Annotated in this window: 51 protein-coding genes and 2 tRNA genes; 37 read left to right on the plus strand and 16 right to left on the minus strand. The window is 61.8% G+C overall.

Annotated features, from left to right (window positions below):
- A partial coding sequence (locus tag J3A98_RS00005) for an OmpA family protein (RefSeq protein ID WP_245356163.1) occupies positions 1 to 428 on the plus strand: 428 nt, incomplete at its 5' end.
- 307 nt (positions 429 to 735) lie between these two features.
- On the opposite strand, the gene rsgA is transcribed toward J3A98_RS00005, so the two are convergent.
- The gene (gene rsgA / locus J3A98_RS00010) at positions 736 to 1,767 is read right to left on the minus strand and encodes a small ribosomal subunit biogenesis GTPase RsgA (RefSeq protein ID WP_209963117.1); all 1,032 of its coding nucleotides are present in this window, start codon (positions 1,765 to 1,767) and stop codon (positions 736 to 738) included.
- Between the two features lie 151 nt (positions 1,768 to 1,918).
- On the opposite strand from rsgA, the gene orn reads away from it, so the two are divergent.
- Positions 1,919 to 2,461 carry an oligoribonuclease gene (orn, locus tag J3A98_RS00015; RefSeq protein ID WP_176683140.1) on the plus strand — a complete coding sequence of 181 codons (543 nt, stop codon included), beginning with the start codon at positions 1,919 to 1,921 and terminating at the stop codon, positions 2,459 to 2,461.
- A gap of 91 nt (positions 2,462 to 2,552) precedes the next feature.
- A complete protein-coding gene (locus tag J3A98_RS00020) occupies positions 2,553 to 3,164 on the plus strand; it encodes a trimeric intracellular cation channel family protein (RefSeq protein ID WP_003249516.1) in 612 nt (203 codons plus the stop codon).
- A gap of 131 nt (positions 3,165 to 3,295) precedes the next feature.
- Here J3A98_RS00020 and queG read toward each other — a convergent pair whose 3' ends face one another.
- Entirely contained in the window at positions 3,296 to 4,360 is a 1,065-nt protein-coding gene (gene queG, locus J3A98_RS00025) for a tRNA epoxyqueuosine(34) reductase QueG (RefSeq protein WP_209963120.1), read from the minus strand.
- 65 nt (positions 4,361 to 4,425) lie between these two features.
- Between queG and J3A98_RS00030 the strand changes: the two genes are divergently transcribed.
- The 13 genes from J3A98_RS00030 to J3A98_RS00090 all read left to right on the plus strand — a co-directional run bounded on the left by J3A98_RS00030 (position 4,426) and on the right by J3A98_RS00090 (position 19,521).
- Positions 4,426 to 5,286, plus strand: coding sequence for an NAD(P)H-hydrate dehydratase (locus J3A98_RS00030; protein ID WP_209963124.1), 861 nt, complete (start codon positions 4,426 to 4,428; stop codon positions 5,284 to 5,286).
- Positions 5,274 to 5,747 carry a tRNA (adenosine(37)-N6)-threonylcarbamoyltransferase complex ATPase subunit type 1 TsaE gene (tsaE, locus tag J3A98_RS00035; protein WP_003249523.1) on the plus strand — a complete coding sequence of 158 codons (474 nt, stop codon included), beginning with the start codon at positions 5,274 to 5,276 and terminating at the stop codon, positions 5,745 to 5,747. Before J3A98_RS00030 ends, tsaE begins: the two co-directional genes overlap by 13 nt.
- A gap of 11 nt (positions 5,748 to 5,758) precedes the next feature.
- Positions 5,759 to 7,189: an N-acetylmuramoyl-L-alanine amidase gene (locus J3A98_RS00040; protein WP_176683143.1), complete on the plus strand. Its 1,431-nt coding sequence runs from the start codon at positions 5,759 to 5,761 to the stop codon at positions 7,187 to 7,189.
- Positions 7,189 to 9,087, plus strand: coding sequence for a DNA mismatch repair endonuclease MutL (gene mutL, locus J3A98_RS00045; protein WP_084851629.1), 1,899 nt, complete (start codon positions 7,189 to 7,191; stop codon positions 9,085 to 9,087). Before J3A98_RS00040 ends, mutL begins: the two co-directional genes overlap by 1 nt.
- A 1-nt stretch (position 9,088) precedes the next feature.
- Complete coding sequence (miaA, locus tag J3A98_RS00050) at positions 9,089 to 10,060, plus strand: tRNA (adenosine(37)-N6)-dimethylallyltransferase MiaA (protein ID WP_176683144.1); 972 nt, start codon at positions 9,089 to 9,091, stop codon at positions 10,058 to 10,060.
- A 94-nt stretch (positions 10,061 to 10,154) separates the two neighbouring features.
- Entirely contained in the window at positions 10,155 to 10,415 is a 261-nt protein-coding gene (gene hfq / locus J3A98_RS00055; RefSeq protein WP_003249532.1) for an RNA chaperone Hfq, read from the plus strand.
- A 12-nt stretch (positions 10,416 to 10,427) separates the two neighbouring features.
- Positions 10,428 to 11,729 (plus strand): ribosome rescue GTPase HflX, encoded by a 1,302-nt coding sequence (gene hflX, locus J3A98_RS00060; RefSeq protein ID WP_012274456.1) that lies wholly within the window; start codon positions 10,428 to 10,430, stop codon positions 11,727 to 11,729.
- A 96-nt stretch (positions 11,730 to 11,825) separates the two neighbouring features.
- Entirely contained in the window at positions 11,826 to 13,007 is a 1,182-nt protein-coding gene (gene hflK, locus J3A98_RS00065) for an FtsH protease activity modulator HflK (RefSeq protein ID WP_176683145.1), read from the plus strand.
- Positions 13,007 to 13,876 (plus strand): protease modulator HflC, encoded by an 870-nt coding sequence (hflC, locus tag J3A98_RS00070; RefSeq protein WP_014592592.1) that lies wholly within the window; start codon positions 13,007 to 13,009, stop codon positions 13,874 to 13,876. Before hflK ends, hflC begins: the two co-directional genes overlap by 1 nt.
- A 301-nt stretch (positions 13,877 to 14,177) precedes the next feature.
- The gene (locus J3A98_RS00075) at positions 14,178 to 15,365 is read left to right on the plus strand and encodes an ATP phosphoribosyltransferase regulatory subunit (RefSeq protein WP_176683146.1); all 1,188 of its coding nucleotides are present in this window, start codon (positions 14,178 to 14,180) and stop codon (positions 15,363 to 15,365) included.
- A gap of 56 nt (positions 15,366 to 15,421) precedes the next feature.
- Positions 15,422 to 16,714 carry an adenylosuccinate synthase gene (locus J3A98_RS00080; RefSeq protein ID WP_003249542.1) on the plus strand — a complete coding sequence of 431 codons (1,293 nt, stop codon included), beginning with the start codon at positions 15,422 to 15,424 and terminating at the stop codon, positions 16,712 to 16,714.
- A gap of 330 nt (positions 16,715 to 17,044) precedes the next feature.
- Entirely contained in the window at positions 17,045 to 18,979 is a 1,935-nt protein-coding gene (locus tag J3A98_RS00085; protein ID WP_209963128.1) for a methyl-accepting chemotaxis protein, read from the plus strand.
- 74 nt (positions 18,980 to 19,053) lie between these two features.
- Entirely contained in the window at positions 19,054 to 19,521 is a 468-nt protein-coding gene (locus tag J3A98_RS00090; protein WP_209963131.1) for a DUF2867 domain-containing protein, read from the plus strand.
- A gap of 103 nt (positions 19,522 to 19,624) precedes the next feature.
- Here J3A98_RS00090 and J3A98_RS00095 read toward each other — a convergent pair whose 3' ends face one another.
- The 4 genes from J3A98_RS00095 to J3A98_RS00110 all read right to left on the minus strand — a co-directional run bounded on the left by J3A98_RS00095 (position 19,625) and on the right by J3A98_RS00110 (position 22,704).
- Positions 19,625 to 21,190 carry an iron ABC transporter permease gene (locus tag J3A98_RS00095; protein WP_003249548.1) on the minus strand — a complete coding sequence of 522 codons (1,566 nt, stop codon included), beginning with the start codon at positions 21,188 to 21,190 and terminating at the stop codon, positions 19,625 to 19,627.
- Complete coding sequence (locus tag J3A98_RS00100; RefSeq protein WP_003249550.1) at positions 21,190 to 22,203, minus strand: extracellular solute-binding protein; 1,014 nt, start codon at positions 22,201 to 22,203, stop codon at positions 21,190 to 21,192. The genes J3A98_RS00095 and J3A98_RS00100 overlap by 1 nt, the downstream gene beginning before the upstream one ends.
- A 239-nt stretch (positions 22,204 to 22,442) precedes the next feature.
- Positions 22,443 to 22,529, minus strand: a tRNA-Leu gene (locus J3A98_RS00105).
- Positions 22,530 to 22,617: 88 nt separating this feature from the next.
- Positions 22,618 to 22,704, minus strand: a tRNA-Leu gene (locus J3A98_RS00110).
- A 272-nt stretch (positions 22,705 to 22,976) separates the two neighbouring features.
- Here J3A98_RS00110 and rnr point away from each other — a divergent pair.
- The 7 genes from rnr (at position 22,977) to dnaB (ending at position 30,142) form a co-directional block, all read left to right on the plus strand.
- Complete coding sequence (gene rnr / locus J3A98_RS00115) at positions 22,977 to 25,550, plus strand: ribonuclease R (RefSeq protein ID WP_176683152.1); 2,574 nt, start codon at positions 22,977 to 22,979, stop codon at positions 25,548 to 25,550.
- Complete coding sequence (gene rlmB / locus J3A98_RS00120; RefSeq protein WP_003249554.1) at positions 25,547 to 26,293, plus strand: 23S rRNA (guanosine(2251)-2'-O)-methyltransferase RlmB; 747 nt, start codon at positions 25,547 to 25,549, stop codon at positions 26,291 to 26,293. Before rnr ends, rlmB begins: the two co-directional genes overlap by 4 nt.
- 289 nt (positions 26,294 to 26,582) lie before the next feature.
- Positions 26,583 to 27,008, plus strand: coding sequence for a 30S ribosomal protein S6 (gene rpsF, locus J3A98_RS00125; RefSeq protein ID WP_021783885.1), 426 nt, complete (start codon positions 26,583 to 26,585; stop codon positions 27,006 to 27,008).
- Between the two features lie 28 nt (positions 27,009 to 27,036).
- Positions 27,037 to 27,267: a 30S ribosomal protein S18 gene (rpsR, locus tag J3A98_RS00130; protein WP_003249563.1), complete on the plus strand. Its 231-nt coding sequence runs from the start codon at positions 27,037 to 27,039 to the stop codon at positions 27,265 to 27,267.
- A gap of 33 nt (positions 27,268 to 27,300) precedes the next feature.
- Positions 27,301 to 28,164 carry a hypothetical protein gene (locus J3A98_RS00135; protein ID WP_176683153.1) on the plus strand — a complete coding sequence of 288 codons (864 nt, stop codon included), beginning with the start codon at positions 27,301 to 27,303 and terminating at the stop codon, positions 28,162 to 28,164.
- A gap of 20 nt (positions 28,165 to 28,184) precedes the next feature.
- Positions 28,185 to 28,631, plus strand: a complete 447-nt coding sequence (gene rplI / locus J3A98_RS00140) for a 50S ribosomal protein L9 (RefSeq protein ID WP_003249568.1) — start codon at positions 28,185 to 28,187, stop codon at positions 28,629 to 28,631.
- Between the two features lie 113 nt (positions 28,632 to 28,744).
- Complete coding sequence (gene dnaB, locus J3A98_RS00145; RefSeq protein WP_021783887.1) at positions 28,745 to 30,142, plus strand: replicative DNA helicase; 1,398 nt, start codon at positions 28,745 to 28,747, stop codon at positions 30,140 to 30,142.
- 24 nt (positions 30,143 to 30,166) lie between these two features.
- On the opposite strand, the gene J3A98_RS00150 is transcribed toward dnaB, so the two are convergent.
- Positions 30,167 to 31,822 carry an ATP-binding cassette domain-containing protein gene (locus J3A98_RS00150; RefSeq protein WP_209963136.1) on the minus strand — a complete coding sequence of 552 codons (1,656 nt, stop codon included), beginning with the start codon at positions 31,820 to 31,822 and terminating at the stop codon, positions 30,167 to 30,169.
- An 859-nt stretch (positions 31,823 to 32,681) separates the two neighbouring features.
- Between J3A98_RS00150 and J3A98_RS00155 the strand changes: the two genes are divergently transcribed.
- Entirely contained in the window at positions 32,682 to 32,897 is a 216-nt protein-coding gene (locus J3A98_RS00155; protein WP_209963138.1) for a DUF3077 domain-containing protein, read from the plus strand.
- 186 nt (positions 32,898 to 33,083) lie between these two features.
- On the plus strand, positions 33,084 to 35,384 hold the full coding sequence (locus tag J3A98_RS00160; RefSeq protein ID WP_209963141.1) for a YgiQ family radical SAM protein: 2,301 nt from the start codon (positions 33,084 to 33,086) through the stop codon (positions 35,382 to 35,384).
- A gap of 121 nt (positions 35,385 to 35,505) precedes the next feature.
- Here the strand turns inward: J3A98_RS00160 and J3A98_RS00165 are convergent, their stop codons facing one another.
- Positions 35,506 to 36,093, minus strand: coding sequence for a TIGR00730 family Rossman fold protein (locus J3A98_RS00165; protein ID WP_176683156.1), 588 nt, complete (start codon positions 36,091 to 36,093; stop codon positions 35,506 to 35,508).
- Positions 36,094 to 36,442: 349 nt separating this feature from the next.
- Between J3A98_RS00165 and azu the strand changes: the two genes are divergently transcribed.
- Positions 36,443 to 36,892: an azurin gene (azu, locus tag J3A98_RS00170; protein ID WP_129933869.1), complete on the plus strand. Its 450-nt coding sequence runs from the start codon at positions 36,443 to 36,445 to the stop codon at positions 36,890 to 36,892.
- 110 nt (positions 36,893 to 37,002) lie between these two features.
- Here the strand turns inward: azu and nadE are convergent, their stop codons facing one another.
- Both nadE and pncB read right to left on the minus strand, forming a co-directional pair.
- Positions 37,003 to 37,830: an ammonia-dependent NAD(+) synthetase gene (gene nadE / locus J3A98_RS00175; protein WP_176683157.1), complete on the minus strand. Its 828-nt coding sequence runs from the start codon at positions 37,828 to 37,830 to the stop codon at positions 37,003 to 37,005.
- Between the two features lie 3 nt (positions 37,831 to 37,833).
- On the minus strand, positions 37,834 to 39,039 hold the full coding sequence (pncB, locus tag J3A98_RS00180) for a nicotinate phosphoribosyltransferase (protein ID WP_176683158.1): 1,206 nt from the start codon (positions 39,037 to 39,039) through the stop codon (positions 37,834 to 37,836).
- A 501-nt stretch (positions 39,040 to 39,540) separates the two neighbouring features.
- Between pncB and J3A98_RS00185 the strand changes: the two genes are divergently transcribed.
- The 6 genes from J3A98_RS00185 to J3A98_RS00210 all read left to right on the plus strand — a co-directional run bounded on the left by J3A98_RS00185 (position 39,541) and on the right by J3A98_RS00210 (position 45,996).
- Positions 39,541 to 40,677, plus strand: a complete 1,137-nt coding sequence (locus J3A98_RS00185; protein ID WP_176683159.1) for a branched-chain amino acid ABC transporter substrate-binding protein — start codon at positions 39,541 to 39,543, stop codon at positions 40,675 to 40,677.
- A gap of 155 nt (positions 40,678 to 40,832) precedes the next feature.
- Positions 40,833 to 41,747, plus strand: a complete 915-nt coding sequence (locus J3A98_RS00190; RefSeq protein WP_176683160.1) for a branched-chain amino acid ABC transporter permease LivH — start codon at positions 40,833 to 40,835, stop codon at positions 41,745 to 41,747.
- A gap of 2 nt (positions 41,748 to 41,749) precedes the next feature.
- Positions 41,750 to 43,051 (plus strand): high-affinity branched-chain amino acid ABC transporter permease LivM, encoded by a 1,302-nt coding sequence (gene livM / locus J3A98_RS00195; protein ID WP_176683161.1) that lies wholly within the window; start codon positions 41,750 to 41,752, stop codon positions 43,049 to 43,051.
- Positions 43,048 to 43,923: an ATP-binding cassette domain-containing protein gene (locus J3A98_RS00200; protein ID WP_176683162.1), complete on the plus strand. Its 876-nt coding sequence runs from the start codon at positions 43,048 to 43,050 to the stop codon at positions 43,921 to 43,923. Before livM ends, J3A98_RS00200 begins: the two co-directional genes overlap by 4 nt.
- Positions 43,920 to 44,636, plus strand: a complete 717-nt coding sequence (locus tag J3A98_RS00205; RefSeq protein WP_176683163.1) for an ABC transporter ATP-binding protein — start codon at positions 43,920 to 43,922, stop codon at positions 44,634 to 44,636. Before J3A98_RS00200 ends, J3A98_RS00205 begins: the two co-directional genes overlap by 4 nt.
- A 592-nt stretch (positions 44,637 to 45,228) precedes the next feature.
- A complete protein-coding gene (locus J3A98_RS00210) occupies positions 45,229 to 45,996 on the plus strand; it encodes an SDR family oxidoreductase (RefSeq protein WP_209963144.1) in 768 nt (255 codons plus the stop codon).
- A 108-nt stretch (positions 45,997 to 46,104) separates the two neighbouring features.
- Here J3A98_RS00210 and J3A98_RS00215 read toward each other — a convergent pair whose 3' ends face one another.
- From J3A98_RS00215 to J3A98_RS00225, 3 genes are all read right to left on the minus strand, one after another.
- A complete protein-coding gene (locus tag J3A98_RS00215; protein WP_176683165.1) occupies positions 46,105 to 47,202 on the minus strand; it encodes an AGE family epimerase/isomerase in 1,098 nt (365 codons plus the stop codon).
- A 52-nt stretch (positions 47,203 to 47,254) separates the two neighbouring features.
- A complete protein-coding gene (locus J3A98_RS00220) occupies positions 47,255 to 47,890 on the minus strand; it encodes a TetR family transcriptional regulator (protein WP_209963150.1) in 636 nt (211 codons plus the stop codon).
- Positions 47,891 to 48,012: 122 nt separating this feature from the next.
- Positions 48,013 to 48,510, minus strand: coding sequence for a hypothetical protein (locus tag J3A98_RS00225; RefSeq protein ID WP_039612255.1), 498 nt, complete (start codon positions 48,508 to 48,510; stop codon positions 48,013 to 48,015).
- A 340-nt stretch (positions 48,511 to 48,850) separates the two neighbouring features.
- On the opposite strand from J3A98_RS00225, the gene J3A98_RS00230 reads away from it, so the two are divergent.
- Positions 48,851 to 50,917, plus strand: a complete 2,067-nt coding sequence (locus J3A98_RS00230; RefSeq protein WP_209963154.1) for an AsmA family protein — start codon at positions 48,851 to 48,853, stop codon at positions 50,915 to 50,917.
- 37 nt (positions 50,918 to 50,954) lie between these two features.
- Here J3A98_RS00230 and J3A98_RS00235 read toward each other — a convergent pair whose 3' ends face one another.
- Both J3A98_RS00235 and osmE read right to left on the minus strand, forming a co-directional pair.
- Positions 50,955 to 51,485: a ferritin-like domain-containing protein gene (locus J3A98_RS00235; RefSeq protein ID WP_209963156.1), complete on the minus strand. Its 531-nt coding sequence runs from the start codon at positions 51,483 to 51,485 to the stop codon at positions 50,955 to 50,957.
- A gap of 42 nt (positions 51,486 to 51,527) precedes the next feature.
- Complete coding sequence (gene osmE / locus J3A98_RS00240) at positions 51,528 to 51,869, minus strand: osmotically-inducible lipoprotein OsmE (protein WP_209963159.1); 342 nt, start codon at positions 51,867 to 51,869, stop codon at positions 51,528 to 51,530.
- A gap of 124 nt (positions 51,870 to 51,993) precedes the next feature.
- On the opposite strand from osmE, the gene J3A98_RS00245 reads away from it, so the two are divergent.
- Positions 51,994 to 52,884, plus strand: coding sequence for a triacylglycerol lipase (locus J3A98_RS00245; protein ID WP_209963162.1), 891 nt, complete (start codon positions 51,994 to 51,996; stop codon positions 52,882 to 52,884).
- Position 52,885: 1 nt separating this feature from the next.
- On the opposite strand, the gene J3A98_RS00250 is transcribed toward J3A98_RS00245, so the two are convergent.
- Positions 52,886 to 53,767, minus strand: a complete 882-nt coding sequence (locus J3A98_RS00250) for a DMT family transporter (RefSeq protein ID WP_176683170.1) — start codon at positions 53,765 to 53,767, stop codon at positions 52,886 to 52,888.
- Positions 53,768 to 53,992: 225 nt separating this feature from the next.
- Between J3A98_RS00250 and J3A98_RS00255 the strand changes: the two genes are divergently transcribed.
- The 3 genes from J3A98_RS00255 to J3A98_RS00265 all read left to right on the plus strand — a co-directional run bounded on the left by J3A98_RS00255 (position 53,993) and on the right by J3A98_RS00265 (position 56,209).
- Positions 53,993 to 54,781, plus strand: coding sequence for a helix-turn-helix transcriptional regulator (locus tag J3A98_RS00255; RefSeq protein ID WP_209963164.1), 789 nt, complete (start codon positions 53,993 to 53,995; stop codon positions 54,779 to 54,781).
- Positions 54,782 to 54,844: 63 nt separating this feature from the next.
- The gene (locus tag J3A98_RS00260) at positions 54,845 to 55,132 is read left to right on the plus strand and encodes a PsiF family protein (protein WP_014592571.1); all 288 of its coding nucleotides are present in this window, start codon (positions 54,845 to 54,847) and stop codon (positions 55,130 to 55,132) included.
- A gap of 69 nt (positions 55,133 to 55,201) precedes the next feature.
- Positions 55,202 to 56,209, plus strand: a complete 1,008-nt coding sequence (locus tag J3A98_RS00265; protein WP_176683173.1) for a hypothetical protein — start codon at positions 55,202 to 55,204, stop codon at positions 56,207 to 56,209.
- The last annotated feature ends 486 nt before the right edge of the window (positions 56,210 to 56,695 follow it).

The following is a 56,695-nucleotide window of genomic DNA, read 5'->3' on the forward strand; positions in this document are numbered from 1 at the left end:
ACACCGATGCCAAGCAGTATGCTGGCACGGGCGAGTACGGTAACTGGGAGCTGTCGGCCAACCGCGCCAACGCCGCGCGTCGTGCACTGGTGGCCGGTGGTTACCCGGACAGCCAGGTGGCGCGGGTGGTGGGTTACGCCTCGTCATCGCTGTTCGACCGCAAGGACCCGTTCAACCCGGTCAATCGCCGCATCGACATCATCGTGCTGACCAAGAAAGCCCAGCGCAACATCGAGGGTGAGCAGGGTGCGCCGCAAACACCGCCAACTGCTCCTGCAGCGCCAGCCAGTGGTGCTGCGCCAGGGGCTTCGGCGCCGGCTGCCCCAGGGGCAACTGAACAGACACCGATGCAACCGCGTGAGCTGCGCCAGAAGCTGAACATCTTTGAAGAGGGCACGCTGAAGATGGATGACGCCAAGGAGCAGTAAGCGGCCTTTTTGTGTGGGCAACTGTGCTACCCAGCACTTGAACGCTGGCGCGATCACTGCAGGAGCGGGTTTACCCGCGAAGCCTCCAGCGCGGTGAATGGCACCGGCGTTGCCGGTGTTCGCGGCTAAAGCCGCTCCTACATACGCATCGGTGATTGGGCGCAGGCCGTCGTAGGAGCGGGTTCACCCGCGAAAGGGCCGGACCTGCTGGCCAATTTCCACCCGCCGTTCACCGTTGCAGTCGCCACCGTATTCGCGGGTAAACCCGCTCCTACAAGGGATCGCGGCAACTTTCAATTCGAGCGTTTCAGTAGCTGTCTTCAGTCAGGCTGGCAATGATCGAGCGATAGCTGTTCATGCGTTGCGGCTTGATACGCCCCTCTTCCAGCGCCTTGAGCAGCGCGCAGCCCGGTTCGCGGTCATGCTTGCAGTCGCGGAAGCGGCAGGTGCCGAACAGGTCGCGGAACTCGATGAAGCCGTCTTCCACGTCGTCGCGGCTGACATGGCCAAGGCCGAACTCGCGAATGCCCGGCGAGTCGATCAGGTCGCCGCCGTTGGGGAAGTGGTACAGCCGGGCCGTGGTGGTGGTGTGGGTACCCTGGCCAGACCATTCCGACAGGTCGCCGACGCGGGTGCCGGCGTCCGGCAGCAGGCTGTTGACCAGCGACGACTTACCTACCCCTGACTGGCCGACGAACACACTGATGTGGCCGTCGAGTAGCTGCTGCAGGCGCTGCATGCCGTCGCCCTGGTGTGCCGATACTTCCAGCAGCGGGTAACCCAGTTCGCGGTAGACCTCCAGCAACGCATGCAGGCCGGGGCCGTTCTCTTCGTTGATCAGGTCGGCCTTGTTCAGCAGCAGCAGCGGCCGCAGGCCGGCGTGTTCGGCCGCTACCAGATAGCGGTCGATCAGGTTCGGGTGTGGTTCCGGCGCCGGGGCGAACACGATCACGATCAGGTCGACGTTGGCAGCTACGGGCTTGAGCTGGCCATGGTTGTTCGGCCGGCACAGCTCGGTGCTGCGCGGCATCTGCGCCACGATCACGCCAATGCCCTGATTGCCCGCACGCCATACCACGCGGTCGCCGGTGACCAGTGCTGGCAGGTTGGCACGCAAGTGACAGCGGAACACCTGGCCCGCGGTTTCGCCGTCCTGGGCTTCCACTTCTACCTGTACGCCGAAGTGTGCGATCACCAGGCCAAGCTGCTCCGGCCCCAGGTCACCACCCTCCAGTTCCTGCAGTGCATGCTGCTCGCGTTTGGCCGCGCGAGCGGCGCGCTCACCCTGGATTTTTTCGATCCGCCAGTTCTGGCGGCGATTGAGCTGGCGTTTGGCCATGAAGGTACCGTAAGAGAGGCCCGGCGTGGGCATTGAAAACGGCAGGCAGTTTAGCACGCCAGCCGTTGGACTATTCCGCCCAGGTTTATGCCGTGAATGGGCGTGCCTTGGCCACTAGGCTAATATGACCGCCTATATGAGGAGCCCCTGCATGCAAAACCCACAGAACCTGATCTGGATCGACCTGGAAATGACCGGCCTGGATCCGGACAGCGACGTTATCATCGAAATGGCCACCATCGTCACCGACAGCGAGCTGAACACCTTGGCCGAAGGGCCGGTAATCGCCATCCACCACAGTGACGAAGTGCTGGCGCGCATGGACGAGTGGAATACCCGCACCCATGGTGCTTCGGGGCTGACCCAGCGCGTGCGCGAGAGCAAGGTCAGCATGGCCGAAGCCGAGGCGCAGACCATCGCCTTCCTCGAGCAGTGGGTGCCTAAAGGCAAGTCGCCGATCTGCGGCAACAGCATCTGCCAGGATCGTCGTTTCCTCTACCGCCACATGCGCAACCTGGAAAACTACTTCCACTACCGCAACCTGGATGTCTCCACCCTCAAGGAATTGGCCGCGCGCTGGGCGCCGAACGTGCGTGACAGCTTCAAGAAGGGCAATACCCACCTGGCGCTGGACGATATCCGCGAATCGATCGCCGAACTGCGTCACTATCGCGAGCACTTCATCAAGCTGTGAGTCGAAACGGCGCAGATATTGTATCTGTGCCCCCTTTTGGTGCCTTGGGCAACTGGTTAGACTGCGCGCCTTTCCTGCACGGACCCGCGCCATGTTGTTGATGCTCTACCTCATCGCCATTACCGCCGAAGCCATGACTGGCGCGCTGTCTGCCGGGCGTCGCGGCATGGACTGGTTTGGCGTGGTACTGATCGCCTGCGTCACTGCGCTTGGGGGCGGCTCGGTGCGTGATGTGCTGCTCGGGCACTACCCGCTGACCTGGGTGAAGCACCCGGAGTACCTGGTGCTGACCAGTTTTGCGGCGCTGCTGACCATTTTCATCGCGCCAATGATGCGCCGCCTTCGCTCGCTGTTCCTGGTGCTCGATGCCCTGGGGCTGGTGGCATTTACCCTGATTGGCTGCATGACGGCGCTGGAGATGGGGCAGGGCATGCTGGTGGCGTCGATCAGCGGGGTGATCACCGGGGTGTTTGGCGGGATCCTGCGGGATATCTTCTGCAACGATATCCCGCTGGTGTTCCGCCGAGAGCTGTATGCCAGCGTGTCATTTGCGGCGGCCTGGTTCTATCTGGGTTGCGTGTATTTCAAGGTGCCGGCGGAGCAGGCGATGTTGCTGACACTGTTTGGCGGTTTCCTGGTGCGCCTGTTGGCGATTCGCTTCCACTGGGAAATGCCCAAGTTCCACTACAACGACCAGCAATAGGCTGATGCAGCCCTGTAGGAGCGGGTTTACCCGCGAAAGGGCCGGGCCTGTCGGCCAATTTCTACCAGGCGTTCAATTTTGCCACTGCCATAGCATTCGCGGGTGAACCCGCTCCTACAAAGATTGTGTGGCTAGGAAATGTCGTGTCGGGCCAGCGCCCATTCCACATGCTCGCGCACCAGATCCGATTCATCGTCGCGCCGGGCCTTCAGCGCCTCGATCACCGGAATCGTCGACGGCGCATTGCCCAAACCTACCGCCAGGTTGCGCAAAAACCGCTCGTACCCGGCCCGCCGCAACGGCCCGCCTTCGGTCTTGCGCAGGAAGGTGCGTTCATCCCACAGGAACATCGCTGCCAGATCGGTATTTTCCAGCCCGTGCCGTGGCTGGAAATCCTGCTCCTGGCTGTGCTTGGCAAAGCGGTTCCACGGGCAGACGATCTGGCAGTCGTCGCAACCGAACACCCGGTTGCCCATCTTTGCGCGCAACTCGACAGGGATCGCGCCTCTCAGCTCGATGGTCAGGTACGAGATGCAGCGCCGGGCATCCAGCACATAAGGCCCGACGAACGCCTGTGTCGGGCAGATGTCCAGGCAGGCCTGGCAACGCCCGCAGTGTTCGCTGGTGGTGGCTTCGTCCACCGGCAGCGGCAGGTCGACGAACAGTTCGGCAAGGAAGAAATAGCTACCTGCCTTGCGGTTGAGCAACAGCGTGTTCTTGCCGATCCAGCCCAGCCCGGCCTGTTCGGCCAGGGCTTTTTCCAGTACCGGGGCGCTGTCTACAAAGGCGCGGTAGCCGAACGGGCCGATGGCTTCCTGGATGCGGTCGGCAAGAAACTGAACGCGCTTGCGCACCAGCTTGTGGTAGTCCCGGCCAAGCGCATAGCGCGACACGTAGGCCTTCTCCGGCTGGGCCAGGCGCTGTGCCATCTGCGTGTCGCCGGGCAGGTAGTCCATGCGTAGCGAGACCACGCGTACCGTGCCGGGGATCAGTTGGTCCGGGTGTGACCTTTTGCTGCCGTGGGCGCCCAGGTATTCCATTTCACCCTGATAGCCGGCGTCGAGCCAACGCTGCAGGTGGTGTTCGTGTTCGCCAAGGTCGACCCCGGCGATGCCGACATGGGCAAAACCGAGTTCCTGGCCCCACATCTTGATCGATTGGGCCAGTTGGGCGAGGTCAGGTGTGGAGGCAGGCATGGATGGGCAAGGCAATACGGGCTCAGGTGCGTATAATTCTGCCAGACATTGGAGCCTTTGACCCCATGCCGCAGACCAAACACCCCAGTAATGCCCCTCAATTGCTCAGCAGCGTGACGGTTGCCCGCCTGCCGGCACGGCATGCGCATGCCCACAAGGGCGACTTTGGCCATGTACTGGTGGTCGGTGGCGACCTTGGTACCGGAGGCGCTGTATTGCTCAGCGCTGAAGCCGCCCTGCGTTGCGGCGCCGGGCTGGTCAGCGTGGCAACCCGGCCCGAGCACGTGTCGGCCAGCCTGGCGCGCCTGCCCGAGGTCATGTGCCTGGGGGCCCGTTCGGCCAACCAGCTGATGGGCGTGCTGGAGCGCGCCTCGGTGGTGGTGGTCGGGCCCGGCCTGGGGCAGGCGGCGTGGGGCCGCAGCCTGTTGTCGGCGGTGGCCAACGCCGAGCGGCCGCAAGTGTGGGATGCCGATGCCTTGAATTTGCTGGCGCGCACCCCGCTGGCCCTGCCCAGTGGCAGCATCCTTACCCCGCACCCGGGGGAGGCGGCGCGGCTGCTGGGCATTTCCACCGAGGCGGTGCAGGCCGACCGCCCTGGCGCCGCACGCAAGCTGGCGCGTCGTTATAACAGCGTCTGTGTACTCAAAGGTGCTGGCACATTGGTGGCAGCTCCGAGCGGGCAACTGGCGGTGTGCGAGCGCGGGCACCCGGCGATGGCCGGCGCCGGTCTGGGCGATGTGCTGACTGGCGTGTTGGCGGCACTGGTGGCCCAAGGCCTGGATGCCTGGGGTGCGGGCTGTCTGGGGGTATGGTTGCACGCCTGTGCCGGCGAGCGCCTTGGGATAAAAGGTAGAGGCCTGGCGGCCAGTGATCTGGCGCCGGTCATTCGTGAGTTGTTGGAGGAGCATTCTGCGTGTCTGGCTTAAATTTGTTTCTGGCCGATGAAGAGGCCACGGTCAAATTCGGTGCAGCACTGGCCGAGGTGACCGGTGGTCGCGGTGTTATTTTCCTTGAAGGCGACCTGGGTGCGGGTAAAACTACCCTGTCGCGTGGCCTGATCCGCGGTCTGGGCCATACTGGTGCTGTGAAAAGCCCGACGTTCACCGTGGTCGAACCCTATGAAATCGGCGAGGTCCGAGCCTTTCACTTCGACCTGTATCGCCTGGTCGACCCGGAGGAGCTTGAGTTCATGGGTATTCGTGACTATTTCGAAGGCGACCCGCTGTGCTTGTTCGAATGGCCACAAAAGGGTGCGGGCGTTTTGCCAAAGCCTGACCTGACCATTACCATAAGCCCCCAAGCGAGTGGACGCTCGCTGAACCTTTCGCCGCAGGGGGCTCGCGGCGAGGCCTGGTGCGTGGCACTGGCCGAACACTATAAACAGTAAGTGGGGTAGGTATGCGCATACGCGCACTGGTCGCCATCGTTGGGCTGCTGCTGACAACGGTGACCGTTGAGGCTCTGGCCGTCACTCAAGTCAAGAGCATGCGCCTGTGGCGCGCACCGGACAACACGCGGCTGGTTTTCGACCTGTCTGGCCCCGTGCAGCACAGTGTCTTCACCCTGAGCGCGCCCGATCGCCTGGTCATCGACATCAATGGCGCAACACTGGCCGCGCCACTGAATGTGGCCACCTCCAACACGCCGATAAGCAATGTGCGTTCGGCCCAGCGTACGCCAACCGACCTTCGGGTTGTGGTCGATCTGAAAAAGTCGGTAACCCCGAAAAGCTTCACCCTGGCGCCCAATGCACAGTACGGCAACCGCTTGGTGGTCGACCTTTATGACCAGGAAGCTGACGCTATCGCGGCCAGCGCGCCGCCGCCTGCACGGGCTCCGGTGCAAACGCCTGCGACCACGCCGGCGGTGCCAGTGACGCCGGCCCAGCCGGCGATCAAGCTGCCACCGGTACCCAGTGGCAAGCGTGACATCGTGGTTGCCATCGATGCCGGGCATGGCGGCGAAGACCCTGGCGCTTCCGGCTCGCGTGGCCAGCACGAAAAAGACATCGTGTTGCAGATCGCCAAAGAACTGCAGCGTCAGATCAACAGCGAAAAAGGTTTCCGCGCAGAGCTGACCCGCACCGGTGATTACTTCATCCCACTGCGCAAGCGTACCGAAATTGCCCGCAAGAAAGGCGCCGACCTGTTCATTTCGATTCACGCCGACGCGGCTCCGTCGCGTGCAGCCTTTGGCGCTTCGGTGTTCGCCCTGTCCGATCGTGGCGCCACCTCCGAGACTGCGCGCTGGCTGGCCGACACGGAAAACCGTTCCGACCTGATCGGTGGTGCGGGTAATGTCAGCCTCGACGACAAGGACCGCATGCTCGCTGGCGTGCTGCTTGATCTGTCGATGACAGCTACGCTCAGCTCCAGCCTCAACGTGGGGCAGAAGGTATTGGGCAACATGGGGCGCGTCACCTCGTTGCACAAGCAGCGCGTGGAGCAGGCCGGCTTCATGGTGCTGAAGTCACCGGATATTCCGTCGATTCTCGTTGAAACCGGGTTCATCTCGAACAACAACGAAGCAGCCAAGCTGGCCTCGCCCAGCCACCAGCAGGCACTGGCCCGCTCGATCCGCACCGGGGTGCGCCAGTACTTCCAGCAGAACCCGCCACCTGGCACCTATATCGCCTGGCTGCGTGACACCGGCAAGATTGCCGCCGGCCCGCGTGAACACACCGTGCGCCCTGGCGAAACCCTGGCGATGCTCGCCGTGCGTTACCAGGTCAGTGTGGCCAGCCTGCGCAGCACCAACAGGCTGAAGACCGATGAACTGAAGGTTGGCCAGCGCCTCGATGTGCCCGCCACAACCTTGGCCGCGCAATAATGAGTGGCGGTTCACGAATTCAGCTGCTCAGCCCGCGGCTGGCCAACCAGATTGCTGCCGGCGAGGTTGTAGAGCGGCCGGCATCCGTAGCCAAGGAACTGCTGGAAAACAGCCTGGACTCCGGTGCCCGGCGCATCGATGTCGAAGTAGAGCAGGGCGGCGTCAAGCTGCTGAAGGTGCGGGACGACGGCAGCGGCATTTCTGCCGACGACCTGCCGCTGGCGCTCGCCCGACACGCCACCAGCAAGATCCGCGAGCTGGAAGACCTTGAAGGGGTATTGAGCCTGGGCTTCCGTGGCGAGGCTTTGGCCTCGATCAGTTCGGTGGCGCGCCTGACCCTGACCTCGCGTACTGCCAGTGCCAGCGAGGCATGGCAAGTTGAAACCGAAGGCCGAGACATGACGCCGCGGGTGCAGCCGGCGGCGCACCCGGTCGGTACCTCTGTGGAAGTGCGCGACCTGTTCTTCAATACCCCGGCCCGGCGCAAGTTCCTCAAGGCCGAGAAAACCGAATTCGATCACTTGCAGGAAGTGATCCGCCGGCTGGCACTGGCCCGTTTCGATGTCGGCTTCCACCTGCGCCACAACGGCAAGAGCATCCTCAGCCTGCATGAGGCCCACGACGAAGTCGCCCGTGCGCGGCGGGTGGGTGCCATCTGTGGCCCGGGGTTCATGGAGCAGGCGCTGCCGATCGACGTCGAGCGCAACGGCCTGCGCCTTTGGGGCTGGGTCGGTTTGCCCACGTTCTCGCGCAGCCAGGCAGACCTGCAGTACTTCTTCGTCAATGGCCGGGCAGTGCGCGACAAACTGGTCGCCCATGCCGTGCGTCAGGCCTACCGGGACGTGCTGTTCAACGGCCGCCACCCCACTTTCGTGCTGTTCCTGGAGCTGGAGCCCAACGGCGTCGATGTGAACGTGCACCCTACCAAGCATGAAGTGCGATTCCGTGAAGGGCGCTCGGTGCATGACTTCCTGTATGGCACCTTGCACCGTGCCTTGGCCGACGTACGCCCGGAAGATCAGCTGGCCGCACCTGCTGCCGTGCCTGAGCTGGTGCGCCCGACTGGTCAGCAGGCCGGTGAGTTCGGGCCCCAGGGTGAAATGCGCCTGGCCTCGCCGGTGCTTGAACAGCCTCGAGCCCCACAGCAGTCATTTTCCAATGGTGGCAGTGGCGCCGGTTACCAGTATCAGTACACCCCACGCCCCTCGCAGCCGCTGCCGGCCGCAGAGGCACAGGCGGTGTATCGTGAGTTCTACAAGCCGCTGGAAACCGGTGCAGCGCCTGCGACGGCCCTGCCCGAAAGCCAGGGCGACATTCCCCCGCTAGGCTACGCGCTGGCGCAGCTCAAGGGCATCTACATCCTGGCCGAGAACGCCGTTGGCCTGGTGCTGGTGGACATGCACGCCGCCCACGAGCGGATAATGTACGAGCGCCTCAAGGTGGCCATGGCCAGCGAGGGCCTGAGCGGCCAGCCGCTGCTGGTGCCGGAAACCCTGGCCTTGAGCCAGCGTGAGGCCGACTGTGCCGAAGAGCATGCACAGTGGTTCCAGCGGCTGGGCTTCGAATTGCAGCGCCTGGGCCCCGAAACTTTGGCGATTCGCCAGATCCCGGCCTTGCTCAAGCAGGCCGAAGCCAACCGCCTGGTGCAGGACGTGCTTGCCGACCTTATGGAATACGGCACCAGTGATCGCATTCAGGCGCACCTCAACGAACTGCTCGGCACCATGGCCTGTCACGGTGCCGTACGCGCCAACCGGCGCCTGGCAATTCCCGAGATGAACGCCCTGCTGCGCGACATGGAAAACACCGAGCGCAGCGGCCAGTGCAATCATGGCCGTCCTACCTGGACCCAGATGGGCCTGGACGATCTGGACAAACTTTTCCTGCGCGGTCGATGAAATGAGCGGCAAGCCCCCTGCAATATTCCTGATGGGTCCGACGGCGGCCGGCAAGACCGACCTTGCCATCGAACTGACCACAGTGCTGCCGTGTGAGCTGATTAGCGTCGATTCGGCACTTGTCTACCGTGGCATGGATATCGGTTCGGCCAAGCCGTCGAAAGAAATACTTGCCGCCCACCCGCACCGGCTGATCGACATTCGCGACCCGGCCGAGAGCTATTCGGCCGCGCAGTTCCGTACCGACGCCCTGGAGGCCATGGCCGAGATCACCGCGCGCGGCAAGATCCCGCTGCTGGTCGGCGGCACCATGCTCTATTACAAGGCGTTGATCGATGGCTTGGCCGACATGCCAGCGGCCGATGCGGCGGTGCGCGCCGAGCTGGAGGCACAGGCTGAAGCCCTGGGCCTGGCCGAGCTGCACCGCCAGTTGGCCGAAGTTGATCCGGAGTCCGCGGCGCGTATCCACCCCAATGACCCGCAGCGGCTGATCCGGGCGTTGGAGGTATACCGGGTGAGCGGCGAGAGCATGACAGTTCATCGTCGGCGTCAATTCGCGGAAAGTCGCGGCGCAGACGCAGGCGCTGGCGGACATTTGCCCTATACTGTCGCCAGTTTGGCGATTGCTCCTACAGATCGTCACATTTTGCATCAGCGAATTGCGTTACGATTTTCGCAGATGCTGGAACAGGGCTTCGTTGACGAGGTCCGATCGCTGCGAGCCAGAAGTGACTTGCACGCCGGGCTGCCGTCTATACGGGCAGTGGGTTATCGGCAAGTGTGGGATTACCTGGATGGCAAGCTGACTGAGAATGAGATGCGTGAACGCGGTATCATTGCTACCCGGCAGCTGGCCAAGCGGCAGTTCACCTGGTTGCGTGGCTGGCCTGAAGTGCACTGGCTTGACAGCCTGGCCTGCGACAATCTGTCCCGCACCTTGAAATACCTTGGGGCCATCTCCATATTGAGCTGAGTCCCTGCTGATTGCCGTCTATTCTTGCGAAGGGGCGGCCTAATTTATCGATTTTATTGATTTTCTATTATTTATCCTTACAGGAGTGCGGCATATGTCAAAAGGGCATTCGCTACAAGACCCTTACTTGAACACCTTGAGAAAAGAAAAGGTCCCGGTATCCATTTATCTGGTCAACGGTATCAAACTGCAGGGCTCGATCGAGTCGTTCGACCAGTTCGTGGTATTGCTGAAGAACACCGTCAGCCAGATGGTCTACAAGCACGCCATCTCGACCGTAGTTCCGGCCCGTCCGGTCCGCCTGCCAAGCCCGACCGACAGCGAGCACGGCGACAGCGAGCCAGGCAACGCCTGATAGGAGCCTGCATTGTTCTTTGAGCGCCACGGTGGTGGTGAGCGGGCGTTGCTCGTTCACTTGGAAGGTCAGAACCCTGAGGCGCGCGAAGACCCGCAGGAGTTTCAGGAGTTGGCATTGTCGGCCGGGGCCGACATCGTCTCGCTGGTCACGGTGACAAGGCATCAGCCTTCCGCCAAATACCTGATTGGCAGTGGCAAGGTCGAAGAGTTGCACGACCTGGTCCATGCCGAACAGGTAGATCTGGTGATTTTCAATCACACCCTTACGCCCAGTCAGGAGCGCAACCTTGAACGTGTGTTCGAGTGTCGTGTGCTCGACCGTACCGGGCTGATCCTCGATATCTTCGCCCAGCGGGCGCGTACCCATGAAGGCAAGCTGCAGGTCGAACTGGCCCAGCTGGAGCACATGAGCACGCGGCTGGTGCGCGGCTGGACTCACCTTGAGCGACAAAAAGGTGGTATTGGCCTGCGCGGCCCGGGTGAAACCCAGCTGGAAACCGACCGCCGCCTGTTGCGGGTGCGGATACGCCAGATCAAGTCACGCCTGGAGAAAGTGCGCAGCCAGCGCGAGCAGGCGCGTCGCGGGCGCAAGCGCGCGGATATTCCGTCGGTGTCGCTGGTGGGTTATACCAACGCCGGCAAGTCCACGCTGTTCAACGCCCTGACCGAGTCCGAGGTGTATGCCGCGGACCAGCTGTTCGCCACACTCGACCCGACCCTGCGCCGGCTCGAGCTCAACGACCTGGGGCCGATCGTGCTGGCCGATACCGTAGGCTTCATTCGCCACCTGCCGCACAAGCTGGTCGAGGCATTTCGGGCTACGCTCGAAGAGTCGAGCAACTCCGACCTGTTGCTGCATGTGATCGACGCCCATGAGCCTGAGCGCATGGAGCAGATCGAGCAGGTGCTGGCGGTGTTGGGCGAGATTGGTGCCGAGGGGTTGCCGATCCTTGAGGTGTACAACAAACTCGACTTGCTCGAAGATGTCGAGCCACAGATCCAGCGCAATGCCGATGGCAAGCCGGAACGGGTCTGGGTATCGGCACGCGATGGGCGTGGCCTGGAGCTGGTTGGCCAGGCGGTTGCCGAGTTGCTGGGGGATGATCTGTTTGTCGGTACCCTGTGTCTGGAGCAGCGTTTTGCCCGCTTGCGCGCGCAATTCTTTGCCTTGGGGGCCGTGCAGAGTGAAGAGCATGATGAAGAAGGGCGCAGCCTGCTGAGCGTGCGACTGCCCATGGTCGAACTGAATCGCCTGGTCAGCCGCGAAGGCATGGAGCCGCAAGTGTTTGTCGAGCAACACACTTTGCAATAAATGCTCGTCGAGGTCGCCGGGCAGCAGTGACAGGCATTCTGTAGCATTGGACGGCGCGCCGTGGGCGCGTCTTTGCTTTATCAGATGGAGAGCGCTATGGCTTGGAACGAGCCGGGTGGCAACTCGAACAATCAGGATCCCTGGGGCGGCCGCCGTGGTGGCGGTGGCGGCGGTGGTGACAAGAAAGGTCCACCGGATCTGGACGAGGCCTTCCGCAAACTGCAGGACAGCCTGAATGGCATGTTCGGCGGCAGCAAGAAACGTGGCGGCGGTGACCGCAATGTCGGCAAGGGCGGTGGCCTGGGCCTGCTGGGCATCGGCCTGGCGGTGCTGGCTGCAATCTGGCTGTACAACGCCGTGTATGTGGTCGACGAGCAGGAGCAGGCGGTTGTGCTGCGCTTCGGCAAGTACTATGAGACGGTCGGTCCCGGCCTGAACATCTACTTCCCGCCGATTGATCGCAAGTACATGGAAAACGTCACGCGTGAGCGTGCCTACACCAAGCAGGGCCAGATGCTGACCGAAGACGAGAACATCGTCGAGGTGCCGCTGACCGTCCAGTACAAGATCAGCAACCTGCAGGACTTCGTGCTCAACGTCGACCAGCCTGAGGTGAGCTTGCAGCACGCCACCGAGAGTGCTCTGCGCCACGTGGTTGGTTCCACTTCGATGGACCAGGTGTTGACCGAGGGTCGTGAGCAGATGGCCGTGGATATCCGCGAACGCCTGCAGCGCTTCCTCGACAACTACCGCACCGGTATCACCGTTACCCAGGTCAACGTACAGAGCGCGGCAGCCCCGCGTGAAGTGCAGGAAGCCTTCGACGACGTGATCCGAGCCCGCGAAGACGAGCAGCGTGCCCGCAACCAGGCCGAGTCCTATGCCAACGGCGTGGTGCCGGAAGCCCGTGGTCAGGCGCAGCGCATCATCGAGGACGCCAATGGTTACCGCGACGAAGTCATCGCCCGCGCCAAGGGTGAGGCAGACCGCTTTACCAAGCTGCTTGTCGAGTACCGCAAGGCACCTGACGTAACCCGTGAGCGTCTGTACCTGGAGACCATGCAAGAGGTCTACAGCAACTCGAGCAAGGTCATGGTGGCAACCAAGGACGGGCAGAACAACCTGCTCTACCTGCCGCTGGACAAGATGGTCGAAGGCAGCCGCAGGCCGTCCATGCCAACCACCAGCGTGTCGCCATCGGCCAACGATGCGGCCGCCCGTGCCGCGCAGGACATGCAACAGCAACAGCAGCAACTGCGTACTAGGGAGAGCCGCTGATGAGCAATAGATCGCTGATCGCCCTGATCGCCGCCGTGGTCCTGGCCATCGTGGCCTGGAACAGCTTCTACATCGTGTCCCAGACCGAGCGTGCGGTACTGCTGCGCTTCGGTAAGGTGGTCGAGGCGGATGTTCAGCCCGGCCTGCACGTGAAGATTCCGTACGTGAACCAGGTGCGCAGGTTCGACGCCCGACTGATGACCCTCGATGCTCCTACCCAGCGGTTCCTGACCCTGGAAAAGAAAGCGGTGATGGTCGACGCCTACGCCAAGTGGCGCGTCAAGGACGCTGAACGCTTCTACACCGCCACGTCCGGCATGAAGCAGATCGCCGACGAGCGTCTGTCGCGCCGTCTGGAAAGTGGCCTGCGCGACCAGTTCGGTAAACGTACCCTGCACGAAGTGGTTTCCGGTGAACGTGACGCGCTGATGGCTGACATCACTGCATCGCTGAACCGCATGGCGAGCAAGGAGCTGGGCATCGAGGTGGTCGACGTGCGCGTCAAGGCCATCGACCTGCCGAAGGAAGTCAACCGCAGCGTGTTCGATCGCATGAGCACCGAGCGTGAGCGTGAAGCCCGCGAGCACCGTGCCAAGGGTAACGAGCTGGCCGAAGGTATCCGTGCCGATGCCGACCGTCAGCGCCGTGTGCTGCTGGCCGAGGCTTATCGCGAAGCAGAAGAAACCCGCGGTGATGGTGACGCCCAGGCGGCCGCTATCTATGCCAAGGCCTACAGCCAGGACGCTGATTTCTATGCGTTCCACCGTAGCCTGCAGGCATACCGCGAGAGCTTCTCGAGCAAGAGCGACGTGATGGTCCTGGATCCGAAGAACGAGTTCTTCCGTTACCTGGACAAGAGCAGGCCTTGATGCTCAGGCCCTGATTTTCATGCAGCGGCACCCCGCCTGGCAGCTAATGCACCAGGCGGGGTGCATCCTGAATGAAAAGGGGTGTATGATGAGGCAGCCGGGAAATTTCCCGGCTTTTTTGCGTCTGCAAGGTTGATTGGCACAGCGCCGGTCGACAGTTTGGTCAGCTCGCAAGGCAATTTGAGGGTGTCGGGTACGGTGGCTGCGCTGGGATCAGTGCTGCCCGCTGCTGTGCGCGATACCGGCTTTTCTGACGGCTTGCCTGCTGGCAAGCCGCCCGGACCAGAGGGGAAATGGCGTAATGGCAACGGTAGACCGCTGGCTGCTGCCAGATGGCATCGAGGAAGTACTGCCACCTGAGGCTGCGCGCATCGAGATCGCGCGTCGCCAGGTGTTGGACCTGTTCCAGAGTTGGGGCTACGAACTGGTCGTCACCCCGCATATCGAGTACCTGGAGTCGCTGCTTACCGGCGCCGGCCAGGACCTGGATCAGCGTACCTTCAAGGTAGTGGACCCGCAGTCCGGCCGCCTGATGGGCTTCCGCGCCGACTTCACCCCGCAGGTGGCGCGTATCGATGCGCACACACTGCGCCGTGAAGGCCCGAGCCGCCTGTGCTATGCCGGCAGCGTGCTGCACGCCCAGCCGCGTGCCCTGTCCACCTCGCGCAGCCCGATCCAGCTGGGTGCCGAGCTGTACGGCGATGCCAGCCCTACCAGTGACGTCGAGGTCATCAGCCTGATGCTCGCCACGCTGCAGCTGACCGATGTGCCGGATGTGCACATGGACCTGGGCCATGTCGGTATTTACCGCGGCCTGGCCCGTGCCGCCGGCCTGTCTGGCGCGGTCGAACAGCAGCTGTTCGACGCCATGCAGCGCAAGGCTGTCGATGAAGTGCAGGCGCTGACCGCCGACCTGCCGAAAGACCTGGGCAGCATGCTGCGCGCCCTGGTCGAACTGTGCGGTGGTCGTGAAGTACTGGCTGAAGCCCGCGTGCGCCTCGGTCGCGCCCCGGCCAGCGTACTGGCGGCGCTGGACGACCTGCTGGCGATCGCTGATCGCCTGGCGTCTCGCTACCCGGACCTGCCGCTGTACTTCGACCTCGGCGAGCTGCGTGGTTACCACTATCACACCGGCGTGGTGTTCGCCGTGTTCGTGCCGGGCGAAGGCCAATCGATCGCCCAAGGCGGGCGCTACGACGATATTGGCGCCGATTTTGGCCGGGCGCGCCCGGCCACTGGTTTCTCCACGGATTTGAAGACCCTGGTCACACTGGGGCGAGCGGAGGTCGTATTGCCAACTGGCGGCATCTGGATGCCGGACAGTGGCGACGCGGCCCTCTGGCAGCAAGTCTGCCAGTTGCGCAACGAGGGCCAGCGTGTGGTTCAGGCTCTGCCTGGCCAGCCGTTGAGTGCTGCTCTCGAGGCGGATTGTGATCGGCAATTGATTCAGCAAGACGGGCGCTGGCAGGTTCTGCCGCTGGCCCAGTGAGTTTCTGCGTCGGCAACAGGCCGGCAACCAAGTTTGCGTGAATGAGGACCAATGTAATGGGTAAGAATGTCGTCGTCCTGGGCACCCAGTGGGGTGATGAGGGCAAAGGCAAGATCGTCGATCTGCTGACCGAACATGCTGCCGCCGTAGTGCGCTACCAAGGTGGCCACAATGCGGGTCACACCCTGGTGATCAACGGTGAAAAAACCGTTCTGCACCTGATTCCGTCCGGCATCCTGCGTGAAGGCGTACAGTGCCTGATCGGTAACGGCGTGGTCGTTGCCCCGGATGCACTGATGCGTGAAATCACCAAGCTGGAAGAGAAAGGCGTGCCCGTGCGCGAGCGTCTGCGCATTTCCCCGGCTGCGCCGCTGATCCTGTCGTACCATGTGGCCCTGGACCAGGCCCGCGAAAAAGCCCGTGGCGAAGCCAAGATCGGCACCACTGGCCGTGGTATCGGCCCGGCCTATGAAGACAAGGTGGCACGTCGCGGCCTGCGCGTGGGCGACCTGTTCCACCGCGAGCGTTTCGCTGCCAAGCTGGGTGAGCTGCTGGATTACCACAACTTCCAGCTGGTGAACTACTACAAAGAGCCAGCCATCGACTTCCAGCAGACGCTGGACGAGTGCATGGCTTACGCCGAACAGCTCAAGCCGATGATGCTCGACGTCACCGCCGAGCTGCACAACCTGCGTCGCGCCGGCAAGGACATCATGTTCGAAGGCGCCCAGGGCTCGCTGCTGGACATCGACCACGGCACCTACCCGTACGTCACCAGCTCCAACACCACTGCTGGCGGTATTTCCACCGGTTCCGGCGTTGGCCCGATGTACCTGGACTACATCCTGGGTATCACCAAGGCCTACACCACTCGCGTGGGTTCCGGTCCGTTCCCGACCGAACTGTTCGACGAGACCGGCGCTACCCTGGCCAAGCGTGGTCACGAGTTCGGTTCCACCACCGGCCGTGCCCGTCGTTGCGGCTGGTTCGACGCCGTCATCCTGCGTCGCGCCATCGACGTCAACAGCATCTCGGGCATCTGCCTTACCAAGCTGGACGTACTGGACGGCCTGGAAACCATCAACATCTGCGTTGGCTACAAGAACGAGAACGGTGCCGTCATCGACGCGCCTTCCGATGCCGACAGCTACATCGGCCTGGAGCCGGTGTACGAAGAGATGCCAGGCTGGAGCGAGTCGACTCTGGGTGTGAAAACCCTGGAAGAGCTGCCGCAAGCTGCGCGTGACTACATCAAGCGCATCGAAGAGCTGGTTGGCGCGCCGATCGACATCATTTCGACCGGCCCGGACCGCAACGAGACCATCGTGCTGCGTCATCCGTTCGCCTGATCTGCCCGCCAGGCTGATCTGACGCCGTGGCCCTGAAAAGGGCTGCGGCGTTTTCATTTGTGGGCATGTCTGTGCTGGCCAATATCCACCGGCAATCCACCGTTGCCGCCGCTACCGTATTCGCGGGTAAACCCGCTCCTACGTGGGCACACAATGGTGGTGGGGCCAAGGCCGTTGTAGGAGCGGGTTTACCCGCGAATGGGCCTACACACGAAACCCCATTGCTAGACCTTGGCGCATTTCCCCGCTGCCTACGGCACAACCCTTGCTGTAAGAAGTTTCTGTAGATGCCATCAATATAGTGGCGCCAGAAAACACGAGGGTTACACCGTGTCTGCCATCCTCTCACTGTTACGAAGCCGCCTCTTGCGGCCTGTGTTTGTTGCCCTTGGTATCGCTCTTTTGGTGCAAGTGCTGGTTGCCGTTGCGCTCACCCGAAGCACAGTCACCGCCCTGGAGGCTGATCTTGGCGAGCGACTGGGTAATGACAGTCGCCAACTGGCAAGCGAACTGGAGCAAGCCGGACAAGATGTACGCTCTGGGCTCGACGGCCTGTCCAGCAGTACCCGCCAGCGCCTGAGTGCAGGGTTGTCGGAGCGCCTGCAAAGCGAACAGCAGCAACTGCGCAGCACCTTGGAAAAAAACCTCAAGGATTCCGCCAACGACATGGCTGAACTGCTGGCTTCGGTTGCGCCGCGGGCGATCTGGGACAACGACGTGCCGGTGCTCTCGGATTTCGCGCGACGCGCTCAGCGTAACCCGAACGTGTTGTTCGTGGTGTACGACGACGCTCAGGGTCAGCATCTGACTCGCTATCTCAACCGGCAAAACCCGATCAACCAGGCCTTGTTGGAAAAAGGCCAGGGCGAGCGTGCGCTGGACAAGGTGCTCGATGCCGCGCGTCGTGATCCGTCGGTGTATTTCGTCGAAGCGTCCATCAACCCCAATGGCGCCGAGATCGGCAAAGTCCTGATGGGGGTTTCTACAGCCGGCATTGACCAGGAACTCAAGGCGCTCGACCAGCGCTTCAGTGCCCTGATCGCCAGTGGCGAGCAACTGGTTGGCGATAGCCTGGGCGCGGCGGCTGCCGACAGTGGCAAGGCCCTGCGCGAGCGCCTGGAAGTCGCGCAGGCTAGCGCCACCGCGATGCAGGCCAACACTGCACAGACCGTGCGCGATGCGGCTGCCGAGCTGCGCTGGCGGATTGGTCTGGGCCTGGTGGTGGTGGGCCTGGGTGTGCTGCTGGTGGTCGCTTTAGTGTTAGGCCGCCGCGTGCTCAGCAAACTGCGCCTGCTGATCGCAGCGCTCAACGACCTTGCCGCTGGCGAAGGCGACCTGACCAAGCGCGTGACCCTCGACAGCCGCGACGAGATCGGCGACATGGCGTCGGCGGTCAATCGCTTTGTCGACAAGCTGCAGCCCATCGTCCGCGAGGCTGGCGAGGTGGCCCAGCGTACCGGCGTCGAGATCGGCACCATGGCCCAGCGCAATGCCGGTGCCGATGCCGCGGCGGCGTTGCAGCGTGACGAAGTGGCCGCCAGCCTGCGCGACCTGTCGAGCATGGCTGACGAGGCTCAGGCTGAAAGCCATGCTATGCAGGCGGCGTTGCAGCAGGTGGTGGACATTCGCCAGGCGACCGATGAGAACAGCCGTTCCTCGACGCAACTGGCGAGCCTGATCGAGAACCTTGCCGGGCAGGTCGAAACGGGCTCTCAGGTGATCGAGCGCCTGGCCAAGCAGAGCGAACAGATTGAAGTGGTGCTGACCGTCATCCATGGCATTGCCGAGCAGACCAATCTGCTGGCCCTCAACGCTGCAATCGAAGCCGCACGCGCTGGTGAGACTGGCCGCGGATTCGCTGTAGTGGCCGATGAAGTGCGGGCGCTGGCGAGCAAGACGCAAAGCTCTACCGGCGACATTCAGGCGCACATTACCGCGCTGCAAAAAGGTGCCAAGGAAGCAGTGGCCACCATCAGTCAGGCTGGGCTCAAGGCCAGTGAAGGGTTGCTGGTGCTGCGTGACAACGAGCGCCGCCAGCAGTCGGTGCAGGCGGCCGTGGAGCAGGTGCATGCGGCCATTGGCCTGGCGACCAGGGCGGCCGAGCAGCAGGCGAATGGCGCGCAGGCGGTGCGTGGGCGGGTGGAGACTATCCATGCCCAGGCTGAGCGATCAGCCGAGGTGGTGATGCAGACCACGGCCAGCAGCAAGGTGTTGGATGACTTGGCGGCGCAGCTACGGGCAAGCCTTGGCCAATTCCGCGCCTGACGCGGTCCCTGTAGGAGCGGCCTTGTGAGAGGTGTTGCTATGATGGCGGCGACAAATGGCAAAGGGAGTTGTTCATGTCCGCCCAACTGGTCGCCGCTCCGGCCGAACTGGATTTTCTTTCTAGCGATGGCATTTGCGTCACCGCACCAATGACCGCCATCCAGGCCTACTGCGCCATGACCTCGGACGTTCCGGGCTGGCTGGCCATTGCCTTTCGCCTGCGCGACTTCATCTCGCGTCGGTTCAACGTTGCTACTATCCACGGTTTTTCATCGCGCAACCCCGACCGGGTGCCGGCGGTGGGTGAGTTGCTGGATTTCTTTACCGTCGAGGCAATCAGCGACCAGCAACTGGTCCTGACCTCGCGTGACACGCACCTGGCGGTGATGGTGAGCATGGATCTGGATGAAGCAGAGCAGGGCTGGCAACGCTTGAATGTGACCACCTCGGTGCAGTGCTTCAATCGTTTCGGCCGCCTCTACATGCTGCCCGTCGGCAAGGCTCATGGGCCAATCGTCCGCCGGATGCTGCGTAACATCTGATGGCCTCACCGCCGGCAAGCCAGCTCCCACAGGTCCTGCCCAGGCCTTGAGGGCGGCGCGGTACCTGTGGGAGCTGGCTTGCCGGCGATGAAGGCGACGCGGATCAAGCTTTGTTCAGATACATCCGCGTAGTCAGCAGATAAACGGGCAACCCCGACACCACGATCAGCAGTGCCGCATAAGGCGCCGCTGCCGCGAACTCGACGTTGGCTGTGTGCGCCCACACCTCGGTGGCCAGGGTGGTCATGCCGGTCGGGCTGAGCAGCAGGGTAGCCGTCAGCTCCTTCATGGCATCCAGAAACACCAGGGCGAAGGCCGCCGCCATGGCCGGGAAGATGATCGGCAAGGTCACCCGGCAGAATGCGGCAAAGCTGCTGGCGCCCAGGGTGCGTGCGGCTTCTTCCAGCGTCGGCGAAGCCTTGTTAAGCGCGGTGCGCACCGGCGACTGGGCCAGCGGCAGGAACAGCAGCGCATAGGCCAGCAACAACAGTGCCGTGGTCTGGTACAGCGCCGGCACGTAGTGCAGGGCGAAGAACACCAGGGTCAGGGCAATCACCAGGCCGGGCAGGGCGTGCAGCAGATAGGGCAGGCGCTCGGCCCAGATCGCCAGGCGGCCTTTGTAGCGCACCACTAAAAAGCTGATAGGCAGAGCCAGCAGCACACAGAAGCCAGCACCGCCCAGCGACACCGACAGCGAGGTGAACAACGCCTTCGAGATGGCCGCCACCGGAAATGCCGCCGACGAACCTACGCTCAGCCAGTAACCGAGCATCGCCAGCGGAATGCCGCTGCCCAGCACCGCCAGGCCCACGCAGAACAGTTGCGCCAGCACCGCCCAGCCGCGCAGCCGCACCGGTTGCGCACGCCGCGCTACGCCCTGGCCAATACGTACATGGCGGGCTTTGCCGCGCACCCGCAGTTCCAGCCACAGCATTGCCAGGCACATCGCCAACAGCACGGCAGACAGCATGGCCGCGTTGGCGTTGCTGAACTCCAGCTCGAACTGCTGGTAGATCGCCGTGGTAAAGGTTTGCAGGCCGAGGATCGACAATGCGCCAAACTCTACCAGCATATGCAGGGCAATCAGTAGCGCACCGCCGAGCATCGACGGCCACAGCAGCGGCAGGGTGACTTTGCTGAACACCCCCCAGCGGCTGCAACCCAGGGTGCGTGCCGACTCCTCCAGCGACGTGTCGAGGTTGCGCAGGGTCGCGGCAACGGGCAGGAACACCAGCGGGTACTTGGACAGGGCCATGACCATGATCGCGCCGCCCAGGCCTTCAAAGTCCGAACTTAGCGACACCCAGGTGAAGCTGCTGACGAACGACGGCACGGCGAATGGCAGGCACAGCACCACGCCCCACAACCGGCGGCCGGCCAGGTTGCTGCGCTCCAGCAGCCAGGCCAGTGCCAGGCCGACCACCATGCAGGTCAGCGTCACCCCGACCATCAGCATCAGGGTGTTGCGCATCAGCCCCCAGACAAAGGGCCGCCACAACAGGTGCAAAGCTTCGCGCCAGCCGGCCTCCCAGGCTTTGATGGCAACATAAGCCAGTGGCAGCAAGCTCATTGCCACAAGGAACAGCACAGGCAGCACTACCCAGATGGAAGGGCGCTTGCGCCGCGGTACGAAGCGTACCGGCACCGGTTCGGACAGGGCGGCAGTCATCAGAGCAGGCCGACCTCACGCTCAAGTTCGATGGCTTCCTCGGCATTGCCCAGGTCAGCTGGCGAGATCTTCGGCGGGCGCAGTTCGTCGAACGGCTTCAGGCCGCGGTCAGAAACCATACCCTTGTGCAGCGGGTACTCGGCGGTGGTCTGGGTGATCACGCGCTGGCCTTCTTCGCTGGCCATCCAGTTGAGCAGGGCCTGGGCTTCTTTCGGGTGTTTGCTGGCCTTGACCACGCCGGCGCCGGAGATAGTGACCAGGTTGCCAGCATCGCCGTCGGCCAGGTAATAGAGCTTGGTGTCCAGCTTGCCGCGTTCGCGTTCGAGCGCGTACCAGTAGTAGTTGTTAACCAGTACCGCAGCCACTTCACCTTTTTCCACGGCTTTGAGGGCGACCATGTTGTTGGTATAGGTCTTGCCGAAGGCTTTCAGGCCGGTCAACCATTCTTCGGTGGCTTCGCGCCCGTGCATCTTCAGAATGGCCACGGCCTGCTCCTGGAACGCACCGCTGGTGGGTACGTAGCCGACGCGGCCTTCCCACTCAGGGTTGGCGAAGTCCATCACCGTGGTCGGCAGGTCTTTCTCGTCGACTTTCTTCGGGTTGTACACCACGATGCGCGTACGGGCGGTGATACCCATCCAGGTGCCGTTGGCGCCAACGTACTCCTTGGGCATCATGTTCAACGTAGCGTCGTCAATCTTGGCCAGCAGGCCCAGTTCGCCCAGGTTGTTCAGAGGCGGGGACTCTTCGGTGTAGATGATGTCGGCCGGCGAGCGGTCGCCTTCCTCGATGATCTGGCTGGCCAGCTGGTTGCTGCTGCCTTTACGGATGTCGATGTGAATGCCGGTCTTGGCCTCATAGGCCTTGGCAATGGCTTCGCCGATTTCCTTGTGCTGACCGTTGTACATGGTCAGCGTGACCGGTGCGTCTGCCATGGCGGCCGGAGCGCCGATGACCAGGCTCAGCACTGCGGCGGCCAAGGTACGCATCAGCGGTTGCGGGCGGATCGTCATGCGGGTACTTCCTCGCTTACGGCTACATATTTGGAAACAATGGTAAACGAAATTCTTTCTCAAGTGGCCGGGTGACGAGAAATTCATGGTCAGACCATGGTGCAAGGGGTTGGGGTGTGTTGCCTGTAGGGGGGGCTATTCGCGGGTGAGCCCGCTCTTACAACGTGCGCGTATCGAGGAGGGGGCACAAAAAATCGCAGGCAAGAAAAAACCCACTAGCAAGCTAGTGGGTTTTTGTATGGTGCCCAGGAGAAGACTCGAACTTCCACGACCGTTAAGTCACTGATACCTGAAACCAGCGCGTCTACCAATTCCGCCACCTGGGCAAAGCTTTACATCATCTGCAGAAGGCGACTATCGTTCGCTTTCACGCAGTAGTAACAGATCCTTGGTCATCTGTTACTTGAAAATACTTGGTGCCCAGGAGAAGACTCGAACTTCCACGACCTTGCGGTCACTGATACCTGAAACCAGCGCGTCTACCAATTCCGCCACCTGGGCACACATTCGAGGTTACTTGATGCTTTACAGCGTCGTTCATCTCTACTACAACTTCGGGGTTGTCCGTCGTTGTGGTGCGCACTATACGGACGCTACCCAGGGCTGTAAAGCCCCCAATCGAAAAAAAATTCAAAAAATTCAACTCGTTGATTCCATAAGCCTATTTCTGCTGTTTATGCACTGCAGCGGGGGCTGTCCAAGGCAGACATTTCCGGTTTCAATACGCCTATGCCAGAATTCCTATCTATATACCCCAAGGTGAACCCCTTCTGATGGCCGATTGGCAATCCCTCGATCCCGAGGCCGCTCGCGAAGCGGAAAAATACGACAACCCCATTCCCAGCCGTGAGCTGATCCTGCAGCGTCTCGCCGACCGAGGCGAACCTGCTGCCCGCGAGGAGCTGGCAAAAGAGTTCGGTCTGTATGAAGAAGACCAGATCGAAGCCCTGCGCCGCCGCCTGCGTGCCATGGAGCGCGATGGCCAGCTTATCTATACCCGGCGCGGCACTTATGCCCCGGTAGACAAGCTGGACCTGATCTGCGGTCGAGTCTCCGGCCACCGCGACGGCTTCGGCTTCCTTATTCCCGATGACGGCAGCGAAGACCTGTTCCTCAGCCCGTCGCAGATGCGACTGGTGTTCGACGGCGACCGTGGCCTGGCCCGCGTCTCCGGTGTCGACCGCCGTGGCCGCCGTGAAGGCGTGCTGGTCGAAGTCATCTCCCGTGCCCACGAAAGCGTGGTCGGCCGCTATTTCGAAGAAGGCGGCATCGGTTACGTAACCCCGGACAACCCGAAGATCCAGCAGGAAGTGCTGGTGACCGCCGGGCGTAACGGCGGTGCCAAGATCGGCCAGTTCGTCGAGATCAAGATCACCCACTGGCCAACGCCGCGCTTCCAGCCGCAAGGCGATGTGGTCGAGGTCATCGGCAACTACATGGCGCCGGGCATGGAAATCGACGTTGCCCTGCGCAGCTACGACATTCCGCATGTGTGGCCCAATGAGGTGGTCAAGGAAGCGCGCAAGTTCCGCTCCGAAGTCGAGGAGAAGGACAAAGAGAAGCGTGTCGACCTGCGCCATCTGCCGTTCGTCACCATCGACGGTGAAGACGCCCGCGACTTCGACGATGCCGTTTATTGCGAACCGCTGGGCAAGCTGCGTCTGTTCTCCGGTGGCTGGCGCCTGTACGTGGCCATCGCTGACGTATCCAGCTACGTGCGTCTGGGCTCTGCCCTGGATGTCGAAGCCCAGCAGCGCGGCAACTCGGTGTACTTCCCCGAGCGCGTGGTGCCGATGCTCCCCGAAGAGCTGTCCAACGGCCTGTGCTCGCTGAACCCGCACGTCGACCGGTTGGCCATGGTCTGTGAAATGACCATGAACAAAGCCGGCCAGATGGTCGACTATCAGTTCTACGAAGGCGTGATCCACTCCCATGCCCGCCTGACCTACAACAAGGTCAGCAGCATGCTCGAGCACTCGCGTACCCGTGAGGGCAAGGCGCTGCGCGAAGAGTACAAGGACGTCGTGCCGGACCTGAAGAACCTGTACAACCTGTACAAGGTGCTGGTGGACGCGCGTCACACGCGGGGCGCCATCGACTTCGAAACCCAGGAAACCCGCATCATTTTCGGTGATCAGCGCAAGATCGCTGAAATCCGCCCGACCGTGCGCAACGACGCCCACAAGCTGATCGAGGAATGCATGCTGGCGGCCAACGTGGCCACTGCCGAGTTCCTGCAGAAGCACGGTGTACCGGCGTTGTACCGCGTGCACGACGGCCCTCCACCGGAGCGCCTGGAAAAACTGCGTGCCTTCCTTGGGGAGTTGGGCTTGAGCCTGCACAAGGGCAAGGACCCGTCGCCGAAGGATTACCAGGCCCTGCTGGCGAGCATCGCCGGTCGCCCGGACTTCCACCTGATCCAGACGGTGATGCTGCGCTCGCTGAGCCAGGCCGTGTACAGCACCGAGAACAACGGCCACTTCGGCCTGAACTACGAGGCGTACACCCACTTCACCTCGCCGATTCGTCGTTACCCGGACCTGCTGGTGCATCGCGCCATCCGCAGCATCATCCGCTCCAAGGTCGATACCCCGCACGTCAAGCGTGCCGGCGCCATGAGCATCCCCAAGGCGCGTATCTACCCGTACGACGAAAACACCCTGGAGCAACTCGGCGAGCAGTGCTCGATGACCGAGCGCCGGGCTGACGAAGCCACCCGTGACGTGGTCAACTGGCTCAAGTGCGAGTTCATGAAAGACCGCGTTGGCGAGACCTTCCCGGGTGTGATCACGGCAGTGACCGGTTTCGGCCTGTTCGTCGAGCTGACCGATATCTATGTAGAGGGCCTGGTGCACGTCAGTGCGTTGCCGGGGGACTACTACCACTTCGACCCGGTACACCATCGCCTGTCCGGCGAGCGTACCGGTCGCACCTTCCGCTTGGGCGACACCATCGAAGTCAAGGTCATGCGTGTTGATCTGGATGAGCGCAAGATCGACTTCGAAGTGTCGGAAAAGACCCTCGCCGCACCGATCGGCCGCAAGCAGCGTGGCGCCGCGCCGGCTGCCGAAAAAGCCGAGCAGCAGCCGGTAACTGAAGCGAAAGCCACGCCCAAGCCGCGCAGCCGCAAAAGCGAAGCGTCCGAAGCGTACTTCCCCAAGGATGCTGTGCAGCGTAACGCTGAAGTGCGTAAAAGCCGCGAGATGAAGAAAGCGCTGATGACCGACGCGCGCAGCAGTGCTGGCAGCAAATCCGAGAAAGGTGGCAAGCCGTCCGGCAAACCGACCAAGCACCGTAAAGGCCCGCCGAAGTCCGGCGCGCCACGCAAAAGCAAGAGCAATTCATGAGTCAGCTGGAAAAAATCTACGGCGTACACGCCGTGCAGGCATTGCTGCAGCACCATCCAAAGCGGGTCAAGCAGATCTGGCTGTCGGAAGGGCGTAGCGAGCCACGCCTCGAGACCTTGCTGGCGCTGGCCGCGGAAAACCGCGTGCCGGTCGGCCAGGCCGAGCGCCGTGAGATGGATGCCTGGGTCGAAGGCGTGCACCAAGGTGTTGTTGCCGAGGTCAGCCCGAGCCAGGTGTGGGGCGAGCTGATGCTCGAAGAGCTGCTTGAGCGCACAGAAACCCCGCCGCTGATCCTGGTGCTGGACGGCGTGACCGACCCGCACAACCTCGGCGCCTGCCTGCGTACCGCCGATGCGGCCGGTGCCACGGCAGTGATCGTGCCCAAGGACAAGTCCGCAACGCTGACGCCGGTTGTGCGAAAGGTGGCTTGTGGCGCGGCAGAAGTCATTCCGCTGGTGGCTGTGACCAACCTGGCGCGTACGCTTGAGAAGTTGCAGCAGCGTGGCCTGTGGGTCGTGGGTACCGCTGGCGAGGCCGAGCAGGAGATCTACCAGCAAGACCTGACCGGGCCACTGGTGATGATCATGGGGGCGGAAGGCAAGGGCATGCGCCGGCTCACCCGCGAGCATTGCGACTTCCTGGTGAAGTTGCCGATGGCGGGTAGTGTCAGCAGTCTCAACGTGTCGGTGGCGACCGGGGTTTGCCTGTTCGAAGCCGTGCGTCAGCGCCAGGCCAAGCGCTGATTCTCAGCCTGTTCCGGCCTCTTCGCGGGTGAACCGGCTCCTGCAGGGTGATTGCGTTCCCCTGTAGGAGCGGGTTCACCCGCGAAAGGGCCCGCAGCCTGTAAATATGTTTCAGGCTGTTCAAATATTCACCAATCACCTTGCTTGTGTGTCCCACCTTCTCTACAATTGCGCCCCTTGCCGAGCTGGCAGGCGCTCATGTGCCTCCCCTCCGTGCAAGACATACAGTGTCATTCACTCCTTGTCTGACCAGATTCGCTGGCAGACTACTAACCCGTAAGGAGCATTCATGCGTCATTACGAAATCATCTTCCTGGTTCACCCGGACCAGAGCGAGCAAGTCGGCGGCATGGTTGAGCGTTACACCAAGCTGATCGAAGAAGATGGTGGCAAGATCCACCGCCTGGAAGACTGGGGCCGTCGTCAACTGGCCTACGCAATCAACAATGTTCACAAGGCTCACTACGTGATGCTGAACGTTGAGTGCACCGGCAAGGCCCTGGCCGAGCTGGAAGACAACTTCCGCTACAACGATGCCGTTATCCGTAACCTGGTCATCCGTCGCGACGAAGCCGTTACCGGCCAGTCCGAGATGCTGAAGGCTGAAGAAAACCGCAGCGAGCGCCGTGAGCGTCGTGAGCGTCCTGAGCATGCTGAATCCGCCGAAGGCGATGACAGCAATGACAGCGACTCCAGCGATAACGCTGACGAGTAATCCACGGACCTTTAGAGGAGCCTATTAAATGGCACGTTTCTTCCGTCGTCGTAAATTCTGCCGCTTCACTGCTGAAGACGTGAAAGAGATCGACTTCAAAGATCTCAACACCCTGAAAGCTTACGTATCCGAAACCGGCAAGATCGTTCCAAGCCGTATCACCGGTACCAAAGCTCGTTATCAGCGTCAGCTGGCTACCGCTATCAAGCGCGCCCGCTTCCTGGCCCTGCTGCCCTACACCGACAGCCACGGCCGCTGAGACCGGGTCGTCGACAAGCAGTAAGGGGTTAGCATGCGAGCGTTAGCAAGTTTCATCATGCGCGGTCGTGTGCAGGCCACCCTGGTGGTGGTCATCAGTGCGGTACTGCCGCTGCTGTTCTGGTTGAGTGCCGCTGCGTGCAGCCTTGTGCTGCTGCGGCGTGGGTTCAAGGATGCTACAACGGTCATCGCTGGCGGCCTGCTGGCCGGGCTGGCCGTGTGGGTCATGGGCGATCCCATCACCTTTCTGGTGATTGCGGGTGCCCTGGCCCTGGCCGCCATGTTGCGTGCCGAGCATCCGTGGAGCCGGGTGTTGCTGCTCAGTGCCGTGTTCGCCGTGGCTTTCAGCCTCGTGCTCGATCTGGCGCTGGCGCAAACCTTCGACGTGCTGGCCAAGGCGTTTGCCGAAGCCATGCCGAAAATCGAGGGGCAACCGGTACTCTCCGATGAGCTGATCCGCCCTGTGCTGGTCGCTTCTACTGCAGTGACGGTGCAATTGTTCAGTGTGTTGGCCTTGGTGCTGGCGCGCTATTGGCAGGCAGCGTTGTACAACCCTGGAGGCTTCGGTCGCGAGTTTCGCGCGCTGAAGTTGCCGAAACAGGCCACGGCGGCCTTGGTGGCAGTGATGGTGGTGGCTCCGTTTATCGGGCCGCAGTTCATCATCCTGGCATCTGCCTCGAGCCTGGTACTGGTGCTGGCCGGCATCGCCTTGATGCACGGGCTGGTGGCACAGGGCCGACTGGCCGGTTTCTGGCTAGTGGGGATGTACGTGACGCTGCCGCTGATCATGCAGCTGATTTATCCGTTGCTGATGGTTTTGGCCATTGTCGACAGCCTGATTGATTTTCGCGGTCGCAAGTCCCCTCCGGGGAAAGACTCCGCGAACGGTGAAGGTTAAAAGTTAAGAGGTTTTACCAAATGGAACTGATCCTGCTGGAAAAAGTCGCTAACCTGGGCAACCTGGGCGACAAAGTAAAAGTTAAGGCTGGTTACGGCCGTAACTTCCTGCTGCCATTCGGCAAGGCCACCGTTGCCAACGCCGCCAACCTGGCTGCGTTCGAAGAGCGTCGTGCCGAGCTGGAAAAAGCAGCCGCTGACAAGAAAGCTTCGGCTGAAAGCCGCGCTGCCCAACTGGCCGAGCTGGAAGTGACCATCACTGCCACCGCTGGCGACGAAGGCAAGCTGTTCGGTTCGATCGGCACCCACGACATCGCTGACGCCCTGACCGCCTCCGGCGTTGAAGTGGCCAAAGCTGAAGTTCGTCTGCCGAACGGCACCATCCGTCAGGTTGGCGAATACGACGTAGCCGTGCACCTGCACAGCGACGTTGAAGCCACCGTACGCGTGGTCGTCGTAGCTGCCTAAGCTGCGCTAACTGGCTGGCTCCTTGCGAGTCAGGCGGTTAACATCGGGCACGGTCCTGTTTTCGACAGGCCGTGCCCTTTGTCTTTTTCGTCCTCCAGAATTCTTTCGTGGCCATGAACGAGATCACCACTTCCGAACAGCTAGACCTGCAAACCGCAGCCCTGAAGGTGCCGCCGCATTCCATCGAGGCCGAACAGGCCGTACTCGGTGGCCTGATGCTGGACAACAACGCCTGGGAGCGGGTGCTGGACCAAGTGTCGGATGGCGATTTCTACCGGCATGACCACCGCCTGATTTTCCGTGCCGTGCACAAGTTGGCCGATGCCAACCAGCCATTTGACGTGGTTACCCTGCACGAGCAACTGGACAAGGAAGGCCTGTCCTCGCAAGTCGGCGGCTTGGCCTACCTGGCCGAGCTGGCCAAGAACACTCCCTCGGTAGCCAACATCAAGGCATACGCCGCGATCATTCGCGAGCGGGCCACGTTGCGCCAACTGATCAGCATCAGTACCGACATCGCCGACAACGCCTTCAACCCGCAAGGGCGCAACGCCGAAGAAATCCTCGACGACGCCGAGCGGCAGATCTTCCAGATCGCCGAGGCCCGGCCAAAAACCGGCGGCCCGGTGGGTGTCAACGAACTGTTGACCATGGCCATCGACCGTATCGATACGCTGTTCAACTCCGACAGCGACATCACCGGTATCTCCACCGGTTACACCGACCTGGACGAGAAGACCAGCGGCCTGCAGGCAGCCGACCTGATCATCGTTGCGGGTCGTCCGTCGATGGGTAAGACCACCTTCGCCATGAACCTGGTGGAAAACGCCGTACTGCGTACCGACAAGGCGGTGCTGGTGTTCTCCCTGGAGATGCCAGGTGAGTCGCTGATCATGCGTATGCTCTCGTCCCTGGGGCGTATCGACCAGACCAAGGTCCGTTCCGGCCAGCTGGACGATGACGACTGGCCACGCCTGACCTCGGCAGTGAACCTGCTCAACGACCGCAAATTGTTCATCGACGATACGGCGGGTATCAGCCCCTCGGAAATGCGCGCGCGTACCCGCCGCCTGGCCCGTGAGCATGGCGAAATCGCCATGATCATGGTCGACTACCTGCAGCTGATGCAGATCCCGGGGTCGGCCGGTGACAACCGTACCAACGAAATTTCCGAGATTTCCCGCTCGCTCAAGGCCCTGGCCAAGGAATTCAACTGCCCGGTCATTGCCCTTTCGCAGCTGAACCGCTCGCTGGAGCAGCGCCCGAACAAACGCCCGGTCAACTCCGACTTGCGTGAATCCGGTGCAATCGAGCAGGACGCCGACGTGATCATGTTCGTGTACCGCGACGAGGTGTACCACCCTGAAACCGAGCACAAGGGCGTGGCGGAAATCATCATCGGTAAACAGCGTAACGGCCCCATCGGTTTCGTGCGTTTGGCGTTTATCGGTAAGTACACCCGGTTCGAGAACTTGGCGCCGGGGATGTACAACTTTGATGATGATGAATAACCCATTGAGCTAGCAAGGCCGCTCCTACGAGGTTTGCGGTGCGCCTGCTAGCTCTGAAATCTGAGCGATGTTCGTTTGCCCTTGGCTGATGATCCGCCCCTCGCTCAGGGTGATCACCCGGTCAAACCGCGACAGTGCGCTCTGATCATGCGTCACGCAAATCAGCCCTCGCCCTTTAAATGCTTCGAACAACAGGTCCCAGGTACGCTCTGCCGACGCGGCATCGAGCCCTGCTGTGGGCTCGTCAAAGAAATTGAATTCCCCAGGCTGATTAAGAAGGCGTAGCAGCGTCAGCCTGCGTGCTTCGCCGCCCGATATCGATTCTGCGCGTGCATCCAGATCAAGTTCGTACCAGTCTTTGCTCAGGCCCAACCGTTCAAGCCATCGTTCGATTTGAGCGCGATCATGAGCTTGCTCGAACAGCACCGCGCGGGGCAGGGGGCCGGGTATGAAATGCGCATCCTGAGGGCAGAGTCGTAATCGACTGAATTGTTCACTAGCGTCGAGCGACGCCAGGCACCTGCCGTGCAGGTGCACATCCTTGCGCAACGGGAATATCGTTCCCGCCAGCGTATGCAGAAGTGTCGACTTACCACATCCGCTGGGCCCGATCAGTGCGACCCGTTCTCCTTTGTGCAGTACCAAGGGTTCTTCGATGTGAAGTTGTACAGTATCTCGAGCGCTCAACTGGCACGGGGCGATGCTTAGGCCAGCGTCCTTGTCTTGGGACTTCGCCTCAGTAGTGCATGCTGGGCCGAACGAGGGGAGCTGGAGCCAGTGTTCGAGTTTGCGTTTGTCTAGCCGAAACTGGTCTAGCAATCGCCAGGCCTCAGCAAGTTGCGCAACCCCTGCCAGCAATCCGCTCACCAAGGTGAAGAGAGCAACCAGCTCGCCCAGGCTCAATTGCGGTGCTGCCAGAGCCTGATCATGGATACCCCACATGAGCAGACCGCCACTGCCCAGGCCTATGAACAGGGTGCGCAGGCTCTGAATCCAACCCCCACTGTGAGCTACCTGCACTGCTGAGTCGGCATAGTGCGAAAGTGTCTGGTTGACCGGGAGCATTGCGGCATCCTCGGCCTTTTCCAGTTTGACCGTTGCCGCGCTGGCGAAGGTATCGACCCATTGTTCCGCCAGTTCATCCTCGCGCGCGTTCACTGCCTCGATATGTGGCCGGCGCCAGCGCACCAGGCGATCGTTGGCCCACAGGTAGGCCAGGCTCAAAGGGATGAGGCCGATCAATACCGAAGTAGCCCCCAGGTAAGCGAAGAGCGTTATCAGCACTGCAGCTTCGGCTAGCACCGGCCATGCCGAGCCAATCAGAAAGCCCAACCACCGCTCCTGTGCGGTAATGCCCCTATCCAGTACTTTTACCAGTGTTCCGCCATGGAGTTGTCCATAGGCCTCGAAGCGCTTGTCCAGCAATTCGCGGCACCAGCGGATGGAAAGTTGCTTCACGCGTTCCTGGCAAAGCCGCGCCAGGCACCAGGCTTGTAGAGGGGTCATAGAGGCTTGTAATGCGACAAGGCATATGAAAGCTCCGAGCAGAAGCTGGGAAGACGCGGCTGAGGTGGCCAGGTTGTCAATGATGTCGGCCAAGACTAGAGCAGGTACGACGGTCGCGATTTTCAGGAACAGTGTCGCGCCGAGGGCGGCGAGCATTCCTCTATAGATTTGCATGTCATTGCCTTATGCCTTTGAGTGCACTCTGTGGCGCGATTGGAATACCTGATCTGATCAGGTGGAAGCGTTCAAGTCCGGGTATGAACACCTGAACAACCGTAGCGAGATTCGGGTGCTCATAAAGTGTGCGATAGAATGCGATCTTGTTATGTTTTTCCAAGTTGATCAGTGTTCGCTTGACTTGCCCGCGCACGCTGAGAACGGTATGCGGAGGGTGAAAAGCGGGTACTGATCCTTGGTAGAGCCAGAAGGAGCTAAGCCCCTTCTGGTTTGTCACTTACAGAAGGTTGAGAAATTCAACCTCGGAATCGGTGAATGTGTAGTTCATCACGCGTGAGATCTACAGCGTGTGGATTTCAGAACGACGACGTCCCATGGCTAATACTCCTATAGAGTTGGTTTGAGTGCGCCTTTCTGCGCGTCACTGTTGTAGCACTTGTTTTTTTTGGGGGTTCAAGATCTTCTCGGGATTTGTTGAGGAAAGTTAATGTAGGATTTTTTACTAAGACTAGAAGGTCGATTCCTACAATTCTTGAGAGATAAAGAAAAAAGCACCAATAATTAGCTGGTTAGCACTTTCTCAGGGTTGGATAGGCTAAACATTCAGTAAAAATCTGAAGGAATTGCGATCGCTCAGCAGGGGCGCGATCGCCATCGGTCTAAGCAGGCTCAGGTTTTCCTGTGAGTAATCGCCTTGCCCCGATCCATCCCACGATCCCCCTTTTCTTGAAGACAACCCGATGCAGGGGCAGGGGCCTGCTGTAAGGCTTCGTTGATGTGTTGCCTGGGCTGGCCCTTTCGCGGGTGAACCCGCTCCTACAGGTTCACCATAGGCTTCAAGAGTTGCACCGTACCTGTGGGAGCGGGTTTACCCCACCCGTTGTTCCGCATCGAGCCCGGGATCCAGTGTAGAGACGCCCGCGAGCAGTATTCGGAGTTGATGGGCTATGTGCGCGAACTGACCATCACCGGGTTGATGGGTGAGAAGCCGATGATGATCTGGGCTGCCGATTACCTGAGTGCGATGGCCAAGGCGCTGATGGATGATGCTGAGCTGTGGATGAGGCAGTGAGGGGTTGGCTTCAGGTTGCATGAACTCCTGGCAACCCCACTACACCCCTCAAGCCAACCACGTGCCACGTCCATCCCCCAACCGTCGCCCCGCCCACCAATCCCCACGAATCCAGTCGGATTTGGTCAAAATTTGTGCTATATTCCGCGCCCGCGATTTCCCTGTACACCAGAACCGGTCACTGACATGCAAGCAGCCAAACCACTCTACGACTATCCCAAGTACTGGGCCGAATGCTTCGGGCCAGCACCTTTCCTGCCAATGAGCAGGGAGGAGATGGATCTGCTCGGCTGGGATTCCTGCGACATCATCATCGTGACCGGTGATGCCTACGTCGACCATCCGTCGTTCGGCATGGCCATCATTGGCCGTCTGCTGGAAGCCCAGGGCTTCCGCGTGGGCATCATTGCCCAGCCGAACTGGCAGTCGAAAGACGACTTCATGAAACTCGGCGAGCCAAACCTGTTCTTCGGGGTGGCCGCCGGCAACATGGACTCGATGATCAACCGCTACACCGCAGACAAGAAGATCCGTTCCGACGACGCCTACACCCCGGGTGGCCTGGCCGGCAGCCGTCCGGACCGTGCCAGCCTGGTGTACAGCCAGCGCTGCAAGGAAGCCTACAAGCATGTGCCGATCGTGCTCGGCGGCATCGAGGCTTCGCTGCGCCGCATCGCCCACTACGACTACTGGCAGGACAAGGTTCGTCACTCGATCCTGATCGACGCCAGCGCCGACATCCTGCTGTTCGGCAACGCCGAGCGTGCAGTGGTCGAGGTGGCCCAGCGCCTGTCCAACGGTGAGAAGATCGAGACCATCACCGACGTTCGCGGCACCGCCTTCGTGCGCCGCGATACCCCGCAGGGCTGGTACGAGATCGACTCCACCCGTATCGACCGCCCGGGGCGCGTCGACAAGATCATCAACCCGTACGTGAACACCCAGGACACCCAGGCCTGTGCCATCGAGCAGGCCAAGGGCGACCAGGAGGATCCGAACGAAGCCAAGGTGGTGCAGATTCTCGACAGCCCGGCCGTGACCCGGGAAAAGTCGGTGATCCGCCTGCCATCCTTCGAAAAGGTGCGTAACGACCCCGTGCTCTATGCCCATGCCAACCGCGTGCTGCACCTGGAGACCAACCCGGGCAACGCTCGCGCGCTGGTGCAGAAGCACGGTGAAGTGGATGTGTGGTTCAACCCGCCACCCATCCCCATGAGCACCGAGGAAATGGACTACGTGTTCGGCATGCCTTACGCCCGTGTGCCGCACCCGGCCTATGGCAAGGAGCGCATCCCGGCCTACGAGATGATCCGTTTCTCGGTGAACATCATGCGTGGCTGCTTCGGTGGCTGTACCTTCTGCTCGATCACCGAGCACGAAGGCCGCATCATCCAGAACCGCTCGCACGAGTCGATCCTGCACGAAATCGAAGAGATGCGTGACAAGGTGCCGGGCTTCACCGGCGTGGTCTCGGACCTTGGCGGGCCGACTGCCAACATGTACCGCATCGCCTGCAAAAGCCCCGATATCGAGAAGCACTGCCGCAAGCCGTCGTGCGTGTTCCCGGGTATCTGCGAAAATCTCAATACCGACCACAGCTCGCTTATCGAGCTGTACCGCAAGGCCCGTGCCTTGCCGGGTGTGAAAAAGATCCTGATTGCTTCCGGCCTGCGCTACGACCTGGCGGTGGAATCGCCGGAGTACGTCAAGGAACTGGTCACCCACCACGTTGGCGGCTACCTGAAGATTGCCCCGGAGCACACCGAGCGTGGCCCGCTGGACAAGATGATGAAGCCGGGTATCGGCACCTACGACCGCTTCAAGCGCATGTTCGAGAAGTTCTCGAAAGAAGCGGGCAAGGAGCAGTACCTGATCCCGTACTTCATTGCCGCGCACCCTGGCACCACCGACGAAGACATGATGAACCTGGCCCTGTGGCTGAAGGGCAACGGCTTCCGCGCCGACCAGGTACAGGCGTTCTACCCGTCGCCAATGGCCTCGGCCACGGCCATGTACCACTCAGGCAAGAACCCGCTGCGCAAGGTGACCTACAAGAGCGAAGGGGTGGAGATCGTCAAGAGCGACGAGCAACGCCGTCTGCACAAGGCGTTCTTGCGCTATCACGACCCGAAGGGCTGGCCGATGCTGCGTGAAGCGCTGCAGCGAATGGGCCGCGCCGACCTGATCGGGCCGGGCAAGCACCAGCTGATTCCGGCGCACCAGCCGCAGTCCGACAGCTACCAGAGCGCGCGCCGCAAGAACTCGACCCCGGCGGGGAGCCACAAGGTGGGCAAGGACCAGAAGATCCTCACCCAGCACACCGGCCTGCCGCCGCGTGGCAGCGATGGCAGCAAGCCGTGGGACAAGCGCGAGAAAGCCAAGGCCGAAGCGTTTGCGCGTAACCAGCAGGCGGCCAAGGAGCGCAAAGAGGCGAGCAAGGGCGGCAAGGGCAACAAGAAGCCGCGTCAGCCTGTCATTCCCCGCTGATTTTGAAGGCTACATAGAGCCCTGTGGGAGCGGGTTCACCCGCGAATGCGTCGGTAGATCCACTATCGATTCGCGGGTGAACCCGCTCCCACAGGGGCAGTGTTCGGCCCATCCATCTGGATCAGTCAGGCTGCTTGTCGACCCACTTAGGCGCGACCGGCGCCACAAAGCTGTCCATCCCGTCCAGCAGCTCGTCTGGCTGCTGCCCCAGCAGCAACATCGCCCGGTGTTGCGGGCGCACGAAACCTTCTTCGACGATATGGTCGAGGAACCCGCCCAGCTTGTCATAGAAACCGTTCACATCCAGTAGCCCGAGCGGCTTGGCGTGATAGCCCAGCTGCCCCCAGGTCCACACTTCGAACAGTTCCTCCAGCGTACCCAGCCCACCCGGCAAGGCAATGAAGGCATCGCTCAGCTCGGCCATGCGGGCCTTGCGCGCATGCATGCCATCCACCACTTCCAGGCGGGTCAGGCCCTTGTGGCCGACCTCAGCGTCCAGCAGGCTCTGCGGAATGATCCCGATCACTTCGCCACCGGCCGCCATGGCCGCATCTGCCACCACACCCATCAAGCCGACCGCGCCACCGCCATACACCAGGGTCAAACCACGGCGGGCAATGGCCTGGCCCAGCGCGACGGCTGCTTCACGGTAGGCAGGGTTGGCGCCCATGCTGGCGCCGCAGAACACACAAACGGAACGTACGGGCATTGCTCATCTCCTGTCACTCAGGCGCACAGGGTACGGCGCATGCCTGTCAGTTCCAAGGGCGGGTTCATTCTGGCCGGGAGAATTCGCAGATTGCACCTGTGGCCCCGTGGGCGTAGGCAGCGAGCAGGCTATTGAGGAAGTTGGAGATGGGCATTTGGTATTGCTCCTAAATGAGAGGTTGTCTCATCGTCCAATAAAAGGGCATGATGTGCCGTTAGAATTGTTGTATACAATCCATTGAACAAATTTACTGGCTGGCCTCTTGACGCCCCCTTGACCCATATCACCAAGGGGCTGAACGGTTTCAGGCAGTCTCGCAATTGATAAAACCCTGCCAAGGAGATTCATGATGTTTGCGAAAGCTGTAGCGGTATCTCTGCTGACCCTCGCCAGCGCTTCTGTCTTCGCCGCCGAGTGCTCGGTCACTGTCGACTCGACTGACCAGATGTCCTACACCAGCAAGGAATTCACTGTCGACAAGAGCTGCAAGGAATTCACCGTCAAACTGACCCACTCCGGCAACCTGCCGAAGAACGTCATGGGCCACAACCTGGTGATCAGCAAGACTGCCGACATGCAGGCCATTGCCACCGAAGGCATGAGCCAGGGTCTGGATAAGGACTACCTGAAGGCTGACAACGCCGCGATCATCGCTCACACCAAGATGATCGGCGCGCCTGAGAAAGAAACCGAAGTGAAGTTCGACACATCCAAGCTGGAAGCCGGTGGTGACTACAGCTTCTTCTGCACCTTCCCGGGCCACATCTCGATGATGAAAGGCAAGGTCGTGGTCAAGTAATCAAAGGCTGACGGCGAACCCTGTAGGAGCGGGTTCACCCGCGAATGCGTCGGTGGGTTCACCATCGTATTCGCGGAAAACCCGTTCCTACAGGTTTTTCTATAGCCTTATCAAGGTGCGAACGGCAGTTCGCGCTTGTGCTGGGTCTTGCGGTAGGTGGCGACGATGATGTCGAACGCTGTCTGGTCAACCGGCTGCCCATGCAGGAAGGCGTCGATCTGCTGGTAGGTCACGCCATGTGACGCTTCGTCCGGCTTGCCCGGCTCCAGGTCTTCCAGGTCGGCCGTTGGCACCTTCTCCACCAGTGATTCCGGCGCACCGAAGCTACGCGCAATCGCCCGCACCTGATTCTTCACCAGCCCACTCAGCGGCGCCAGGTCGCAGGCACCATCACCAAACTTGGTGAAGAAGCCCATTACTGCCTCGGCCGCATGGTCGGTACCGATCACCAGACCTGCGCGGGCGCCAGCGATGGTGTACTGGGCGACCATCCGGGTACGCGCCTTGACGTTGCCAACCACGAAGTCCACCAGCGTCGGCGAGCCGTTTTTCAACTCCACCACTTCGGCCGCCAATGCACGCACTGCCGGGGCGATATCCACAGTGTGAACTTCATCCGCCTTGATCACTTCCAGGCATGCCTGGGCGTCATGCTCATCATGCTGTACTTGGTACGGCAGGCGCACGGCAATGAAGGTGTAGGCCTTGTCGCCGGTCTCGGCACGCAGCTCGTTGATGGCACGCTGGGCGAGCAGGGCGGCAGTCAGTGAGTCGACGCCACCGCTGATGCCCAGCACCAAGGTCTTGAGCCGGGCGTTGGCCAGGCAGTCCTTGATGAACGCCACGCGCCGGGCGACTTCGGCCTCGAGCGCTGCCGCGTCGGCGAACGGCGGCTGTACCTTCAGCGCCTGGGCAATCTCTTGCTGAACCGCTTGCATGGGTTACTCCTTGCTGGGGACTTTGAATACGTGACGCATGTAGGCGACGAAGTTCTCGTCGCGGCACTGGGTCTTGGCGGCTTCATCAGAAATCTTGGCCACCGGCGCGCCGTTGCAGTCGGTCATTTTAAGCACGATGCTCATGGGTGCCACGCCCGGGATGTCGCAGGTCAGGTTGGTGCCGATGCCAAAGCTGACGTTGATGCGGCCGCGCAGGGCACGGAAAATTTCCAGTGAGCGGGTCAGGTTGAGGCCGTCTGAGAACACCAGGGTCTTGGTCATCGGGTCGATACCCAGTTTCTGGTAATGGGCAATGGCCTTTTCCGCCCAGGCTACCGGCTCGCCCGAATCATGGCGCAGGCCGTCGAACAGCTTGGCGAAGTACAGGTCGAAATCGCCGAGGAAGGCATCCATGGTGATGCAGTCGGTCAGGGCGATGCCGAGCAGACCACGGTACTCGCGTACCCAGCAATCCAGCGCGGCAATTTGGCTGTCGATCAGCCGTGGGCCGAGCTGCTGGTGGGCCATGATCCACTCGTGGGCCATGGTGCCCAGCGGTTTGATATCCAGTTTCCATGCCAGGTCGACGTTGCTGGTACCGACAAAGCGGCCGGGGAAGTCGTCGCGCAGCACCCGTACCACCTCCGCCTGCACGCGGCTGGAAAAGCGCCGGCGGGTGCCGAAGTCGGCCACCTGCAGTTCGGCCAGCTCGTCATCGCTGGCATGCGCGCGCAGCCAGTCGAACTTGCGGTACAACTGGTCCCGCGCCTCGGCCAGGCGCATGTGCGGGTGCAGATTGCGGTTGCGTACTTCGCTGATGATGGCCAGCAGCGGCACTTCGAACAGGATCACATGCAGCCATGGACCTTTCAGGCGCAGGAACAGTTGGTCGTTTTCAATGCCGACGTGCACGTAACGCAGGTTGAAGCGGAACAGGCGCAGAAAGCGTAAAAAGTCGGGTTTGAGGAAGCTGATGCGTTCGAGGAAGGTCAGCTGGCCATCGTCCAGGGTGAGGTCGCCAAGCCGTTCGAGCTGATTGCGAATTTCGCCGAGGTAGGGGCGCAGGTCCTCACCGTTGCGACAGCGGAATTCCCATTCGACGTCGGCGTCCGGGTAGTTGTGCAGCACACCTTGCATCATGGTGAGTTTGTAGAAGTCGGTGTCGAGCAGGTTGTGCACGATGCGCTCGGCGAATGCGCTTTCGCTCATCAAGGGGGCTCCGGAAGCGGCGATTGGCAGACATTGTGCCAGCCTTTTACCCCTTGTGTGGCTGTTCCGGCCTCTTCGCGGGCAAGCCCGCTCCTACACGGTGCGGGGACGAGGAGCGGGCTTGCCCGCGAAGAGGCCGGAACGGCCTAAACAGAGGTGTTTTTCCGTGCACAAGCTAGCCTTGAAACGGTGCCGCCTGTAGCAATCGTGCACCAGCGGTGTGCAGTTCGGTGACGTCCCGCTGTTACAGGTCGGTTGCACGTAAACACTTGCCAGGGTTGCAATGATGGCACTCGACGGTTGCTCCTTGTCTGTATGTATGGTGGCGCCTGCCGCGTGGCAGACGGTTGCACGCTCAATAAAGAAAAGGCCGCCCGTCGCCTACAGGCACCCTTCACAGTGTGTTTTCCCGGAAGACAAAACCGATGGCACGACCCTTGCTCGGAGTACCAGGCTGAGAAGTTGTAGTGCCAACCAAAAAAACTCTAGGAGCACCACCTCATGTCGCAGACGTTTTACAAGAAAGGTTTCCTGGCTCTGGCCGTAGCTACGGCCCTGGGTGTTTCTTCGTATGTTCAGGCCGACGTCAAGATCGGTGTAGCGGGCCCCATGACCGGGGCAAACGCAGCGTTTGGCGAGCAGTACATGAAAGGTGCGCAGGCAGCGGCCGACAAGATCAACGCCGCCGGTGGCGTGAATGGCGAGAAAATCGTTCTGGTCAAAGGCGATGACGCCTGTGAACCGAAGCAAGCCGTGTCCGTGGCCAACCGCCTGGTCGATCAGGACAAGGTGATCGGCGTGGTGGGCCACTTCTGTTCCTCCAACACGATCCCGGCGTCCGAGGTATATGACGAGGCGGGCGTGATTGCCATCACTCCAGGCTCCACCAACCCAGCGGTCACTGAGCGCGGCTTGAGCGCCATGTTCCGCATGTGCGGCCGTGACGACCAGCAGGGTATCGTCGCTGGCGACTACATCGTCGACGTGCTCAAGGGCAAGAAGATCGCGGTGTTGCACGACAAGGACACCTACGGCCAAGGCCTGGCTGACGCGACCAAGGCGCAGCTGGAAAAGCGCGGCGTGAAGCCCGTGCTGTACGAAGGCCTGACCCGTGGCGAGAAAGACTTCAGCGCGGTGGTCACCAAGATCCGCTCTACCGGTGCCGACGTGGTCTACTTCGGCGGCCTGCACCCGGAAGCCGGCCCGCTGGTTCGCCAGTTGCGCGAGCAGGGCCTGAAGGACGTCAAGTTCATGTCCGATGACGGCATCGTCACCGACGAACTGGTGTCCACCGCCGGCGGCGCGCAATACGTGGACGGCGTGTACATGACCTTCGGCGCCGACCCGCGCCTGCTGCCAGACAGCAAGGCGGTGGTGGAAGAGTTCCGTAAGGCCGGCACTGAGCCTGAGGGCTACACCCTGTACGCCTACGCTTCGCTGCAGGCCCTGGCTGCCGCGTTCAACGGCGCGAAGTCGAACAAGGGCGAAGACGCTGCCAAGTGGCTCAAGGCCAACCCGGTGCAGACCGTCATGGGCGAGAAGAAGTGGGACAGCAAGGGCGACCTGACCGTCTCCGACTACGTGGTCTACCAGTGGGACAAGACCGGTAAATACCACCAGCTGGAAAAACAAAAATAACAACGGCCCGCGGCCCGGGCTGTTGCTCGGGCCCAAAGCCCCGCGGTACCTGTCTTTATTCGTAGATCTGCACAGTTCTGCGCTGCGAGGGCCCCGCACAGGTGGCCCGCGCCGTGGTCGGCGCTCGTGCAATCTCAATCAGGTGAGATTGCGTTATGGATGGTATTTTCCTGCAGCAACTGGTCAACGGTCTGACCCTCGGGTCGGTCTATGGCCTGATCGCCATCGGCTACACAATGGTCTATGGCATTATCGGCATGATCAACTTCGCGCACGGCGAGGTGTACATGATCTCCGCTTACCTCGCGGCGATCAGCCTGGCATTGCTGGCTTACTTCGGTGTCGAATCGTTCCCCCTGCTGATGCTGGGCACCCTGTTGTTCACCATCGTCGTCACCGGCGTTTATGGCTTCACCATCGAGCGCATCGCCTACAAACCGCTGCGTAACTCCACCCGCCTGGCACCGCTGATCAGTGCCATCGGCATTTCGCTGATCCTGCAGAACTACGCACAGATCAGCCAGGGCGCCCGCCAGCAAGGCGTGCCAACCCTGTTGGAAGGCGCCATGCGTGTCGAAGTCGGAACCGGCTTCGTGCAACTGACTTACACCAAGATCTTTATCCTGGTGGCGGCATTCGTCGGCATGGGCCTGCTGACCTACGTGATCAAGTACACCAAGCTCGGCCGCATGTGCCGTGCCACCCAGCAAGACCGCAAGATGGCCTCGATCCTGGGTATCAACACCGATCGGGTGATTTCCTACGTGTTCGTCATCGGTGCAGTGATGGCCGCCCTGGCAGGCGTGCTCATCACCATGAACTACGGCACCTTCGACTTCTACGCCGGTTTCATCATCGGTATCAAGGCGTTCACTGCCGCAGTGCTCGGTGGCATCGGCTCGCTGCCGGGTGCGATGCTCGGCGGGATCATCCTGGGTATTTCCGAGTCGCTGTTCTCAGGCCTGATCAACTCCGACTACAAGGATGTGTTCAGCTTCTCGCTGCTGGTGTTGATCCTTATCTTCCGCCCACAAGGCCTGCTGGGTCGCCCGCTCGTGGCTAAGGTGTGAACATGTCCGTTGCCAAAACTGCCTCTGTTAGCGAAACCAAGGGTTTCGACCTTAAACGCAGCCTGCTGGAGACCATTGTCGCTGGCCTGCTGGCACTTATCGTGTTCGGTCCGGTCGTTGGCGTGGTACTTGACGGCTACACCTTCAATGCCGAGCCGCGCCGCGTGGCCTGGCTGGTCGGCGGTGTGATGGTTGGGCGCTTCCTGCTCAGCCTGTTCCTGCAGACTGCCCCTGGGCAACGCATGCTCCTGGGCTTTGATAGCGGTGGCTCGGGCGTGCATGTGACCGCCCCGGACTACAAGTCGCGCCTGCGCTACATCATCCCCGCGCTGATCGTGATTGCCATCGTTTTCCCGATCTTCGCCAACAAGTATCTGCTGACCGTGGTCATCCTCGGCCTGATCTACGTATTGCTGGGCCTTGGCCTGAACATCGTGGTCGGCCTGGCCGGCCTGCTCGACCTGGGGTATGTGGCGTTCTATGCCATCGGTGCCTACGGCCTGGCGCTGGGTTATCAATACCTGGGGCTGGGCTTCTGGAGCGTGCTGCCGTTGGCGGCCATCGCTGCGGCGCTGGCGGGGTGCATCCTCGGATTCCCGGTGTTGCGCATGCACGGTGACTACCTGGCGATCGTGACGCTGGGCTTTGGCGAGATCATCCGCCTGGTGCTGAACAACTGGCTATCGTTCACCGGTGGCCCCAACGGCATGCCGGCGCCTTCACCCACTCTCTTCGGCCTGGAGTTCGGCCGCCGGGCCAAGGATGGCGGCGTGCCGATCCACGAGTTCTTCGGCTTCGAGTACAACGCCAGCCTCAAGTTCGTGTTCATCTACGCGGTGCTGTTCATGGTCGTGCTGGCTGTGCTGTACATCAAGCATCGCCTGACCCGCATGCCGGTCGGCCGGGCCTGGGAAGCGCTGCGCGAAGACGAGATCGCCTGCCGTTCGATGGGCCTGAACCACGTGTTGGTCAAGCTGTCGGCCTTTACTCTGGGTGCCTCGACTGCCGGTCTGGCGGGGGTGTTCTTCGCCACCTACCAAGGCTTCGTCAACCCGTCGTCATTCACATTCTTCGAGTCGGCGCTGATCCTCGCCATCGTCGTGCTGGGCGGCATGGGCTCGACCGTGGGCGTGGTCATCGCCGCGTTCGTGCTGACCGTGGCGCCGGAGCTGCTGCGCAGCTTCTCCGAGTACCGCGTGCTGTTGTTCGGCGTGCTGATGGTGCTGATGATGATCTGGCGACCGCGTGGGCTGATCCGCATCAGCCGTGCCGGTGTGACCCCGCGTAAAGGAGTGGCGCCATGAGCGACGATATCATTCTCTCGGTCGACAACCTCATGATGCAGTTCGGTGGCATCAAGGCGCTCAGCGACGTCAGCCTGAAGGTCCGGCGCAACCAGATCTTTGCCCTGATCGGCCCTAACGGCGCCGGCAAGACCACGGTGTTCAACTGCCTGACCGGCTTTTACAAGGCCAGTGGCGGACGTATCGAGCTGAACGTGCGTGGCAGCCACACCAACGTCATCCAACTGCTCGGCGAACGCTTCCAGGCGGCCGACTTCTTATCGCCTGCGCGCTTTGCCAACCGTATGTACTACAAGATGTTCGGTGGTACCCACTTGGTCAATCGCGCCGGCCTGGCGCGCACCTTCCAGAACATTCGCCTGTTCAAGGAAATGTCGGTGGTGGAGAACCTGCTGGTGGCCCAGCATATGTGGGTCAACCGCAACTTGCTGGCCGGGGTGCTCAACACCAAGGCCTACCGCAAGGCCGAAAGCGATGCACTGGATCACGCCTTCTATTGGCTGGAAGTGGTCGACCTGGTCGATTGCGCCAACCGCCTGGCCGGCGAGCTGTCGTATGGCCAGCAGCGGCGCCTGGAAATTGCCCGGGCCATGTGCACGCGGCCGAAGATCATCTGCCTGGACGAGCCGGCGGCGGGCCTGAACCCGCAGGAAACCGAGGCACTCAGCCGCATGATCCGTGTGCTGCGTGACGAGCACGACATCACGGTGGTGCTGATCGAGCACGACATGGGTATGGTCATGAGCATTTCCGACCATATCGTGGTGCTGGACCACGGCACTGTGATTGCCGAAGGTGCGCCGCAGGACATCCGCCACAACCCGACGGTGATTGCCGCCTACCTGGGTGCAGACGAAGAGGAACTGGTATGAGTGCACCCATTCTCGAGCTGAAGGACCTGGACGTCTTCTATGGGCCGATCCAGGCGCTGAAGAAAGTCTCGATGCACATCAACGAGGGCGAGACTGTAAGCCTGATCGGTGCCAACGGTGCCGGCAAGTCGACCCTGCTGATGTCGATTTTCGGCCAGCCGCGGGCGGCATCCGGGCGTATCGTGTACCGCGGCACCGACATCACCCGCAAATCCTCGCACTACATCGCCTCCAACGGCATTGCCCAGTCGCCGGAAGGGCGCCGGGTGTTTCCCGACATGTCCGTCGAAGAGAACCTGATGATGGGGACCATCCCCATTGGCGACAAGCATGCCGACGAAGACATGCAGCGCATGTACGAGCTATTCCCGCGGTTGAAGGAGCGGCGTAACCAGCGGGCCATGACCATGTCCGGTGGCGAGCAGCAAATGCTGGCGATTGCCCGGGCACTGATGAGCCGGCCGAAGTTGCTGTTGCTGGACGAGCCCTCGCTGGGGCTGGCGCCGATCGTGGTCAAGCAGATTTTCTCTACCCTGCGAGAGTTGGCCAAGACCGGGATGACCATCTTCCTGGTGGAGCAGAACGCCAACCATGCGCTGAAACTGTCGGACCGGGCGTATGTGATGGTCAACGGGCAGATTCGCATGACCGGGACCGGGCAGGAACTGTTGGTCAATGAGGAAGTGCGTAACGCTTATCTGGGTGGGCACTGAGTGGTATGCAGGGGCTGCAATGCAGCCCCTTCCCAATGTGGAAAACTTGTCGTTCCCTTCTCTCGCCACACGCCAATATTCCCCCGCAAGCCATTGTTTCCACAGGCCATATCTTTTCCACGGATAATGTGGAGCCGCCTGTGGAAAACATGGTGGCATATCGCTCGATGCCTTTAGACTCAGGCCCTGTAGCGATATGATCATTTTTTGTTCATATCCCCTTAGTGGATGGTTTTCCCCAGTTTTCAAAGGCCCTGCGTGCACTTCGAGCGCAGCGCAAACCCTGTGGATAACTCTGTGAAAAAACGTTGGACAGACCGCTGCAGGCGGCATGCTTGAAAGCCTTGCGCCATCACCTGAAAGATGTCCACCGACCACGGAGCGCTGAAAGGGTTCCGCGCAGTGGACAAGTTGCCCCCAATCCGTGGGGAAAGCCTTGTGGATAACATGCGTATACCTGGCGGCGAGCCCTCTGCTGCAAGGGTTTCACGAGTATGAACAAAAAATGAACAGCCCCTGAACGGCTTGCTGCCAAGGCCAGGCGCGGGCATGCTGCAAAGCTGCCATGACAACCTACCGTGAGGAACAGAGCATGACGTCCACCGTATTCATCACTGGCGCGACTTCCGGTTTCGGCGAGGCCACCGCCCGCCGCTTCGCCGAAGCCGGCTGGAAGCTGGTACTCACTGGGCGCCGCAAAGAGCGCCTGGATGCCCTGTGCGCTGAACTGTCGACCAAGACCGAAGTGCATGGCCTGGTGCTGGATGTGCGTGACCGCAAGGCCATGGAGCAGGCTATTGCCCATCTGCCGGCCGGCTTTGAAAAGATTCGCGGTCTGGTGAACAACGCCGGCTTGGCGCTGGGTGTGGATGCTGCGCAGAACTGCAGCCTGGACGACTGGGAAACCATGGTCGACACCAACATCAAGGGCCTGATGTTCACCACTCGTTTGCTGCTGCCACGGCTCATCGCCCATGGCCGTGGCGCGACGATCCTGAATGTCGGGTCTGTGGCGGGCAATTATCCGTACCCGGGCAGCAACGTGTATGGCGGCACCAAGGCCTTCGTCGGGCAGTTCTCGCTGAGCCTGCGTTGCGACCTGCGCGGTACCGGCGTGCGTGTGAGCAACATCGAGCCGGGCCTGTGCGAGAGCGAGTTCTCGCTGGTGCGCTTCGGGGGCGACCAGGCCAAGTACGATGCTACCTACGCGGGTGCGGAGCCGATCCAGCCACAGGATATTGCCGAGACCATCTTCTGGATCCTCAACCAGCCGGCACACATCAACATCAACAGCCTGGAACTGATGCCGGTGAGCCAGGACTGGGCAGGGTTCTCGATCGATCGTTCGGCCAAGGGCTGATAATCGTCGCTGGGGCCGCCTTGCGGCCCATTGGCGGAGGCCCCCACAAAGACCCAACAGCTTCAAGGGCAGTGCAGCTTGTGGGAGCAGGCTTGCCTGCCAAATACGTCAGCTCAGGCGCAGCAACCCTTCCAGGCAGGTCGCTAAATGGTAAGGCGTAGTAGAAGGCATATCGTGCCGGCTAACCGCCCCCTCACCATCCCTGCATTCATACCAGCCGGCGTCACGCAGGAACCGCGCCTCCAGCGCCTGTAACTGCTCCGTCAGCTTCGCCTCGCCACCCGCGCGCAACGCAAGCGCCCGCAGATACTCGGCCTGCGCCCAAATGCGCTGGGAAGCATCGAGCACCCGGCCATCCACATTCAGCATTGCCAGCACTGCCGCATCTTTCACCCCGAACTGTTCGGCAAAGCTGAAAGCCCGGTCAATTGAGGCATGCAGCGGCGTGTTACGCAGCAGCGGGGAGGTATGCAACAGATAGAACCACTCGAACTGGTGCCCCGGCTCGAACCAGTTATCCACAACCCCGCGTGGCTTTTCCAGCATCAGGCCATGGGCCGGTTCAATGAAGTGTGCCTCGAGCGCCTGACACAGTTGCAGCAACGACTGGCGGACATGTTCGTCGCCACGCACTGCCAGGACCTGCAGGAACGCTTCGGCCAGGTGCATCTGCGGATTCTGCAGCGGGCCACTGCCGAGGTCGGCCCAGTCTTCGCCCAGGCAGGCTTCGAAGAGGCCATCGTCACGGGCGAACTGCTGGTCGATGATGGCCAGCGCGGCATTCAACGTGGACTCCACCAGGCTTTCGCGCACTTTGCCCCAGTAGTGCGCGCAGGCGAACACGATGAAGGCGTGGGTATACAGGTCCTTGCGCCGGTCCAGCGGCTTGCCGTGGGCGTCGATGCTGTAGAACCAGCCACCGTGCTCGGCATCGTGGAAGTGCTTTTGCAGCGAGCGAAACAGGGCTGCGGCACGCTCGGCGGCACCCGGCTGACCGATACGGCTGCTGAACAGGTAAAGCTGGCGCGCACAGGCCATGGCGCGGTAGCGCTGCACCGGCAACGGATGGTGCTGGGCGTCCAGCGCTTCGTAGGGCAGGGCCATGTCGGCGTTCCAGCCCGGGCCTTGCCACAGCGGCACGATACGTTCGGCGAAGTGCTGGTTGAAGCGGGCCAGTTCGGGCAAGGTGGGGCGGGGGTCGGACATTTAGGCGCTCGTCGCTGTCGGGCAGGGCGCCATGGTAGCAGAAGTGAGGTTTTCAGTAGCCTGGGTTGCCGAGCCCCTGCCAATGCCGTGCCCCGACAAAGATGAAGCGCAACTGCTGGGTGATTTTTTCCTGAGGCGTCAGGGCCTGTGGATAACCCGCTTCCGGGTTGTCGATAAGCTCGGGCAGGGTGGCGAACACGGTCTTGACCACCAGGTCGGCCATCACCGCCAGCGCGGCGCTGTCCAGGTGCTGCCAGCGCTTCATCCGCGCCAGGTCGGTAGCCAGGTCGTCGCTGATATCCTGGCGCAGGCGGGCAATGGCCTGGCGCACGGCCTGTGAACCGCCGTACTGCTCGCGGGCCAGGAACAGGAACTGCGCGCGGTGAGCGGCTACCACGTCGAGGAAGATGCGCACCGAGGCGTCAGTGATGCCGCCCAGTTCGAACTCGTTCTGGCGCACCAGGCGGATGGTCTGGCGGAAGGTGGTGTCGATTTCGGCAACAAGGGCCAGGCCCAGGGCGTCCATGTCGGAGAAGTGCCGATAGAAGCCGGTCGGCACGATGCCAGCTGTCTTCGCCACTTCGCGCAGGCTGATACTGCCGAAACCACGGCCACTCTCCATGAGCAGGCAGGCGGCATCGAGCAGGGCCTGGCGGGTCTGTAGCTTCTGTTCGGCGCGCGGCAGCATGGTGCGGGCTTCTGTAACGGTCAGGCTGGGCACTCTAGATAAAAAAACAAAGCCCGGTCAATGGACCGGGCCTGGAGGGGAGCAAGCGTTGTGACAGAAGTTGTTCTTTTCGGCCATGGCGATCAGCTCACACGGCTGAGTTCAACCAGGCGATCCGAGCCACCTTCGGCAACACGGCCAGCTTGTTCGATCAGGCGATCCGAGCCACCTTCAGCGACACGGCCAGCTTGTTCGATCAGGCGGTCCGAGCCACCTTCAGCGACACGGCCAGCTTGTTCGATCAGGCGGTCCGAGCCACCTTCAGCGACACGGCCAGCTTGTTCGATCAGGCGGTCCGAGCCACCTTCAGCGACACGGCCAGCTTGTTCGATCAGGCGGTCCGAGCCACCTTCAGCGACACGGCCAGCTTGTTCGATCAAGCGATCCGAGCCACCTTCGGCGACACGGCCAGTACGTTCGATCAGTCGATCGGAACCACCTTCAGCTACGGTTTTCAGCGGCTGGGCAATTTCGGCAGCGCTGGAGCGCGCTTCGGATGTCAGGTGTTGCTCGGACGCTGGCAGGGCGAAAGCGTTGGCGGCCAGAAGGGACAGGGTCAGGGTCAGCAGATGGCGTTTCATGATTTCGGTGCTCCTCTCGGGGGCTGGAAAGTGGGTACGGAGCCAATGCTACGCCGCGTAACGCCAGAGAGAAGTTCATATGGGTAATGGTAACAATCGACCATATTGATAGAGGTTGGAAAGGCCTCTATTCCGGACATTACAGGCGTTCTGGAAACCCCATGGCATTGTTGGCGGTGGGTAACAGGTACGTCCTGGTGCGCCGAATTCCTGAGCAAGAGGCCAGGAAAAACTTCGCTATCATGGCGCCATCGATAAAACCTCACGGGTTTTCATCAGTCGGAGTTATTGAGGCGATCACTGCGCCTGTTTTCTGTCATGCCGCAAGGAGATTTACGCAATGACGCGTCCCGCCAGAATCCTCGTCTGGACCCTCGCCAGCCTGCTTACCGTGCTGGCGATCCTGGTGGTAGTGATTGCCACCTTTGACTGGAACCGCGTCAAGCCACTGCTCAACGAGAAGGTCTCCGAAGCCTTGCATCGGCCCTTCGCGATCAACGGCAACCTCGCCGTGCACTGGCGTACCGAGCCCGAAGAGGGCGGTTGGCGTGCCTGGGTGCCTTGGCCGCACTTCATTGCCGAAGACCTGACGTTGGGCAACCCCGAGTGGCTCAAGGAGCCGAAAATGGTCGGCCTTGAGCGCGTGGAGTTTCGCCTGGCGCCGCTGCCGCTGGTGTTCCAGCAGATCAGCATACCCCGCATCAACCTCACCAAGCCCACTGCCAGCCTCACTCGCCTGGCCGATGGCCGTGCCAACTGGGTCTTCGACTTCGGCCCCAAGGATGAAAACGCTGAACCTTCCAAATGGCAGCTGGACATCGGCGCCATCGGCTTCGATCAGGGCAATGTCAGTTTCGACGACCAGACCCTGAAAACCAGAATGAAGGTGCAGATCGACCCGCTTGGCAAACCAATCCCGTTCAGTGAGATTGTCGGCAAGGCCAGCGCCGAGAAGGTCGGTGGTGCGCAGGACTATGCCTTCGGCCTCAAGGCCCAGGGCCGCTATAAAGGCCAGCCAGTGTCCGGCACCGGCAAGATCGGTGGCCTGCTGGCCCTGCAGGACGCCAGCCAGCCGTTCCCGCTGCAGGCTGACGTGCGCATCGCCGACACCCATGTGGTCCTCGCCGGCACCCTCACCGACCCGCGTAATCTTGGCGCCCTCGACCTGCGCCTGCGTTTGTCGGGTGCCAGCCTGGGTAACCTCTACCCCTTGACCGGGGTCACCTTGCCTGACACCCCGGCCTATTCCACCGACGGTCGCCTCAGCGCCAACCTGCGTGCGGCGCCAGGGGCGACGTTCAATTACCAGGGCTTCAACGGCAAGATCGGCGACAGCGATATCCACGGGGACCTGGCCTTCGTTGCCAGCCAGCCACGGCCCAGACTGTCCGGTAACCTGGTATCGAACCAGTTGCTGTTCAAGGACCTGGCGCCGCTGATCGGCGCCGACTCCAATGCCGAACAGAAGGCCCGCGGCGGTGCCAGCAAGCAGCCTGTGGGCAAGGTGCTGCCAGTGGAGGCGTTTCGCACCGAGCGCTGGCGCGCGATGGATGCTGACGTCACTTTCGCTGGCAAGCGCATCGTGCACAGCGCGCAACTGCCGTTCAGTGACCTGTCGGCCCATGTGATGCTCGAAGACGGCCTGTTGCGCCTGGAGCCCCTGCGTTTTGGCGTGGCCGGCGGCAGCCTGGCCTCCAACATCCGCCTGGACGGGCGCAGTGTGCCCTTGCAGGGGCGTGCGAAGTTGACTGCCCGCGGCTTCAAGCTCAAGCAACTGTTCCCCACCTTTGCACCGATGCAGACCAGCTTTGGTGAGCTCAATGGCGACGCCGATATCAGCGGCCGTGGCAACTCGGTAGCCGCCTTGCTGGGGACAGCCAATGGCGACCTGCGCATGCTGATCAACGATGGCGCCATTAGCCGCAGCCTGATGGAAATTGCCGGGTTGAACGTGGGCAACTATGTGGTCGGCAAGCTGTTTGGTGATGAGGACGTGAAGATCAACTGTGCGGCGGCCGATGTTGGCATCAAGGATGGCCTGGCGACTACGCGGCTGTTCATCTTCGATACCGAGAACGCGATCATCTACATCGACGGCACGGCGAATTTCGCTTCCGAGCAACTGGATTTGAACATCACCCCGGAATCGAAAGGGCTGCGGTTGTTCTCGCTGCGTTCACCCCTGTATGTGCGCGGGCCGTTCGCCAAACCGAACGCCGGTGTGCAGGCGCTGCCGCTGGCGTTACGTGGCGCAGGGATGGTTGCGCTGGGTGTGGTTGCAGGGCCGGCGGCAGGGTTGCTGGCGCTGATCGCGCCCAGCAGCGGGGATGACCCGAACCAGTGCACGCCGTTGTTGCAGCAGATGAAGGCAGGCAAGGCGCCGGCGACAGTGAAAGCGCGGAAATAGCAAGGGGCCGCAAGCGGCCCCAGGAGAGTGTCAGAAATCAAAGGCCTTGCAGCAGGTCGGACATATCGTCCGCGTGCTCTTCTTCCTGCGCCAGGATGTCTTCGAATATACGACGGGTAGTCGGGTCTTTATCCCCGATGTACTGAATGATTTCCCGGTAGCTGTCTATGGCGATCCGCTCTGCCACCAGGTCTTCCAGCACCATCTCTTTCAGCGAGTTGCCGGCCACGTACTGGGCATGCGAGTTCTTGGTCAGGTTGTCGGGGTTGAAGTCCGGTTCCCCACCCAGTTGCACGATGCGCTCGGCCAACTTGTCGGCATGTTCGGCTTCCTGGTTGGCATGTTCCAGAAATTCCTCGGCAGCCACACCGGCCTTGATGCCGCTGGCCATGAAGTAGTGGCGTTTGTAGCGCAGCACACAGACCAGTTCGGTGGCCAGCGATTCATTAAGCAGGCGCAGGATCTGCTCACGGTCGGCGTGGTAACCCTCGGTCACTGCACCTTGCTCCACATGCTGGCGTGCACGCTCGCGCAGGGTTTTCACATCGGTCAGTTCAACATTGCTCATGGTTATCTCCAGCAGGGGTCAGGGTCAGGTTGGAGCGCAGGCTTACGCGCCATGCAGGGCGTCGCTGTCCTCTTGGCGTTGTTTGCAGGTCTTGAAGCCTTTGGCATCGACATGGCCGGTGGCATCGAAGCGCACGTAGTAGGGTTGCTGATTGCCAGCGTGGTTGAGGATGTAGTCGTTGCAGGTGCCCCCGTGCGGCAGGTCGATCACGTTCGATGGGCTGCCGCCAATGGCGATGACCTTCTGCATGGTCATTCCGTTCTCCACCTGCTTGACCAGCGGCTCGTCGCGGTAGGTGACGTAATCCACCGGGTTTTCCGGGCGGCTACCGCAGGCGGCCAGGGTGGCGCTTGCCAGAAGGATTGCCAGGGTCTGCTTGTACATGGTCCCGCTCCTTGCAAAGGGTCTGTGTGGTTTTTGAACCACAGCGCGCGCCAGGAGTTCGATTGCGATGGTCATCATGGCCGCTGTAGTGTTGACCCGTCGTCCACGCAAAGGAGCTGCGGCAATGCAGCAGGAGTTGGCCACGCGATACCCGCTGGTGCTGGTGCCGGGCATGCTCGGGTTTGTCCGGATGGTGCTCTACCCCTACTGGTTCGGCATTGTGCCGGCCTTGCGCAAGGGCGGGGCGCAGGTGTTTCCGGTGCAGGTTTCGCCGCTGCATTCCAGCGAGGTGCGCGGCGAACAGTTGCTGGCGATCATTGACGACATTTGCCAACGTACCGGCGTCGACAAGGTCAACCTCATCGGCCACAGCCAGGGCGCCCTGAGCGCGCGTTACGCAGCGGCCAAACGGCCGGGGCGGGTGGCGTCGGTCACCTCGGTGGCGGGGCCCAACCATGGCTCCGAGCTGGCCGACCACCTGGAACGCACGGCACCGGGCGATTCACCCCAGGGGCGCATCCTCAAGGCTGTGCTGCATGGGTTTGCCGTGCTGCTGGTGTGGCTGGAAACCGGCTGGCGTCGTGAGCCGCTGCCGGTAGATGTGCACGCCTCGCACCAGTCGCTGACCAGCGCCGGGGTGGCACTGTTCAACCAGGCTTATCCACAGGGCCTGCCGCAAACCTGGGGTGGGGAAGGGGCTTATGAGGTCAATGGCGTACGCTATTACTCTTGGTCCGGCACCTTGCAACCGGGCCTGACAGACCAGGGGCGCAACCGCTTCGACGGCAGCAGCCGCTTCTGCCGCCTGTTCGCACGCAGCTTCATCAAGGAAAAGGGCCATTGCGATGGCATGGTCGGGCGTTTCAGTTCGCACCTGGGGCAGGTGATCGGCGACGATTACCCGCTCGATCACCTGGACATCGTCAACCAGTCGCTCGGCGCCGTGGGCAAAGGCGCCGAGCCGGTGCGGCTGTTCACCGAACATGCCGCCCGGCTCAAGGCGGCAGGGCTTTAGCTCAAGCGCCTTGGCGGCGGATCGGCGTGGTCCAGCGTTCGGCCAGCACTACGCCGGCCAGGGTCAGCAAGCCGCCAGCCAGGTGGTAACTGGCCAGTTGCTCGTCGAGTACCACGGCGGCGATCAGCGCAGTGACCAGCGGCAGCAGGTTGAAGAACAGCGTGGTGCGGCTGGGCCCCAGACGGTGCACGGCCTGCATCCACACCAGTGGCGCGACCATCGAGGCCAGTACGCAGGCATACAGGACCAGGCCGATGTTGTGGCTGTTCAGGCCGGTCTTGTCCGACAGCAGGAACAGCGGTAGCAACACGACGATGGCCACCAGAATCTGCAGGTACAACAGCTGCATCGGCGGCAGGCGCAGCTGCCATTTCTTCAGCAGGAAGCTGTACAGCGCATAGGCCAAGGTGGCCACCAGCATCAACAGGTCGCCGCTGTTCAGCCCTTGCTGCAGCAGGCTGGCGGGGTGGCCGGCGCTGACCACTTCAAGCACGCCAAAGAATGACACCACCGCGCCCAACAAGGCACCGTAGCTCAGGCGCTGGCCCAGCCAGACGATGGACAGCGCCAGTGACATCAGCGGCATCAGCGAGAGGATGATGCCCATGTTGGTGGCACTGGTGATGCCAGCGGCGAAGTAGGCCAGGCTCTGGTACATCGCCATGCCCAGCACGCCGAGCACGAACACCTTGGCCAGGTGCGGACGGATGGCTGCACGGTTGCGCCATACGGCGGGCAGCAGGAACGGGGTGAACAGCAAGGCGGCCAGCAGCCAGCGGTAGAAGCCGATCTCCGCGGGGTGGATGGCGCCAGCCGACATCTTGGTGACCACGGTGTTGCCGGCCCAGATGAGGATGGCGGTTAGGGGGAACAGGTAATTCATGCAGCAGGGTACTCGTTGGGGGCTGGAATGGGGCTGCTTTGCAGCCCTTCGCGGGTGAACCCGCTCCTACGGGGATACACAGACCTGGAGGCTGGCGCAGATCCTGTGGGAGCGGGCGAGCCCGCGAAAGCCAGCAAGGCAGGCCCTCGATAGGCCTGTATTATCGAATGTCTGTCTACAAGCCTATACTTCTATCCAGACAACCGACCCTGCAAAGCAGACAGCATGCCGCGTAAATACCTCGATATCCCCCAGTTCACCCAACTGCCGGCCCCGGTGTACTTCCGCCACGACGAGTTCGTTGCCGACACCCACAGCGCCGTGCACCAACACGCCTGGGGCCAGCTGAACTACACCGCCCACGGCGTGATGCATCTGGATGTGGCCGGCCAGCGCTTCCTGTCGCCGCCGCACTACGCCGTTTGGGTGCCGCCCGACACCGAGCACGGCTGCTACAACCCCCAGGCCATCGTCTATCGTTCCATCTACCTCGACCGCAGCCTGTGCGCAGCCCTGCCAGCGCGCCCGTGCAGCCTGATGATCAGTGACATCCTCAAGGCCATCCTCGGTGACTTCGCCCGGCGCAATCTCAAGGTGGCCGAGGACGAGCGTGACCAGCGCCTGGTACAGGTACTGCTTGACCAGTTGCTGCTGGCGCCCACCTTGGCCTGCTACCTGCCGTTTGCCCACAGCGATGGCTTGCGCCAGGTGCTCGACGCGCTCAGCGCCGAGCCGGGGGACAACCGCCCGCTGGCCGACTGGGCCGCCCGCGTGCACGTCAGCGAACGCACCCTGGCCCGCCAGTTTCTGCGCGAACTGGGCATCAGCTTTGGCGAATGGCGTCTGCGCCTGCGTTTTCTGCGTGCCATCGAAGCGCTGGAAGCCGGCCTGCCGATTCAGGCCATTGCCTTCGACCTTGGCTACAGCAGCGCTTCGGCGTTCATCGCCATGTTCCAGCGCCAGGCCCGGTGTACGCCCGAGCAGTACCGCCGGCAGGCGCGTGCGGGGCGCTGAACATTCTTGGCTACACTCAGCTCGACCCCCGTGCATCGGGCGCGGAGCCCAGGAGACCACTCCATGAAAGTGCTGCAAATCCCGTTACTGGCGCTGGCGGTGTTGTTCAGTGCCCAAGGTTTCGCTGCCAATACCGCGCAGCAGGAAAAAATGAAAACCTGCAACGCCGACGCCACCGCCAAGGCCCTCAAGGGCGATGAACGCAAAGCGTTCATGAGCACCTGCCTGAAAAAGGATGTGCCGCAAACCCAGCAAGAGAAAATGAAGACCTGCAATGCTGACGCCACCACCAAAGCCCTGAAGGGGGACGAGCGCAAGGCGTTCATGAGTGACTGCCTGAAGAAGAAATGACCTGCGCCTATGCCTGCGCCGCCAAGGCTGGCAGACTGCGGCATTCCCGCTGTCTGCCGTCGAGGCTGTATGACCTTTACCCCCCGTCAGATCACCCTGGCCAGCCTGATCATCGTCATGGCCGGGCTGCTGCTGGCTTTGCCCCTGAAGTTGCTGCCCAGCCTGCTGGCCGGTCTTCTGGTGTTCGAACTGGTCAACATGCTGACCCCGCGCCTGCAACCGCTGTTTGCTGGCCAGCGTGCGCGCTGGCTGGCCGTGGCGCTGCTCGGCACGCTGGTTGTCAGCACCCTGACACTGCTGATTGCCGGTGCCTTCAGCTTCCTGCTGCACGAGGCGGAAAACCCCGGCGCCTCGCTGGACAAGTTCATTGCCCTGGTCGAGCAGGCCCGCGGTCAGTTGCCACCCTTCATCGAGGGCTACCTGCCGGCCAGTGCCGCAGAGTTCAAGGTGGCCATCGGCGACTGGATCAAGAGTCACCTGAGCGATTTGCAGTTGGTGGGCAAGGGCATGGCACACATGTTCGTGACGCTGCTGATCGGCATGATCCTCGGCGCCATCATCGCTTTGCAGCGCATTCCCGATGTTTCCCGGCGCAAGCCCCTGGCGGCGGCGCTGTTCGAGCGTCTTAGCCTGCTGGTGAAGGCGTTTCGCAACATCGTGTTCGCACAAATCAAGATCTCGCTGCTCAACACGATCTTCACCGGCGTTTTCCTGGCCGTGGTGATGCCACTGTTCGACGTGCACCTGCCGCTGACCAAGACGCTGATCGTGCTGACCTTCCTGCTGGGCCTGCTGCCGGTGATCGGCAACCTGATGTCCAATACCTTGATCACCATCGTCGGCCTGTCGCTGTCGATCTGGGTGGCGGCGGCGGCGCTGGGTTACCTGGTCGTCATCCACAAGATCGAGTACTTCCTCAACGCGCGGATCGTGGGTGGGCAGATCAGTGCCAAGGCATGGGAATTGCTGCTGGCGATGCTGGTATTCGAGGCGGCGTTCGGGCTGCCTGGTGTCGTGGCGGGGCCCATCTACTATGCCTATCTGAAGAGTGAGCTGAAGCGGGCGGAGCTGGTCTGATCATGTAGTGGCCTGTACCGGCCCTTTCGCGGGTAAACCCGCTCCTACAGGGGCCTGTGGTCAATCACCGATGTGTGTCCACCCCGACCGGGCGTAGGAGCGGGTTTACCCGCGAATACGGCAGCGGCGGCAACGGTGAACGGCGGGTGGTAATTGGCCAGCAGGGCCGGCCTCTTCGCGGGTAAACCCGCTCCTACACGGCGGCCTGTGGTCAATCACCGATGTGTGTCCACCCCGGTCGGGCGTAGGAGCGGGTTTACCCGCGAATACGGTAGCGGCGGCAACGGTGAACGGCGGGTGGTAATTGGCCAGCAGGCCCGGCCCTTTCGCGGGTGAACCCGCTCCTACACGGCGGCCTGTGGTCAATCACCGATGTGTGTCCACCCCCGACCGGGCGTAGGAGCGGGTTTACCCGCGAATACGGTAGCGGCGGCAACGGTGAACGGCGGGTGGTAATTGTCCAGCAGGGCCGGCCTCTTCGCGGGT

The organism is Pseudomonas sp. BP6 (assembly GCF_017875935.1).
GTDB lineage: Bacteria > Pseudomonadota > Gammaproteobacteria > Pseudomonadales > Pseudomonadaceae > Aquipseudomonas > Aquipseudomonas putida_Y.

Coding starts and splice junctions, on each gene's coding strand:
- rsgA (WP_209963117.1), bottom strand. CDS start 1,767: ATGGCCAAACGCCAGCTCAATCGCCGCCAGAACTGGCGGATCGAAAAA.
- orn (WP_176683140.1), top strand. CDS start 1,919: ATGCAAAACCCACAGAACCTGATCTGGATCGACCTGGAAATGACCGGC.
- J3A98_RS00020 (WP_003249516.1), top strand. CDS start 2,553: ATGTTGTTGATGCTCTACCTCATCGCCATTACCGCCGAAGCCATGACT.
- queG (WP_209963120.1), bottom strand. CDS start 4,360: ATGCCTGCCTCCACACCTGACCTCGCCCAACTGGCCCAATCGATCAAG.
- J3A98_RS00030 (WP_209963124.1), top strand. CDS start 4,426: ATGCCGCAGACCAAACACCCCAGTAATGCCCCTCAATTGCTCAGCAGC.
- J3A98_RS00040 (WP_176683143.1), top strand. CDS start 5,759: ATGCGCATACGCGCACTGGTCGCCATCGTTGGGCTGCTGCTGACAACG.
- mutL (WP_084851629.1), top strand. CDS start 7,189: ATGAGTGGCGGTTCACGAATTCAGCTGCTCAGCCCGCGGCTGGCCAAC.
- miaA (WP_176683144.1), top strand. CDS start 9,089: ATGAGCGGCAAGCCCCCTGCAATATTCCTGATGGGTCCGACGGCGGCC.
- hfq (WP_003249532.1), top strand. CDS start 10,155: ATGTCAAAAGGGCATTCGCTACAAGACCCTTACTTGAACACCTTGAGA.
- hflK (WP_176683145.1), top strand. CDS start 11,826: ATGGCTTGGAACGAGCCGGGTGGCAACTCGAACAATCAGGATCCCTGG.
- hflC (WP_014592592.1), top strand. CDS start 13,007: ATGAGCAATAGATCGCTGATCGCCCTGATCGCCGCCGTGGTCCTGGCC.
- J3A98_RS00075 (WP_176683146.1), top strand. CDS start 14,178: ATGGCAACGGTAGACCGCTGGCTGCTGCCAGATGGCATCGAGGAAGTA.
- J3A98_RS00080 (WP_003249542.1), top strand. CDS start 15,422: ATGGGTAAGAATGTCGTCGTCCTGGGCACCCAGTGGGGTGATGAGGGC.
- J3A98_RS00090 (WP_209963131.1), top strand. CDS start 19,054: ATGTCCGCCCAACTGGTCGCCGCTCCGGCCGAACTGGATTTTCTTTCT.
- J3A98_RS00095 (WP_003249548.1), bottom strand. CDS start 21,190: ATGACTGCCGCCCTGTCCGAACCGGTGCCGGTACGCTTCGTACCGCGG.
- J3A98_RS00100 (WP_003249550.1), bottom strand. CDS start 22,203: ATGACGATCCGCCCGCAACCGCTGATGCGTACCTTGGCCGCCGCAGTG.
- rnr (WP_176683152.1), top strand. CDS start 22,977: ATGGCCGATTGGCAATCCCTCGATCCCGAGGCCGCTCGCGAAGCGGAA.
- rlmB (WP_003249554.1), top strand. CDS start 25,547: ATGAGTCAGCTGGAAAAAATCTACGGCGTACACGCCGTGCAGGCATTG.
- rpsF (WP_021783885.1), top strand. CDS start 26,583: ATGCGTCATTACGAAATCATCTTCCTGGTTCACCCGGACCAGAGCGAG.
- rpsR (WP_003249563.1), top strand. CDS start 27,037: ATGGCACGTTTCTTCCGTCGTCGTAAATTCTGCCGCTTCACTGCTGAA.
- J3A98_RS00135 (WP_176683153.1), top strand. CDS start 27,301: ATGCGAGCGTTAGCAAGTTTCATCATGCGCGGTCGTGTGCAGGCCACC.
- rplI (WP_003249568.1), top strand. CDS start 28,185: ATGGAACTGATCCTGCTGGAAAAAGTCGCTAACCTGGGCAACCTGGGC.
- dnaB (WP_021783887.1), top strand. CDS start 28,745: ATGAACGAGATCACCACTTCCGAACAGCTAGACCTGCAAACCGCAGCC.
- J3A98_RS00150 (WP_209963136.1), bottom strand. CDS start 31,822: ATGCAAATCTATAGAGGAATGCTCGCCGCCCTCGGCGCGACACTGTTC.
- J3A98_RS00160 (WP_209963141.1), top strand. CDS start 33,084: ATGCAAGCAGCCAAACCACTCTACGACTATCCCAAGTACTGGGCCGAA.
- J3A98_RS00165 (WP_176683156.1), bottom strand. CDS start 36,093: ATGCCCGTACGTTCCGTTTGTGTGTTCTGCGGCGCCAGCATGGGCGCC.
- azu (WP_129933869.1), top strand. CDS start 36,443: ATGTTTGCGAAAGCTGTAGCGGTATCTCTGCTGACCCTCGCCAGCGCT.
- nadE (WP_176683157.1), bottom strand. CDS start 37,830: ATGCAAGCGGTTCAGCAAGAGATTGCCCAGGCGCTGAAGGTACAGCCG.
- pncB (WP_176683158.1), bottom strand. CDS start 39,039: ATGAGCGAAAGCGCATTCGCCGAGCGCATCGTGCACAACCTGCTCGAC.
- J3A98_RS00185 (WP_176683159.1), top strand. CDS start 39,541: ATGTCGCAGACGTTTTACAAGAAAGGTTTCCTGGCTCTGGCCGTAGCT.
- J3A98_RS00190 (WP_176683160.1), top strand. CDS start 40,833: ATGGATGGTATTTTCCTGCAGCAACTGGTCAACGGTCTGACCCTCGGG.
- livM (WP_176683161.1), top strand. CDS start 41,750: ATGTCCGTTGCCAAAACTGCCTCTGTTAGCGAAACCAAGGGTTTCGAC.
- J3A98_RS00200 (WP_176683162.1), top strand. CDS start 43,048: ATGAGCGACGATATCATTCTCTCGGTCGACAACCTCATGATGCAGTTC.
- J3A98_RS00205 (WP_176683163.1), top strand. CDS start 43,920: ATGAGTGCACCCATTCTCGAGCTGAAGGACCTGGACGTCTTCTATGGG.
- J3A98_RS00210 (WP_209963144.1), top strand. CDS start 45,229: ATGACGTCCACCGTATTCATCACTGGCGCGACTTCCGGTTTCGGCGAG.
- J3A98_RS00215 (WP_176683165.1), bottom strand. CDS start 47,202: ATGTCCGACCCCCGCCCCACCTTGCCCGAACTGGCCCGCTTCAACCAG.
- J3A98_RS00220 (WP_209963150.1), bottom strand. CDS start 47,890: ATGCTGCCGCGCGCCGAACAGAAGCTACAGACCCGCCAGGCCCTGCTC.
- J3A98_RS00225 (WP_039612255.1), bottom strand. CDS start 48,510: ATGAAACGCCATCTGCTGACCCTGACCCTGTCCCTTCTGGCCGCCAAC.
- J3A98_RS00230 (WP_209963154.1), top strand. CDS start 48,851: ATGACGCGTCCCGCCAGAATCCTCGTCTGGACCCTCGCCAGCCTGCTT.
- J3A98_RS00235 (WP_209963156.1), bottom strand. CDS start 51,485: ATGAGCAATGTTGAACTGACCGATGTGAAAACCCTGCGCGAGCGTGCA.
- osmE (WP_209963159.1), bottom strand. CDS start 51,869: ATGTACAAGCAGACCCTGGCAATCCTTCTGGCAAGCGCCACCCTGGCC.
- J3A98_RS00245 (WP_209963162.1), top strand. CDS start 51,994: ATGCAGCAGGAGTTGGCCACGCGATACCCGCTGGTGCTGGTGCCGGGC.
- J3A98_RS00250 (WP_176683170.1), bottom strand. CDS start 53,767: ATGAATTACCTGTTCCCCCTAACCGCCATCCTCATCTGGGCCGGCAAC.
- J3A98_RS00255 (WP_209963164.1), top strand. CDS start 53,993: ATGCCGCGTAAATACCTCGATATCCCCCAGTTCACCCAACTGCCGGCC.
- J3A98_RS00260 (WP_014592571.1), top strand. CDS start 54,845: ATGAAAGTGCTGCAAATCCCGTTACTGGCGCTGGCGGTGTTGTTCAGT.
- J3A98_RS00265 (WP_176683173.1), top strand. CDS start 55,202: ATGACCTTTACCCCCCGTCAGATCACCCTGGCCAGCCTGATCATCGTC.